Source organism: Streptomyces griseus (assembly GCF_001715295.1).
Lineage (GTDB): Bacteria > Actinomycetota > Actinomycetes > Streptomycetales > Streptomycetaceae > Streptomyces > Streptomyces griseus_G.
The window spans coordinates 265,954-323,624 of sequence record NZ_MDKB01000003.1 but is presented as its reverse complement, the minus strand read 5'-3'; the positions used below and the strand labels follow the sequence as shown (position 1 = coordinate 323,624).

General features: G+C 73.5%; 51 protein-coding genes (1 of these 51 running past the window's edge). 35 read left to right on the top strand and 16 right to left on the bottom strand.

Annotation, left to right across the window (positions count from 1 at the left end; translation table 11 throughout):
* From BA175_RS17710 to BA175_RS17695, 4 genes are all read left to right on the top strand, one after another.
* Window positions 1-709 carry the 3' portion of an NYN domain-containing protein gene (locus BA175_RS17710; protein ID WP_069172403.1) on the top strand. The gene continues 548 nt to the left of window position 1, outside the view, so only the last 709 of its 1,257 coding nucleotides appear in the window; the start codon falls outside the window, past its left edge; it ends in the stop codon at window positions 707-709.
* A 125-nt stretch (window positions 710-834) separates the two neighbouring features.
* Entirely contained in the window at window positions 835-1,818 is a 984-nt protein-coding gene (locus tag BA175_RS17705; RefSeq protein ID WP_079159659.1) for an ABC transporter ATP-binding protein, read from the top strand.
* A 37-nt stretch (window positions 1,819-1,855) separates the two neighbouring features.
* Complete coding sequence (locus tag BA175_RS17700) at window positions 1,856-2,692, top strand: ABC transporter permease (protein WP_069173088.1); 837 nt, start codon at window positions 1,856-1,858, stop codon at window positions 2,690-2,692.
* A gap of 110 nt (window positions 2,693-2,802) precedes the next feature.
* The gene (locus BA175_RS17695) at window positions 2,803-3,552 is read left to right on the top strand and encodes an ABC transporter permease (protein ID WP_175420861.1); all 750 of its coding nucleotides are present in this window, start codon (window positions 2,803-2,805) and stop codon (window positions 3,550-3,552) included.
* 92 nt (window positions 3,553-3,644) lie between these two features.
* On the opposite strand, the gene ybaK is transcribed toward BA175_RS17695, so the two are convergent.
* The 4 genes from ybaK to BA175_RS17675 all read right to left on the bottom strand — a co-directional run bounded on the left by ybaK (window position 3,645) and on the right by BA175_RS17675 (window position 7,806).
* Window positions 3,645-4,142 carry a Cys-tRNA(Pro) deacylase gene (ybaK, locus tag BA175_RS17690; protein ID WP_069172400.1) on the bottom strand — a complete coding sequence of 166 codons (498 nt, stop codon included), beginning with the start codon at window positions 4,140-4,142 and terminating at the stop codon, window positions 3,645-3,647.
* Between the two features lie 17 nt (window positions 4,143-4,159).
* Entirely contained in the window at window positions 4,160-4,936 is a 777-nt protein-coding gene (locus BA175_RS17685) for an LON peptidase substrate-binding domain-containing protein (protein ID WP_069172399.1), read from the bottom strand.
* An 11-nt stretch (window positions 4,937-4,947) separates the two neighbouring features.
* Window positions 4,948-5,982, bottom strand: coding sequence for a hypothetical protein (locus BA175_RS17680; protein ID WP_069172398.1), 1,035 nt, complete (start codon window positions 5,980-5,982; stop codon window positions 4,948-4,950).
* A gap of 222 nt (window positions 5,983-6,204) precedes the next feature.
* Window positions 6,205-7,806: an oxidoreductase gene (locus BA175_RS17675; RefSeq protein ID WP_069172397.1), complete on the bottom strand. Its 1,602-nt coding sequence runs from the start codon at window positions 7,804-7,806 to the stop codon at window positions 6,205-6,207.
* A 160-nt stretch (window positions 7,807-7,966) separates the two neighbouring features.
* Between BA175_RS17675 and hisD the strand changes: the two genes are divergently transcribed.
* The 10 genes from hisD (at window position 7,967) to BA175_RS17630 (ending at window position 17,990) form a co-directional block, all read left to right on the top strand.
* On the top strand, window positions 7,967-9,289 hold the full coding sequence (gene hisD, locus BA175_RS17670) for a histidinol dehydrogenase (RefSeq protein WP_069172396.1): 1,323 nt from the start codon (window positions 7,967-7,969) through the stop codon (window positions 9,287-9,289).
* Window positions 9,286-10,413, top strand: a complete 1,128-nt coding sequence (locus tag BA175_RS17665; RefSeq protein ID WP_069172395.1) for a histidinol-phosphate transaminase — start codon at window positions 9,286-9,288, stop codon at window positions 10,411-10,413. Before hisD ends, BA175_RS17665 begins: the two co-directional genes overlap by 4 nt.
* Complete coding sequence (gene hisB, locus BA175_RS17660) at window positions 10,410-11,003, top strand: imidazoleglycerol-phosphate dehydratase HisB (protein ID WP_069172394.1); 594 nt, start codon at window positions 10,410-10,412, stop codon at window positions 11,001-11,003. The genes BA175_RS17665 and hisB overlap by 4 nt, the downstream gene beginning before the upstream one ends.
* Complete coding sequence (locus BA175_RS31195; protein WP_028440214.1) at window positions 11,000-11,167, top strand: hypothetical protein; 168 nt, start codon at window positions 11,000-11,002, stop codon at window positions 11,165-11,167. Before hisB ends, BA175_RS31195 begins: the two co-directional genes overlap by 4 nt.
* 11 nt (window positions 11,168-11,178) lie before the next feature.
* A complete protein-coding gene (gene hisH / locus BA175_RS17655) occupies window positions 11,179-11,820 on the top strand; it encodes an imidazole glycerol phosphate synthase subunit HisH (RefSeq protein ID WP_069172393.1) in 642 nt (213 codons plus the stop codon).
* Window positions 11,820-12,545 (top strand): bifunctional 1-(5-phosphoribosyl)-5-((5-phosphoribosylamino)methylideneamino)imidazole-4-carboxamide isomerase/phosphoribosylanthranilate isomerase PriA, encoded by a 726-nt coding sequence (priA, locus tag BA175_RS17650; RefSeq protein WP_069172392.1) that lies wholly within the window; start codon window positions 11,820-11,822, stop codon window positions 12,543-12,545. Before hisH ends, priA begins: the two co-directional genes overlap by 1 nt.
* Window positions 12,542-12,940 carry a RidA family protein gene (locus BA175_RS17645; RefSeq protein WP_069172391.1) on the top strand — a complete coding sequence of 133 codons (399 nt, stop codon included), beginning with the start codon at window positions 12,542-12,544 and terminating at the stop codon, window positions 12,938-12,940. Before priA ends, BA175_RS17645 begins: the two co-directional genes overlap by 4 nt.
* A complete protein-coding gene (gene hisF, locus BA175_RS17640) occupies window positions 12,937-13,692 on the top strand; it encodes an imidazole glycerol phosphate synthase subunit HisF (protein WP_069172390.1) in 756 nt (251 codons plus the stop codon). The genes BA175_RS17645 and hisF overlap by 4 nt, the downstream gene beginning before the upstream one ends.
* A gap of 252 nt (window positions 13,693-13,944) precedes the next feature.
* Window positions 13,945-14,880 (top strand): bis(hydroxyethyl) terephthalate hydrolase, encoded by a 936-nt coding sequence (gene bdeA, locus BA175_RS17635; protein ID WP_069172389.1) that lies wholly within the window; start codon window positions 13,945-13,947, stop codon window positions 14,878-14,880.
* Window positions 14,881-15,242: 362 nt separating this feature from the next.
* On the top strand, window positions 15,243-17,990 hold the full coding sequence (locus BA175_RS17630) for a LuxR C-terminal-related transcriptional regulator (protein WP_438947338.1): 2,748 nt from the start codon (window positions 15,243-15,245) through the stop codon (window positions 17,988-17,990).
* A 189-nt stretch (window positions 17,991-18,179) separates the two neighbouring features.
* Here the strand turns inward: BA175_RS17630 and BA175_RS17625 are convergent, their stop codons facing one another.
* The gene (locus BA175_RS17625) at window positions 18,180-18,812 is read right to left on the bottom strand and encodes a TIGR03085 family metal-binding protein (protein ID WP_069172387.1); all 633 of its coding nucleotides are present in this window, start codon (window positions 18,810-18,812) and stop codon (window positions 18,180-18,182) included.
* 84 nt (window positions 18,813-18,896) lie between these two features.
* On the opposite strand from BA175_RS17625, the gene hisI reads away from it, so the two are divergent.
* The 11 genes from hisI to lgt all read left to right on the top strand — a co-directional run bounded on the left by hisI (window position 18,897) and on the right by lgt (window position 27,808).
* A complete protein-coding gene (gene hisI / locus BA175_RS17620; RefSeq protein ID WP_069172386.1) occupies window positions 18,897-19,277 on the top strand; it encodes a phosphoribosyl-AMP cyclohydrolase in 381 nt (126 codons plus the stop codon).
* A gap of 11 nt (window positions 19,278-19,288) precedes the next feature.
* Window positions 19,289-20,818 (top strand): anthranilate synthase component I, encoded by a 1,530-nt coding sequence (locus BA175_RS17615; RefSeq protein WP_069172385.1) that lies wholly within the window; start codon window positions 19,289-19,291, stop codon window positions 20,816-20,818.
* 6 nt (window positions 20,819-20,824) lie between these two features.
* Window positions 20,825-21,484 (top strand): TIGR02234 family membrane protein, encoded by a 660-nt coding sequence (locus BA175_RS17610; protein ID WP_069172384.1) that lies wholly within the window; start codon window positions 20,825-20,827, stop codon window positions 21,482-21,484.
* A gap of 140 nt (window positions 21,485-21,624) precedes the next feature.
* Window positions 21,625-21,876: an HGxxPAAW family protein gene (locus BA175_RS17605; protein WP_069172383.1), complete on the top strand. Its 252-nt coding sequence runs from the start codon at window positions 21,625-21,627 to the stop codon at window positions 21,874-21,876.
* Between the two features lie 79 nt (window positions 21,877-21,955).
* A complete protein-coding gene (locus tag BA175_RS17600) occupies window positions 21,956-22,474 on the top strand; it encodes a DUF2752 domain-containing protein (RefSeq protein WP_079159658.1) in 519 nt (172 codons plus the stop codon).
* A 115-nt stretch (window positions 22,475-22,589) separates the two neighbouring features.
* Window positions 22,590-23,399, top strand: coding sequence for an indole-3-glycerol phosphate synthase TrpC (trpC, locus tag BA175_RS17595; protein ID WP_069172381.1), 810 nt, complete (start codon window positions 22,590-22,592; stop codon window positions 23,397-23,399).
* Window positions 23,400-23,408: 9 nt separating this feature from the next.
* Window positions 23,409-23,624: a tryptophan biosynthesis modulator TrpM gene (trpM, locus tag BA175_RS31835; RefSeq protein WP_069172380.1), complete on the top strand. Its 216-nt coding sequence runs from the start codon at window positions 23,409-23,411 to the stop codon at window positions 23,622-23,624.
* A 149-nt stretch (window positions 23,625-23,773) separates the two neighbouring features.
* Window positions 23,774-25,042, top strand: coding sequence for a tryptophan synthase subunit beta (gene trpB / locus BA175_RS17585; protein ID WP_069172379.1), 1,269 nt, complete (start codon window positions 23,774-23,776; stop codon window positions 25,040-25,042).
* Window positions 25,039-25,866 (top strand): tryptophan synthase subunit alpha, encoded by an 828-nt coding sequence (trpA, locus tag BA175_RS17580; RefSeq protein ID WP_069172378.1) that lies wholly within the window; start codon window positions 25,039-25,041, stop codon window positions 25,864-25,866. The genes trpB and trpA overlap by 4 nt, the downstream gene beginning before the upstream one ends.
* 75 nt (window positions 25,867-25,941) lie before the next feature.
* Window positions 25,942-26,766: a DsbA family protein gene (locus BA175_RS17575; protein ID WP_069172377.1), complete on the top strand. Its 825-nt coding sequence runs from the start codon at window positions 25,942-25,944 to the stop codon at window positions 26,764-26,766.
* 94 nt (window positions 26,767-26,860) lie between these two features.
* The gene (lgt, locus tag BA175_RS17570; protein WP_069172376.1) at window positions 26,861-27,808 is read left to right on the top strand and encodes a prolipoprotein diacylglyceryl transferase; all 948 of its coding nucleotides are present in this window, start codon (window positions 26,861-26,863) and stop codon (window positions 27,806-27,808) included.
* A gap of 129 nt (window positions 27,809-27,937) precedes the next feature.
* Here lgt and BA175_RS17565 read toward each other — a convergent pair whose 3' ends face one another.
* From BA175_RS17565 to BA175_RS17535, 7 genes are read right to left on the bottom strand one after another with little or no spacing between them, the layout of a single operon-like run.
* Window positions 27,938-28,765 (bottom strand): HpcH/HpaI aldolase/citrate lyase family protein, encoded by an 828-nt coding sequence (locus BA175_RS17565; RefSeq protein WP_069172375.1) that lies wholly within the window; start codon window positions 28,763-28,765, stop codon window positions 27,938-27,940.
* 2 nt (window positions 28,766-28,767) lie between these two features.
* Window positions 28,768-29,970, bottom strand: coding sequence for a CaiB/BaiF CoA transferase family protein (locus tag BA175_RS17560; RefSeq protein ID WP_069172374.1), 1,203 nt, complete (start codon window positions 29,968-29,970; stop codon window positions 28,768-28,770).
* The gene (gene rbsK / locus BA175_RS17555; RefSeq protein WP_069172373.1) at window positions 29,967-30,851 is read right to left on the bottom strand and encodes a ribokinase; all 885 of its coding nucleotides are present in this window, start codon (window positions 30,849-30,851) and stop codon (window positions 29,967-29,969) included. The genes BA175_RS17560 and rbsK overlap by 4 nt, the downstream gene beginning before the upstream one ends.
* On the bottom strand, window positions 30,848-32,215 hold the full coding sequence (locus tag BA175_RS17550; RefSeq protein WP_069172372.1) for an ADP-ribosylglycohydrolase family protein: 1,368 nt from the start codon (window positions 32,213-32,215) through the stop codon (window positions 30,848-30,850). The genes rbsK and BA175_RS17550 overlap by 4 nt, the downstream gene beginning before the upstream one ends.
* The gene (locus BA175_RS17545) at window positions 32,212-33,405 is read right to left on the bottom strand and encodes an ADP-ribosylglycohydrolase family protein (protein WP_069172371.1); all 1,194 of its coding nucleotides are present in this window, start codon (window positions 33,403-33,405) and stop codon (window positions 32,212-32,214) included. Before BA175_RS17545 ends, BA175_RS17550 begins: the two co-directional genes overlap by 4 nt.
* Window positions 33,341-34,705, bottom strand: coding sequence for an ADP-ribosylglycohydrolase family protein (locus BA175_RS17540; protein WP_069172370.1), 1,365 nt, complete (start codon window positions 34,703-34,705; stop codon window positions 33,341-33,343). Before BA175_RS17540 ends, BA175_RS17545 begins: the two co-directional genes overlap by 65 nt.
* Window positions 34,702-35,769 (bottom strand): ADP-ribosylglycohydrolase family protein, encoded by a 1,068-nt coding sequence (locus tag BA175_RS17535; RefSeq protein ID WP_069173087.1) that lies wholly within the window; start codon window positions 35,767-35,769, stop codon window positions 34,702-34,704. The genes BA175_RS17540 and BA175_RS17535 overlap by 4 nt, the downstream gene beginning before the upstream one ends.
* Window positions 35,770-36,013: 244 nt before the next feature.
* On the opposite strand from BA175_RS17535, the gene BA175_RS17530 reads away from it, so the two are divergent.
* The 3 genes from BA175_RS17530 to BA175_RS17520 all read left to right on the top strand — a co-directional run bounded on the left by BA175_RS17530 (window position 36,014) and on the right by BA175_RS17520 (window position 43,176).
* Window positions 36,014-36,748: a VIT1/CCC1 transporter family protein gene (locus BA175_RS17530; RefSeq protein WP_069172369.1), complete on the top strand. Its 735-nt coding sequence runs from the start codon at window positions 36,014-36,016 to the stop codon at window positions 36,746-36,748.
* Window positions 36,749-37,163: 415 nt separating this feature from the next.
* Window positions 37,164-41,723: a glutamate synthase large subunit gene (gltB, locus tag BA175_RS17525; RefSeq protein ID WP_069172368.1), complete on the top strand. Its 4,560-nt coding sequence runs from the start codon at window positions 37,164-37,166 to the stop codon at window positions 41,721-41,723.
* On the top strand, window positions 41,716-43,176 hold the full coding sequence (locus BA175_RS17520) for a glutamate synthase subunit beta (protein WP_069172367.1): 1,461 nt from the start codon (window positions 41,716-41,718) through the stop codon (window positions 43,174-43,176). Before gltB ends, BA175_RS17520 begins: the two co-directional genes overlap by 8 nt.
* Window positions 43,177-43,373: 197 nt before the next feature.
* On the opposite strand, the gene BA175_RS17515 is transcribed toward BA175_RS17520, so the two are convergent.
* Entirely contained in the window at window positions 43,374-44,288 is a 915-nt protein-coding gene (locus BA175_RS17515; protein WP_069172366.1) for a rhomboid family intramembrane serine protease, read from the bottom strand.
* 406 nt (window positions 44,289-44,694) lie between these two features.
* On the opposite strand from BA175_RS17515, the gene BA175_RS17510 reads away from it, so the two are divergent.
* The 3 genes from BA175_RS17510 (at window position 44,695) to BA175_RS17500 (ending at window position 47,752) form a co-directional block, all read left to right on the top strand.
* Window positions 44,695-45,195 carry a pyridoxamine 5'-phosphate oxidase family protein gene (locus tag BA175_RS17510; protein ID WP_069173086.1) on the top strand — a complete coding sequence of 167 codons (501 nt, stop codon included), beginning with the start codon at window positions 44,695-44,697 and terminating at the stop codon, window positions 45,193-45,195.
* A 497-nt stretch (window positions 45,196-45,692) separates the two neighbouring features.
* Window positions 45,693-45,896 (top strand): cold-shock protein, encoded by a 204-nt coding sequence (locus BA175_RS17505; protein WP_015607926.1) that lies wholly within the window; start codon window positions 45,693-45,695, stop codon window positions 45,894-45,896.
* Between the two features lie 194 nt (window positions 45,897-46,090).
* Window positions 46,091-47,752, top strand: a complete 1,662-nt coding sequence (locus BA175_RS17500; RefSeq protein ID WP_069172365.1) for a DEAD/DEAH box helicase — start codon at window positions 46,091-46,093, stop codon at window positions 47,750-47,752.
* Between the two features lie 46 nt (window positions 47,753-47,798).
* On the opposite strand, the gene BA175_RS17495 is transcribed toward BA175_RS17500, so the two are convergent.
* Entirely contained in the window at window positions 47,799-48,944 is a 1,146-nt protein-coding gene (locus BA175_RS17495) for an ankyrin repeat domain-containing protein (RefSeq protein WP_079159656.1), read from the bottom strand.
* Between the two features lie 36 nt (window positions 48,945-48,980).
* Window positions 48,981-49,910 (bottom strand): hypothetical protein, encoded by a 930-nt coding sequence (locus tag BA175_RS17490; RefSeq protein WP_069172364.1) that lies wholly within the window; start codon window positions 49,908-49,910, stop codon window positions 48,981-48,983.
* Between the two features lie 286 nt (window positions 49,911-50,196).
* On the opposite strand from BA175_RS17490, the gene BA175_RS17485 reads away from it, so the two are divergent.
* Window positions 50,197-50,973 carry a S1 family peptidase gene (locus tag BA175_RS17485; RefSeq protein ID WP_069172363.1) on the top strand — a complete coding sequence of 259 codons (777 nt, stop codon included), beginning with the start codon at window positions 50,197-50,199 and terminating at the stop codon, window positions 50,971-50,973.
* A gap of 234 nt (window positions 50,974-51,207) precedes the next feature.
* Here the strand turns inward: BA175_RS17485 and BA175_RS17480 are convergent, their stop codons facing one another.
* On the bottom strand, window positions 51,208-53,013 hold the full coding sequence (locus BA175_RS17480) for a glycoside hydrolase family 35 protein (RefSeq protein ID WP_069172362.1): 1,806 nt from the start codon (window positions 53,011-53,013) through the stop codon (window positions 51,208-51,210).
* A 121-nt stretch (window positions 53,014-53,134) separates the two neighbouring features.
* Between BA175_RS17480 and BA175_RS17475 the strand changes: the two genes are divergently transcribed.
* The 3 genes from BA175_RS17475 to pepN all read left to right on the top strand — a co-directional run bounded on the left by BA175_RS17475 (window position 53,135) and on the right by pepN (window position 57,411).
* The gene (locus tag BA175_RS17475; RefSeq protein ID WP_069172361.1) at window positions 53,135-54,046 is read left to right on the top strand and encodes a helix-turn-helix domain-containing protein; all 912 of its coding nucleotides are present in this window, start codon (window positions 53,135-53,137) and stop codon (window positions 54,044-54,046) included.
* 11 nt (window positions 54,047-54,057) lie between these two features.
* The gene (locus tag BA175_RS17470) at window positions 54,058-54,393 is read left to right on the top strand and encodes a chorismate mutase (protein WP_069172360.1); all 336 of its coding nucleotides are present in this window, start codon (window positions 54,058-54,060) and stop codon (window positions 54,391-54,393) included.
* Window positions 54,394-54,852: 459 nt separating this feature from the next.
* Window positions 54,853-57,411, top strand: a complete 2,559-nt coding sequence (gene pepN, locus BA175_RS17465; protein ID WP_069173085.1) for an aminopeptidase N — start codon at window positions 54,853-54,855, stop codon at window positions 57,409-57,411.
* Window positions 57,412-57,671 lie beyond the last annotated feature (260 nt).

Here is a 57,671-nt window from a genome sequence, read left to right as displayed (position 1 = left end):
GGCCAAGGACACCGGCGGACTCTGCGCCCCCACGCCCGTCCCGCGCCCCGAGATCGCCGCCATCCTCTCCGCGCCGCTGCCCGAGGCCGCCCTCGCCGCCTCGGCCGAGCGCGCTTCCGAGGCGCAGGCCGCCGCCGCGCGCAACGGCACCGCCGCCCCCTCCGGCGAGGTCGCCGTCCCCGACCGCACCCCCCACCACAAGGGCGTCCCCACCCCCAAGGACCTCGCCGGCCTGCGCGCCCCCGGCTCCCAGGCCACCCCGTCCCCCGCCCAGCCCGCCGCCCCCAACGCCACCCTGCGCTGGTCGTCCGACAAGGGCTGGGTGGAACGCGGCGGCCCCGTCGGCGAACCCGCCGAGACGGCCTCCCTGCCGACCCTGGCCCAGCTCACCAGCGCCGAACAGCGCTGGGCGGACCGGGAGGAGGACATCACCACCGTCGGCGGCGACCCCTTCGAAGTGGGCCAGGTCTTCGCCCGCCGCTGGATGGAACGGCTGCCGGAGACCGCCCACCTGCAGAAGCTCTCCACCATGTACCCGCGCATCCCGCACCGCATCGACGGCGAACTGCTGAGGTACGCGGCCCGCTTCGGGCTCCTCGCGCACAAGGACGACCAGATCGACGAGCACGACCGGTACGCCATTCGGGCGGGCTTCTGGCGCGAGATCGACGTCCGGGCGGCCGCCGAACACGTCCCCGCCGCGGAGTAGCCGGGCACCGCCGCCCGGCCCCGGGCGGCGGTGCCCGGGGCCGGGCGCAATCCGGGGCATCCGACCCCGTACTCTCGTACCTCGTGAGTACGGGCACAGAACAGGCACGCAGCGCGACCGGGACCGTGTGCGCGGTGCGTGATCTGGTCAGGACCTACCCCGCCGTCCGGGGCCGGCGCGGACGCGCCGCCACCCCCGCGGTGCGCGCCACCGACGGGGTCAGCCTCGACGTCCGGCAGGGAGAGATCTTCGGCCTGCTCGGCCCGAACGGCGCCGGCAAGTCCACGCTCGTACGCCAGCTCACCGGACTCATGCGCCCCGACTCGGGCAGCGTCGAGGTGCTGGGACACGACCTCGTACGCCACCCCGAGCGCGCCGCACGGCTCATCGGCTACCTCGGCCAGGAGTCCACCGCCCTCGACGAGCTGACCGTGGCCCTCGCCGCCGAGACCACCGGCCGGCTCAGAGGGCTGCCGGTGCGTGCGGCCCGGGCCGCGCGGGACGCCGTGCTGGAGGAGCTGGGACTGACCGGGATCGCGGGGCGGCCCCTGAACAAGCTGTCCGGCGGCCAGCGGCGGCTCGCCTGCTTCGCCGCCACGCTGGTCGGGGAGCGCCCCGTCCTCGTCCTGGACGAGCCGACGACGGGCATGGACCCCGTCGCCCGGCGCGCGGTGTGGTCCGCCGTCGACCGGCGGCGCGCCGAGCACGGCGTGACGGTGCTGCTCGTGACCCACAACGTGATCGAGGCGGAGACGGTCCTGGACCGGGTCGCCGTCATGGAGCGCGGCAGGGTCATCGCCTGCGACACCCCCGGCGGGCTCAAGGAGCAGGTGGCCGGAGAGGTCCGGGTCGAGCTCGTGTGGCGCGAGAGGGCGCCGCTGGACGTCCCCGAGGTGGCGGCGCTGCGCGCGTCCGCCCAGGAGTCGGGGCGCCGGTGGGTCCTGCGGCTCGGCCCCGACGCGGCACGGGCGGCGGTCGCCGCGGTGACGGGCGGGGCGGCGTTCTCCTCGCTGGACGACTTCACGCTGGCCACGCCCAGCCTGGAGGATGTCTACCTGGCCCTCGGCGGGGACGCGGCCAGGGCGGCCGAAGGACTGGTGAAGGCGTGATCACGCAGGTGTGCAGGCCGAAGGGGAGCAGCGCCAGGTGACGAGCATCGTTCCCGCCGGACCCGCGGGGAGGGCGGCCGGGTCACGGGGCCCGGCCGGCCCGCCGCCCCGTACGGCGCCCGCGCCCCTCGCACCTCGGGCCGGGCTGCTGCCCGCGCTGGGCGCCGTGTACCGGGCGCAGCTCTCGCGGGCGAGGGTGGCCCGGATCCCGTTGCTGTTCGTCGCCACCTTCCAGTCCGTCGGGATCATGGTCCTGATGCGCGGAGTCGTCGACGGGGGCGCCGAGGCGCGGGCCGTCGTCGCCGGATCGAGCGTGCTGGTCGTGGCGTTCGTCGCGCTCAACATGCTCGCCCAGTACTTCGGGCAGCTGCGGGCCGGCGGCGGACTCGACCACTACGCGACCCTGCCCGTGCCGGCCGCCGCGGTGGTGCTGGGGGCGGCGGGGGCGTACGCCTCGTTCACCGTGCCCGGCACCGTCGTCACGGCGGTCGCGGGCAGCGTGCTGTTCGGTCTGCCCCTGACCCACCTGTGGGTACTCGCCGCCGTCGTCCCGCTGGCCGGGGCGGCCCTCTCCGGGCTCGGCGCCGCGCTCGGTCTGCTGGCGCCACGTCAGGAACTGGCGACGCTGCTCGGGCAGCTGGGGATGTCCGCCGCACTGCTGCTCGGCGTACTGCCCGCCGAACGGCTGCCCGGGCCGGTGGGGTGGGCGCGCGATCTGCTGCCCTCGACGTACGGGGTCGAGGCGCTGGCCCGGTCGTTCGACGCCCGCCCGGACTGGGCCGCCGTCACCCTCGACCTCGGGGTGTGCGCCGCGGTCGGGGTGCTGTCCCTGGCCGTCGCCACGTGGGCCTATCGACGGGCCGCGGTGCGCTGACGGCCGTGCGGGGGCGGCCGTGCGGGGCGGGGCGGTCGTGGGGGCGGACACCGCGGGGCGCCGGCCGGTCCGGTGGGGTGGTCCGCCGGGCCACCTGGCACGATGGCAGCGTGAACGCACCGTCGACGCCGCCGCATCAGCCCGAGCCCCACGACGCCTGGCAGGCCCCGCCGTCGGGGTCCCATGCCGTGCCCGCCACGAAGGACCGGGCCGACGTCCCGGAACTCCGCACGGAGCTGGTGCAGGGCGCCGTGATCACCGCCGTGCTGGCGGCCTCCGGTGTACTCCTCGGCCTGCTGTGGCTGTGGCTGGCGCCCCGGGTGCCGCTGATCTCCGACGACACCGCGGTGTTCCTCAAGAACAGTGAGGGCGAGGAGGCCATCGGGGCCGACGGCACGTTCGTCCTGCTCGCGCTTGCCTTCGGCCTCGTGTCCGCCGCCGCCGTCTTCCTCTTCCGCCGGTGCGGAGGCATTCCGCTGGTGGTGGGTCTGGCTCTGGGCGGGCTGCTCGGTTCGCTGCTCGCGTGGGGGATCGGCACCTGGTTCGGGCCGACCTCGGACGTGGTCGCACACGCCAAGGCGGTCGGCAAGGGGGTCACCTTCGACGCGCCGCTGAAGCTGCACGCGGTGGGGGCCGCGGTGCTCGCCTGGCCCGTCGCGGCGATGATCGTGCACCTGGGGCTGACGGGACTGTTCGGGCCCCGGGACCCGGAGCCGGAGTGGGAGGTGCCGTACGGGGAGGACGGTGCGGCGGGGGAGGCGTTCGGGCCCGCTCCTGACGGCGGGGCCGGAGGGCCGGCCGGGCCCGGTCCGGGTGCCGGTGGGCCGGATTCCCGGGGCGAGGGGACGGGGCGGGGCTGAGGGCTGTCCCGCAATTCCCGGTGGGCGCGCGACGACAGCCACGGCACCTCGCAGCGTTGTCGGAACGTTCACATGAGCGGCCGGGCCGGCGCCTACGCGCGGCCGATCGGGGCCAGTACCGCCTGCGTGAGGGTGGCCAGGTCCGTGGGGGTGAGTTCGACCTCCAGGCCGCGGCGGCCCGCCGAGACGCAGATCGTGGGGTGCGTGTCCGCGGACGCGTCGAGGACCGTCCGCAGGCGCTTGCGCTGGCCCAGGGGGGAGATCCCGCCGCGTACGTAGCCGGTGGTGCGTTCCGCGGCGGCCGGGTCCGCCATGGCCGCCCGTTTGCCGCCCACGGCCGAGGCAAGTGCCTTCAGGTCCAGGGAACCGGCGACCGGGACGACCGCGACGACCAGCTCGCCGTCGACGTCCGCGACCAGGGTCTTGAAGACCCGGTCGGGAGCGACCCCGAGTGCCTCGGCCGCCTCCTCGCCGTAGGACGGGGAGGACGGGTCGTGGTCGTAGGAGTGGACCGTGAACGGCGTGCCGGCCGCGGTCAGGGCGACCGTGGCCGGGGTGCCGCCGGACTGCTTCTTCGCCTTCTTGGCCACCGTGGGGTTTCCTCGGGTCAGTTGGGGTGCGTGGGGGCGCGGGTCAGGTCGAGCACGGGCAGCGACGGCAGATGCCGGATGACGGCGGTCTCCCTGCGCAGGAGCGCGAGCTCCTCACGCAGGCGGGTGGCGGTGTCCGGGGCCTGGAGCAGCCTCTGCTTCGTGGGGACGTCGAGCACGGTGGCGGCGGCCACCAGGTAGGAGACCACGGACGGATCGTCGGGCAGGTCGGCGCCGGCCGTCAGGGACCGCTCGTCGGCGCCGGCGAGCCGCTTCTGATAGCTGCGGAAGGCCCGCAGGACACCCTCGGCGAGGGCTCCCGCCTCGTCCTCGGCCGGCGCGTCCCCCTCCTTGCCGTCCGGGTCCTCGGGCAGCTCCTCGACCTCGGCCGTCAGATAGGGGCCACCCGCGTCGACGGACAGCAACCTGACCCGTGTGGTGCCGGTCGCCAGGACCTCGAAACTGCCGTCGGCGCGTTCGCGGATCTTCGCCGCGTCCGCGACGCAGCCGACGCGGTGGAAGGTCTGGATGGGGTCGGGGCCGAAGCCGTCGGCCGGAGCACGCTCGACCGGTCCCGCGGCGGCGACCGTGTCCGGCATCCCGGTGGCCGTGAGGGCGGTCTCGCGGCCGTCGCGGATCGCGACCACGACGAAGCGGCGCGGTTCGTCCTCGTCGATCTCGAGCAGCTCGCGCATCATGGCGCGATAACGCTCCTCGAACACGTTGAGGGGCAGCACGAGGCCGGGGAACAGCACCGCGTTCAGCGGGAAGAGTGGCAGGCGAGCGGTGGTCACAACGGACAAGCCTAATGGCCGCCGGGCCCGCCGTGTCCTGACCGTCCGCGAGAGGGCGCGCAGGAGCCCGCGCGCAGCCGTACCTCCGCCCGCGTGTCGAGGAATCCGCCGAGGGCGTCGTCGGACACGCGCGCCCACGGGAACGATGTGGCGTACGGCCCGATGAGCCGGAACTGCTCCAGCGCCTCGGCGGTGCGGCCCCGGGCGGCCAGGACGTACGCGAGGACGTTGCGGGCCTCGGCCGGCCAGGGGTCGCCCACGGGGAAGAGGGCGGAGAACCCGATCGCGCGGTCGGCGGCGGCGTCGATCCGGTCGTCCTGCACGGAGGTGGTCCGCCCGGCGGCCCGTTCGTCGGTCAGCAGACCGAAGGCCGCCCGGACCGGCAGCACCTGCGCCAGCGAGTCCGGGGCGGCGTCCTCGGCGGCCCGCTCGGCGAAGTCGAGGCACTCGCGGTGCGATCCGTACCAGGAGGCCGAGAGGTATTCGAGCGCCGCCAGGTGGCAGCCGTGGTGGTGGGGGCAGCGGCGGACGGCCTGTTCCCACAGCATCCCGAAGACCGTGTGACCGGCGTGCGTCCCCCGGGCGTGGTCGAGCGCCAGCCGCCAGGGCACCGGATCCCGGGGGTCCGCCTCGGCCGCCGCCGTGATCAGCGGGCCGGCCGCGCGCAGCAGCTCGGCGTGGGCGGGGGACGCCCAGGCGCGGCGTACGGCCAGTGCCGCCTTGACGAGCAGGGCGTCAGGATCGCGCGGGGCGGCGGCGAGCCAGTCGGTGAGCCACGCGTCGCGGCTGTCGGCGAAGACGGTCAGGCCGGTCAGACAGCGGTCCCGCACCTCCCACTCGGCGGCGTCCCGGGTCATCGCGAGCAGCTTGGCCGCGGGTTCGAAGTCCCCCAGCGCGGCCGCCACCAGAGCGGGTGACAACCGCTCGTCGGGGGCGTCGAGCAGCACCGTGTCGTCCCCGGGCAGCCCGGCGGACAGCCGGGGGCCGTACCGGAACGAGCGCGCGGAGCGCAGCAGAGCGCGGAGGAAGGCCATGGTGCAGACCATTGAAAAGCGCTGGTGGGGGCGGCGCCAGGGGGCCCCTGTGAAGCTTCTGTGGCGAGTGGGAGGGTTGCCCTGGGAAAAGTCAAGACCGGGCAAAGGAAGGTGGGGCGGCTGGCCGGAATGCGCCCTTCCGTCGACCGTCATCCGGCCACCCGGCCGGGTTCCGGCAGACCGTTCGATCGCTTCGGTACCGGGGATCCCGGGACCGGCGGGGGCGCCGTCCGGTCATCCGCGGCGCAGCAGTCTGGAGGCCCCGGCCGCCACCGTCGTGGCCAGTATCCACCCCACGAGGACGAGGGCCGCGGCCGCCCACTGCCAGCCGTCCTCCAGCCGCCAGTAACCGTCCTGTCCGAGGTTGATCACCGGCACCAGCAGATCCAGGGCGAACAGCGCGGCGTTCCACTGCGGGTGCTCGTCCCCCTTGATCGACGCCGGGCGGTACTGCGAGAAGGCCACGGTCCCCGCCGCCCAGAGCACCGCCATCCACACCAGGGCCCGCCCCGGCCGGTAGCCGTACGCCACCGTCCAGTCCTGCAGATAGCCCCAGATCCTGCCCGCCAGCGGCAGGGTCTCGCGCCGGCGCCGCTGCTTGGCCAGCAGCACCTCACGGGCGTCCGCGTCCTCCCCGCAGTTGCGCAGCACGGTGGCGAGGCGCTCGTACGGCTCCGGCACGTACTCCGGCGTGGCGGCCAGCACCCACTCCAGGCGCCGGGAGAGCGGGAAGTGCCCGTACGGGACGAGGTTCTCGTACACGAAGCCGCCCATCGCCAGCCCGCCCGGCCCCGGCCAGCTGGTCGACACGTCGATCAGCGTGACGACCTTCGCCCCGTTCAGCACGACCCGGCCCTCCAGCGGGCGCTCCGCGTTGAAGCGCAGCTCGGGGGTGACGATGCGGCGCAGCGACAGCTCCTCCTGGCCGGCCAGCACGAACCGGGCCTTGTGCAGGTCGACCGCGTCCCCGAAACGCCCGTCGTCCAGCCGTACGGCACCCCGGCACTCGAAGACCTGCGCCCGGGTCCCCGGCACGGGACCGGTGCCGTAGGCGATGCCGTACGGGGGAGTGGCGCCCTGGTTCCCCGTGTCGACGCTCACCCAGGCCTCGGTCATGTACAGCGTGCGCTCCACGCTCAGCTGCGGGGCGTTCAGCGCCCGCCGCCCCTCCGCGGCGCGCAGCCGGCTCCCGCGCAGGCTCAGTGAACCGCCGACCTTGGCCCCGCGCAGACTCAGCTCGCCGCGCGTCTCGATCATCTCCGCCTGAAGGTCCTGGGCGACGCACATCCCGTCACCCACGAAGGCGCGGCCCAGCCGGTCGGGGCCCACGGCGAGCTGGCTGATCAGCAGGTCGGTGCCGATCTGGGCGTCGGTCAGCCGGATGCCTCGCTCGATCCGGCACCGCGGCAGATGCAGGTCGCCCTCCGTGTGCAGCCGGGCGGCGTCCAGTCTCGGTAGCGCGCAGCCCGCCATCCGCAGCGTCGTGAAACGGCACTCGGGTACCAGCACCTCCTGCTCGAAGCGGCACCCGGTCAGCTCGACGTACGGCGAGACCCGGCCACCCGCCAGGTCCAGCTTCCCCGTGACGCGCACGCCGCGGAGTTTGAGGGCGGCCACCCGCCCCGGCCGCGCGGGCGGCCCGCTCAGCAGCAGCCGCGCCACCGTCCGGGCGCCGACACTGCGCTCCGGGCCCCAGGCGTGCGGCGCGAAGGGGTCGTCGCGCACCGGATCGTGGGAGCGCAGATCGTAGGTCGTGCCGTTCCGGAAGGCCTGCCACATGCCCAGTTCCGCCGCGCTGAGCCCGTCGGGGATCTCCCCGTCGTGCGGTTCGGTCACTGCCTCACCTCCGTGGGCGCGGTACCTCCACGCTTCGTACAATCGTTCTTCCCGTCCGTGTGACGACATGAACACGCGTAGTCAACAAGGGTGGTCCCGGTACGTATCAGTCGGTGATACGGGGGACCGTGGTCCCGGAGCGGTCTGAGAGAATTGCGGTGTGATCTCTCGAATCGATCTGCGCGGCGCCGCCCTCCCCGAGGGCGGCGCCCTGCGCGACCTGCTGCCCCGTGCCGAGTTCGACGTGGAAGCCGCCCTGGAGACGGTGCGGCCCATCTGCGAGGACGTACGCCATCGTGGCTCCGCGGCAGTGATCGAATGGGGGGAGAAACTCGACGGCGTACGGATCGAGTCGGTCCGGGTCCCCGCCGAGGCGATCGGCGGTGCGCTGGAGCGCCTCGACCCGGCCGTACGCGCCGCGCTCGAGGAGTCGGTCCGCCGCGCCCGCCTGGTCCACCGCGAGCAGCGCCGCACCACACACACCACCCAGGTCGTCCCCGGCGGCACGGTCACCGAGAAGTGGGTTCCCGTCGAGCGCGTCGGGCTGTACGTACCGGGCGGACGCTCCGTCTACCCGTCGTCCGTCGTGATGAACGTCGTCCCCGCCCAGGAGGCCGGCGTCGAGGGCATCGCCGTCGCCTCCCCGCCGCAGCAGGAATTCGGGGGCCTGCCGCACCCCACGATCCTCGCCGCCTGCGCCCTGCTCGGCGTCGACGAGGTGTACGCGGCCGGCGGCGCCCAGGCGGTCGCCATGTTCGCGTACGGCACCGAGGACTGCCCGTCCGTCAACCTCGTCACCGGCCCCGGCAACATCTACGTCGCCGCCGCCAAGCGCCTCCTCAAGGGCCGCATCGGCATCGACGCCGAGGCCGGCCCCACCGAGATCGCGATCCTCGCCGACGCGGGCGCCGACCCGGTCCACCTCGCCGCCGACCTGATCAGCCAGGCCGAGCACGACCCCATGGCCGCCGCGGTGCTCGTCACCGACTCCGAGGAACTGGCCGACGCCACCGAGGCCGAACTCGCCCCGCAGGTCGCCGCGACCAAGCACGTCACCGACCGGATCGAGCCCGCGCTGGCCGGCCGCCAGTCCGCGATCGTCCTCGTCGACGGCATCGAGGACGGCCTCCGGGTCGTCGACGCGTACGGCGCCGAACACCTGGAGATCCAGACCGCGGACGCCGCGGCCGTCGCCGACCGGGTCCGCAACGCCGGAGCGGTCTTCGTCGGCCCGTACGCGCCCGTCTCCCTCGGCGACTACTGCGCGGGCTCCAACCACGTGCTGCCCACCGGCGGCTGCGCCTGCCACTCCTCGGGCCTGTCCGTGCAGTCCTTCCTGCGCGGCATCCACATCGTCGACTACACCCGTGACGCCCTCGCCGAGGTCGCCCACCACGTGGTCACCCTCGCGGAGGCGGAGGACCTCCCCGCCCACGGCGCCGCGGTCACGGCACGGTTCGGCTGGAAGGTGCCCCAGCAGTGACGCACGACAGCACCACCGGCAACGCCTGGGACGCACTCCCCATCCGCGACGAGCTGCGCGGCCAGTCCCCGTACGGGGCACCGCAGCTCGACGTGCCCGTCCGGCTGAACACCAACGAGAACCCCTACCCGCTGCCCGAGGCGCTCGTCGACCGCATCGCCGAACGGGTCCGCGAGGCCGCCCGCGACCTCAACCGCTACCCCGACCGCGACGCCGTCGAGCTCCGCACCGAACTCGCCCGCTACCTCACCCGCACCGCGGGACACGAGGTCACCGCGGGCAACCTCTGGGCGGCCAACGGCTCCAACGAGGTCCTTCAGCAGCTGCTGCAGACCTTCGGCGGCCCCGGACGCACCGCGACGGGCTTCGAACCCTCCTACTCGATGCACGCCCTCATCGCCCGGGGTACCGGCACCGGCTGGATCTCCGGCCCGCGCCGGGAGGACTTCACCATCGACGTGGAGGCCGCGAAGAAGGTCATCGCCGAGCACCGCCCCGACGTGGTCTTCATCACCTCGCCCAACAACCCCACCGGCACCGCGGTGGACGCCGCGACCGTCGTGGAGCTGTACGACGCCGCCCAGGCCGCCGGGCCCTCGATGGTCGTCGTCGACGAGGCGTACGGCGAGTTCAGCCACCACCCCTCGCTGCTCCCGCTGATCGCGGGCCGCCGCCACCTCGTGCTCTCGCGCACCATGTCCAAGGCGTTCGGCGCCGCCGGGCTGCGCCTGGGCTACCTCGCCGCCGACCCCGCCGTCGTCGACGCGGTGCAGCTGGTCCGGCTGCCCTACCACCTGTCCTCGGTCACGCAGGCCACGGCGCTGGCCGCCCTGGAGCACACCGATACGCTGCTCGGGTACGTCGCGCAGCTCAAGAGCGAGCGCGACCGGCTGGTCGACGGACTGCGCGGGCTCGGCTTCGACGTCACCGACTCGGACGCCAACTTCGTCCAGTTCGGCCGCTTCGCCGACAGCCACACCGCCTGGCAGCACATCCTCGACCGGGGTGTCCTGGTCCGGGACAACGGCGTACCGGGATGGCTGCGGGTCTCCGCGGGGACCCCGGAAGAGAACGACGCGTTCCTCGATGCGGTGCGCGACATGAAGAAGGAGCACGACGCATGAGCCGCGTAGGCAGGGTGGAGCGGACCACCAAGGAGACCTCCGTACTCGTCGAGATCGACCTCGACGGCACCGGCAAGGTCGATGTCGCGACCGGGGTCGGCTTCTACGACCACATGCTCGACCAGCTCGGCCGTCACGGCCTCTTCGACCTCACGGTCAAGACCGACGGCGACCTGCACATCGACTCGCACCACACCATCGAGGACACCGCTCTCGCCCTCGGCGCCGCCTTCCGGCAGGCGCTCGGCGACAAGGTCGGCATCTACCGCTTCGGCAACTGCACCGTCCCGCTGGACGAGTCGCTCGCCCAGGTCACCGTCGACCTCTCCGGCCGCCCCTACCTGGTGCACACCGAGCCGGAGAAGATGGCGCCGATGATCGGCGAGTACGACACGACGATGACCCGGCACATCCTGGAGTCGTTCGTCGCCCAGGCGCAGATCGCCCTGCACGTGCACGTCCCGTACGGCCGCAACGCCCATCACATCGTGGAGTGCCAGTTCAAGGCCCTGGCCCGCGCCCTGCGGTACGCCAGCGAGCGCGACCCGCGCGCGGCCGGCATCCTCCCCTCCACGAAGGGTGCCCTGTGACCGGCCTCAACACCGTGCTGATCGTCGTCGGCCTCTTCCTGGCCGGCGGCGTCTACTCCTTCTGGAAGCAGGGCATGCCCAAGGGCGTCGTCGTGCTCCTCGGGATCGGCTCCGTGATGTGCCTGGTCGCAGGCGTCATGCGGATCCAGGGACTCTGGGACTGAGGTAGCGGACTGTGAGCGACAAGAAGAAGGTCGTCGTCTTCGACTACGGCTTCGGCAACGTACGTTCCGCCGAGCGGGCCCTCGCCCGGGTCGGCGCGGACGTGGAGATCACCCGCGACTTCGACGCCGCGATGAACGTCGACGGGCTGCTCGTCCCCGGCGTCGGTGCCTTCTCCGCCTGCATGCACGGGCTGAAGAAGGCCCGCGGTGAATGGGTCATCGGCCGCAGGCTGGCCGGCGGGCGCCCCGTGATGGGCATCTGCGTCGGGATGCAGATCCTGTTCGGACGCGGCATCGAGAACGGCATCGAGACGGAGGGCCTCGACGAGTGGCCCGGCACCGTCGGCCCCCTCCACGCCGACGTCGTCCCCCACATGGGCTGGAACACCGTCGAAGCCCCGGCGGACTCCCAGCTCTTCGCCGGCCTCGGCCCGGAGGCCCGGTACTACTTCGTGCACTCCTACGCGGCGCACGACTGGTCCCTCGAAGTGACCAACGCCAAGATCCGCGCCCCCAGGGTCACCTGGGCGACGCACGGAGAACGCTTTGTGGCCGCCGTGGAGAACGGCGCGCTGTGGGCCACCCAGTTCCACCCCGAGAAGTCCGGCGATGCCGGCGCCCAGCTGCTGACCAACTGGATCGAGACGCTGTAATGCCGAAGCTTGAACTGCTCCCCGCCGTCGACGTCCGTGACGGCCAGGCCGTCCGGCTCGTCCACGGCGAGTCCGGCTCCGAGACCTCCTACGGCTCCCCGATGGAGGCCGCCCTCGCCTGGCAGAGCGCCGGCGCCGAGTGGCTGCACCTCGTCGACCTGGACGCCGCCTTCGGCACCGGCGACAACCGGAGCCTGATCGCCGAGGTGGCCGGCGCCATGGACATCAAGGTGGAGCTCTCCGGAGGCATCCGCGACGACGCCTCGCTCGCCGCCGCCCTCGCCACCGGCTGCCGCCGTGTCAACCTCGGCACCGCCGCCCTGGAGACCCCCGAGTGGGTCGCCAAGGTCATCGCCGAGCACGGCGACAAGATCGCGGTCGGCCTCGACGTCCGCGGCACCACCCTGCGCGGCCGGGGCTGGACCCGCGACGGCGGCGACCTCTACGAGACGCTCGCCCGCCTCGACTCCGAGGGATGCGCCCGTTACGTCGTCACCGACATCGCCAAGGACGGGACCCTTCAGGGCCCCAACCTCGCGCTCCTGCGGGACGTGTGCGCCGCCACCGACCGGCCCGTCGTGGCCTCCGGCGGCGTCTCCTCGCTGGCCGACCTGCGCGCGATCTCCCTCCTCGTGCCGGAAGGCGTCGAGGGCGCGATCGTCGGAAAGGCGCTCTACGCGAAGGCGTTCACCCTGGAAGAGGCCCTCAAGGCGGTCTCCGGATGACGGACTCCGTACGCCGGATCTCCTCGGACGGCCCTTGGGAGGACGCGTTCGGCTACTCCCGGGCCGTACAGCTGCCGAACGGGCTCGTGCTGGTCTCCGGCTGCACCTCCGTGGTCGACGGCCGGGTCGCGGCGGACAGCCCGTACGAGCAGGCCGTCACCTCCTTCCAGGTCGCCTTCGACGCCCTGAAGCAGGCCGGCCTCGGCCGCGAGGACGTGGTCCGCACCCGCATGTACATCACCCACGCCCGGGACGTCGACGAGGTGGGCCGCGCCCACAAGGAGCTGTTCGACGACGTACGTCCCGCCGCCTCCATGATCATCGTGTCCGGCTTCGTCGACCCCGGGCTGGTCGTCGAGGTCGAGGTCGAGGCCTACCGGGCAGGTGAGCGATGACTCTCGCCGTACGCGTCATCCCGTGCCTGGACGTCGACAACGGCCGCGTCGTCAAGGGCGTCAACTTCCAGAACCTGCGCGACGCGGGCGACCCGGTCGAGATGGCCAAGCTGTACGACGCCGAGGGCGCCGACGAGCTGACCTTCCTCGACATCACCGCGTCCAGCGGTGACCGGGAGACCACGTACGACGTGGTCCGGCGCACCGCCGAACAGGTCTTCATCCCGCTCACGGTCGGCGGCGGGGTCCGTACCGCCGAGGACGTGGACAGGCTGCTGCGGGCCGGGGCCGACAAGGTCGGCGTCAACACCGCCGCCATCGCCCGCCCCGAGCTCATCCGGGAGATCGCCGAACGCTTCGGGCGTCAGGTCCTCGTGCTGTCCGTCGACGCCCGGCGCACGCCCGGGGGCACCTTCGAGGTGACGACGCACGGCGGCCGCAGGGGGACCGGCATCGACGCCGTCGGATGGGCGCACCGCGCCGCCGAACTCGGAGCCGGCGAGATCCTGCTCAACTCGATGGACGCCGACGGCACGAAGGACGGCTACGACACCGAGATGATCAGGGCGGTACGGGCCCACGTCACCGTCCCCGTCATCGCCTCCGGTGGCGCCGGCCGGCTCGCGCACTTCCCGCCGGCCGTCGAGGCGGGCGCCGACGCCGTACTGGCCGCGTCCGTCTTCCACTTCGGGGACCTGCGGATCTCCGAGGTCAAGGAGACCCTCCGGGAGGCCGGAGCCCCGGTCCGCTGATCCGGGCCGGGGAAGGGCCGGTCGCGAAGACCGGCGATCTCGCCGATGTGCGCGCACGGGGTGCACCGCGAAAGTGGCGACCGCCAACGAATGACGGCGGTACCCACGCGGCGCACCCCGAAGACCCCGCGACCAGGCCGTGTTTCGAGAGCGGCGTCGTCTGCCCGAAGGGCAGACGGGACTTCCGAAACGCGGCCTGGGGGACGGGGGCTGCCGCGGTCGTGGTCCCGCCACGACCGAGAGGACCCCCTCGTGCAGCAGCACCTTCCCTCCGGCGACACCTCCCCCCTCCGCCACCGCATGGTCAAGGGCCGCTCCCGCACCGTCAAGGGCGTGCTGGCCGCGGCCGCCGCCACCGCCGGTCTGCTCACCGCGCTGATCCCGGGAGGCGCCCAGGCCGCCGACAACCCGTACGAGCGCGGTCCGGCGCCGAGCAACTCCAGTATCGAGGCGTCCCGGGGTCCGTACGCCGTCTCGGAGACCTCGGTCTCCTCGCTGCGGGTCCGCGGCTTCGGCGGCGGCACGATCTACTACCCGACGTCCACCTCGGACGGCACCTTCGGCGCGGTCGCCATCTCCCCCGGCTTCACCGCCTACCAGTCGAGCATCGCCTGGCTCGGCCCGCGGCTCGCCTCCCAGGGCTTCGTCGTCTTCACCATCGACACCAACACCACGGTGGACCAGCCCGCCAGCCGGGGTGACCAGCTCCTCGCCGCGCTGGACTACCTGACCCAGGAGAGCTCGGTGCGCAGCCGGATCGACACCTCCCGGCTCGGCGTGATGGGCCACTCCATGGGCGGCGGCGGCACCCTCGAAGCCGCGAAGGACCGGCCCTCCCTGCAGGCGGCGATACCGCTGACCGGCTGGAACACCGACAAGACCTGGCCGGAGCTGAAGACCCCGACGCTGGTCGTCGGCGCGGACGGCGACACGATCGCCCCCGTCGCCACGCACTCGAGCCCGTTCTACAACTCCCTGCCCAGCACGCTGGACAAGGCGTACCTGGAACTGCGGGGGGCCACGCACTTCACCCCCAACTCCTCCGACACCACCATCGCCAAGTACAGCATTTCGTGGCTGAAGCGGTTCATCGACAACGACACCCGCTACGAGCAGTTCCTCTGCCCGATCCCTTCGGCGAGCCTGACGATCGCGGAGTACCGGGGCAACTGCCCGCACACCTCGTAACCGGGGGAGCGGGGCCGGGCCGCCCGGGCGGTCCGGGCCCGCGGTGCGCCCCGCGCCCTGGCGGGCGTACGGGCTCACGCCACCGGGCCCGGCCACCGCGGGACGAAGCCGCCCGGTGGCGGCGGCGCCTTCGGCCGCACCGGCGCGGGCCGTACACCGGTGGAGCGGGACAAGGGCCATGACGTCTCGTCAGTGACGCGGTCCCCGCGCCGAGGTCACAGGCGCCGCCCGGCCGGCCGGGACTGTGCCCGTGCGCAGCGCGGCCCGCGCCGCACGGGGAGCCGGCACCGTACCGGTGCCTCCCGCCGAGCAGTGCGGAAGTCAGCCTTCCGGCGCTGTTCCCGGATAAGTAACGTGAGAGCGTGACCCCATCGACGACCGTGCACAGTCCGCTCCGGCTGTACGGCCGCAGCGTTGAACTCGCCGTCATAAAAACCCTGTTGCGCCGACTGTGGCAGGGAGACGGCGGAGCGCTCGTACTGACCTCCCCGCCCGGCCTCGGGCGCACCGCCCTGCTGCGCGAGGCGGTCACCGGCCACCGCGACGGACGCGACGGACCCGTCCTGTACGCCACCGCGGCGCCCGCCGAACAACGGCTGCCCTACAGCGGACTGCACGCCCTGTTCTGTTCCGCACCCGGCCCGCTGCCCGTCGCACCCGACCGGATCCTGCGCTCCGGCATCACCCCCGGCGGCCTCATCGGCCTGCTGAAGGATATGGGCGCCCGGCGGCCCCTGCTGGTCTGCGTGGACGACGCCCACGACTGGGACCCCGACTCCCGGGCCGCGCTCGGCTTCGCCGCCCGCAGACTCGGCGCCGGCAGCCGGGTCGCCGTGGTGATCGGCGCCGCCGACGCGACGAGCTTCGCCGGAGTGCCCGTGCTGCGCCTCGGGCCCCTGGACGGCGAGGCGTCGGCCGCGCTCCTGGACCGGCTCACCGCCGCCGGCGAGGTCGACCCCGTCGTACGCGGCGAACTCCTGCGCGAGGCTGCCGGGAACCCGCGGCTGCTGGCCGGGCTCGTCGGCCGCCTCGCCCCCGACCAGCTCGCCGGCCGCACCGCGCTGCCGTATCCGCTGCCCGGTGCCGAGGGCGTCCTCGACGCCCACGCCGCCCCCCTCGACGGCCTCCCTCCGGAGACCCGGACTCTGCTCCTGCTGGCCGCGGCCGCCGAGGAACACGAACCGGAGGGGGCCGGCGCGGACACGGCCCTGCTCCTGCGGGCCGGGCCCCGCGCCGGGCTGACCACCGCCCAGCTCGACCGGATCCTGCTCGCCCCCGCCGGGACCGCGGGCGCCCTCCGACACGCGGGCGGCCGGGTGCACTTCAGTCACCCGCTGCTGCGCCGTGCGGTCCTGCACCGGGCGCCGCCCGGACGGCGCAGGGCCGTGCACGACCTGCTCGCCGCAGTGCTCACCGGCCCCGGCGCACCCCCGCTGCCCGCCCTCGTCCAGCGGGCCTGCGCCGCACCGGGGCCGGACGCCACCCTCGCCGGGCAGCTGGAGGCGGCGGCCGTCGCCCCCCGCCCGCACGCCGAGCGGTCCGCTGCGCTGGCCCACGCCGCCGCACTCTCCACCGACGACATACGGCGCGCCGCGCGCTTCGCCGCGGCGGCCGACCACGCCCGGCTCGCCGGTGACACCGGCCGGGCCCGTGCCCTGCTGGCCCGAACCGGCGTCCACCCCGCCGGGGGCGGCGCACCGTACGTACGCGGCATGCTCGCCCTCGGCGACGGGCCCGCCGCGGACGCCCGCGAGTCCCTGCTGGCCGCGGCCGTGCTGCTGGCCCCGCACGATCCGCGGCGCACCCTGGAGGCCCTGTTCGGCGCGGCGGAGGCCGCCTGGGACCTGGGTGACGCCATCGCCTACCTGGACGCCATGACACGTATCCCGGTCACCGCGGCCGACCGGGCCACGGCCCAGTACCGGGCCGGCATGTGCGCCGTGCTCGGCGGCCGTACCGACCGCGGGCACGCCCTCCTGCGGTGCTGCCTGGACCGGGCCGACCGGGCCGAGGACCCGGGCGAACTGCTCCGCGCGGCGGCCGCGGCCCTGGTGCTCGGTGAGGTCGACGCGGCCTGCCGGGCCGGTGCCCGGGCCCTGGCGGCCGTCCGCACCCGGGGGCCGGACGCCCTGCTGCCGCGTGCCCTCGAACGGCTGGCCTACGCCGAACTGCGCGTCGGCCGCCACGCGCGGGCGCGGGCCCACGCCCTGGAGGGACTGCACGCCGCGCGGCGTACCGGGCAGCCCAACGCGGCCACTCATCTGCATGCCGTGCTCGCCCTCGCCGCCTCCGTGGAAGGGCCCGCCGACGTCTGCGCCGCCCATGCCGACGCGGCCCTCGCGGGCGCCGGACCGCACGGCCTGACCCAGGCGGCGACGCTCGCCACCTGGGCCGTCGCCCGCGCGGATCTGGCCGCAGGCCGGCCCGGTGAGGCGGCCGCCCGGCTCGGGCCGCTCGTGCGGCCCGGGCCGAGGACGGGGCACTTCGCCACTCGGCTGCTGGCCGTGCCCTGCTACGTCGAGGCGGTGGTGCTCTCCGGTCGTGCCGCCGCGGATTCGGTCGGACTCGACCGTGCCGTGGCGGAGTTCGCGCTGTGGACCGCTCGGACCACCGACCCGCAGGTACCCGCCCAGCTGGCCCGCTGCCATGCCCTGCTGGCACCGCCCGAGGAGGCCGCGGCGCGGTACGAGGAGGCCCTGAGCCACCACGACCGCGCCGGAGGCGACTTCGAGCGCGCCCGCACCCAGCTGCTCCACGGCCAGTCCCTGCGCAGGCGGCGCCGCCCCCGGGAGGCCCGCGGCCCGCTGCGCGACGCGCTCGTCGCGTTCGAACGCTGCTCGGCCCGCGTCTGGGCCGACCGGGCCGGTGGTGAACTGCGGGCGGCGGGGGAGGCGGTGGACGTGCCGGACCAGGGCGGCCGTGACCCGATGGCCGGGCTGACCCCGCAGCAGCAGCGGATCGCGCGCTGCGTGGCCGAGGGTGCGACCAACCGGGAGGTGGCGGTGCGGCTCTCGGTGAGCCCGCGGACCGTCGACCACCACCTGCGCAACGTCTTCGCCGCGCTGGGGGTCCGGTCCCGTACCGAACTCGCCAGACTGCTGGACCGGTAGGTCCCTCACCCTGTCGGGGGGACGTCCGGGGCCCCGCCGCCCCGGGTCCGCGCCCAGCCGTCCGGACCCGCGCCCCGCCGTCCGGGTCGTCGTCCGTGCCCGGGCCTCCCGTCCGTGCCCGGGCCTCCCGTCCGGGCCCGGGCCCCCGGCCGCCGCGGTGCCCGGCTCCAGGTCCGGGGCGGCGGGCGGTCACAGACCGAGTTCGGCCGTCCGCAGCCGGGCCAGCGCGTCCTTGTCACCGTCCAGTTCGACCCGGGCGGCATCCTGGCGCCCGGCCGCGAACAGCAGGAGCTCACCCGGCTCCCCGGTGACGGTCACCACCGGGGTGCCCTTGTGGGCCACCACCGTCTGGCCGTCGGGGCGGCGCAGCACCAGACCCACCGGTGCCCGGCGTCCCATGATCCGGGCCGTCTTCTCGGTGCGCGACCACAGCGTGTCGGCGAAGACCGGGTCCAGGTCGCGCCGCGCCCAGTCGGGCTGGGCGCGGCGCACGTCCTCCGCGTGGAGGTAGAACTCGACGGTGTTCGCCGCCTCGTCCAGCTGCTTCAGGCCGAAGGGCGACATCCGGGGCGGGCCCGTACGGATGAGCTGGAGCAGTTCCTCGTACGGCTTCGCGGCGAACTCGGCCTGCACCCGCTCCAGCCGGTTCTTCAGCGCACCCAGCACGAGGCCGCCCGCCGCGTCCGCCCGGCGCTCGCGCACGACGACGTGGGCGGCCAGGTCACGGGTCTTCCAGCCATTGCACAGGGTCGGGGCCTCGGGGCCCGCCGCTTCCAACAGATCGGCGAGCAGAAGACGTTCACGCTTGGCATGGGTCGACATGCCCGCCAGCGTACGGCCGCCGCCCGCGGTCCGCCCAGTGGACGCGCGCCCGGAGGGCCCTGTCCCGCGCGGCACAATGGGCGCATGACCAGCACGCCCGGCCCCACGCCCGCCAGTAATCTCGACCCGGCCATCGCGGCCCGCCTCAAGCGCGGCCCCGACGGCCTGGTGCCCGCAATCGCACAGCAGTACGACACGGGTGAGGTGCTGATGCTCGGCTGGATGGACGACGAAGCCCTGCACCGCACGCTCACCACGGGCCGCTGCACCTACTGGTCCCGCAGCCGCCGGGAGTACTGGGTCAAGGGGGACACCTCCGGCCACATCCAGCAGGTCAGGTCGGTCGCCCTGGACTGCGACGCCGACACCGTCCTGGTGAGGGTCGACCAGACGGGCGCCGCCTGCCACACCGGCGACCGCACCTGCTTCGACGCGGACGTCCTCCCGCTCGCCCCGTCCCAGTAAGGTCATCCGCCATGGATCTCGAGACGTTCCGCACGCTCGCCGTCGACCGGCGTGTCATCCCCGTCAGCCGCCGCCTGCTCGCCGACGGTGACACCCCGGTCGGGCTCTACCGCAAACTCGCGGCCGAGCGCACCGGCACCTTCCTCCTCGAATCCGCGGAGAACGGCCGCACCTGGTCCCGGTACTCCTTCATCGGGGTGCGCAGCGCCGCCACGCTCACCGCCCTCGACGGCCGGGCCCACTGGATCGGCACCCCGCCCGTCGGCGTCCCCCGCGAGGGCGACCCGCTGCAGGCCCTGCGCGCCACCGTCGAGACCCTGCACACCCCGCGCGACCTGGTCGCCGACGAGGGACTGCCGCCCTTCACCGGAGGCATGGTCGGCTATCTCGGATACGACGTCGTACGCCGGCTGGAGAAGATCACCGAGCACGGCGTCGACGATCTGGGGCTGCCTGAACTGACGATGCTGCTCACCTCGGACCTCGCCGTGCTCGACCACGGCAACGGCACCGTCCTGCTGATCGCCAACGCGATCAACCACAACGACCTGGACACCGGCGTCGACGAGGCGTACACCGACGCGGTCGCCCGCCTCGACGCCATGGAGAGGGACCTCTCCCGGTCCGTGGAGAACACCCCCGCCGTCCTGCCGCCCTCCGAACTCCCGCCCTGCACCGCCCTGTGGGGCGGCGCGGCCTACCAGGACGCCGTCGAGGAGATCAAGGAGCGGATCAGGGCGGGCGAGGCCTTCCAGGTCGTGCCCTCCCAGCGCTTCGAGACCCCGTGCACGGCGAGCGCGCTGGACGTCTACCGGGTCCTGCGCGCCACCAACCCCTCGCCGTACATGTACCTCTTCCGCTTCGACGGCTTCGACGTCGTCGGATCCAGCCCGGAGGCGCTCGTCAAGGTCGAGGACGGCCGGGCCATGGTCCACCCGATCGCCGGGACCAGGCACCGCGGCGCCACCCCGCAGGAGGACCAGGCGCTCGGCGACGAACTCCTCGCCGACCCCAAGGAGCGCGCCGAGCACCTGATGCTCGTCGACCTCGGCCGCAACGACCTCGGACGGGTCTGCGAACCCGGCAGCGTCGAGGTCGTCGACTTCATGTCGGTCGAGCGGTACTCCCACGTCATGCACATCGTCTCCACCGTCACCGGACGCGTGGCCGCGGGCCGCAGCGCCTTCGACGTGCTCACCGCCTGTTTCCCGGCCGGCACCCTCTCCGGGGCCCCCAAACCACGCGCGCTGCAGATCATCGAGGAGCTCGAACCCACCCGCCGCGGCCTGTACGGCGGCTGTGTGGGCTACCTCGACTTCGCCGGGGACTCCGACACGGCCATCGCCATCCGGACGGCCCTGCTGCGCGACGGCACCGCGTACGTGCAGGCGGGAGCGGGCGTCGTCGCCGACTCCGACCCGGTCGGCGAGGACACCGAGTGCCGCAACAAGGCCGCCGCGGTCCTGCGCGCCGTGCACACGGCGAACCGGCTCCGGGTCCACCGGGACCGCCCCCGACTGCCGGAAGGTCCGAAGGCGTAGGGGATAGTGGAGGACGTGAGTGCTGTCCCCGTACCCCAGCCCCGTGCCCGAGCCGCTGCCGCGTCCGACAGCGCCGGGAGCCGCCGCAGCCTGGCCGCCGGCCTGACCCTCGGGGCGGCCGGCGCCACCGTCGTCCTCCTCGCCTCCGGCCGGATCTGGGCCGAGGGAGAGGCGTCCGTCGGCGGCGGGACCCTGCCCCTGAGCGCCGACGGCCAGGACGTCACCGGCCTCCCGGCGGCCCTCGCCGTCGTCGGCCTGGCCGCCCTGGTCGCGGTGTTCGCCGTCCGCGGCGGTGGCCGGGTGATCGTCGCCGGGCTCCTGGCCCTCAGCGGCCTCGGCGCCGCGGTGAGCGCCTGGGCCGGCGCCTCCGACAGCGCCGCCCTGGACGAGAAGGCCGCGCAGACCACCGGCGACACCGCCGCCACCGTCGAAGCACTCAGTCACACCGCCTGGCCCTACGTGACGGCCGTCGGCGGAGTGCTGCTCCTGCTCGCCGGACTCCTCGCCCTGCGTCACGGCAGCCGGTGGCCCACCATGTCGGGCCGCTACGAACGCGACGGCACCCCGCGCGCCCGCAGGGCCGCGCCCGCCGCCCCGGACCCCGACCGGCCCGAGGACCTCTGGAAGGCCCTGGACCGCGGCGAGGACCCGACGCGCGAGGCATGACCCCCCAGGCTCACGTCCTACCGGCACGTACGGGACAATGGCACTGAGCTTTCCGAACAGCGTCACCTCTTTCCGCACAGCGTCACCTTCAGCTCGCTGAAGAGCATCACCCACAGCGCAACACCAACGAGGAGCAACTCATGGCGGGCAGCAGCCACGGACACACCCCGGCCGCCTGGACCGGTGTCATCATCTCCTTCATCGGCTTCTGCATCGCGGGCCTCTTCATGGTCGCGGCGAACCCGCTCGGCTTCTGGGCCGGTATCGCCGTCGTCCTCCTCGGCGGGGTCGTCGGTCTCGCCATGAAGATGGCCGGCCTCGGCATGCCGAAGGAGTCCAGCGAACTGGCCGAGGCCAGGGCTCGCGCCGGGCAGGCCCAGACCAGCTTCTGACCACCGGCCCGTACGCGACACGTGAGGCGCAGCCCGGACGGGGCTGCGCCTTCGCACGTCAGCGGGGGACAATCACCGGGTGGACGCCTCAGCATCTCCCCCCGCCCCTGAGCCCGTACCGCCCACGCCCCGGCCCCCCGGTCCGCCGCCGGGTGCGCCCGCCGGCCACGGGCCCGTGTTTCCCGCGGCCCCGGCACCCGCCTCCCGGTTCCGGCGGCTCGCCACCCCCACCGGCGTCATGGCCGCCGTCCTCGGAGCCTTCGGCTACGTGGCCACGGTCGACCCCCACGAGCCCGGTCACTACCCGGTCTGCCCCCTGCTGCGCCTCACGGGCCTGCTCTGCCCCGGGTGCGGAGGGCTGCGCAGCGCCTACGACGTCGCCCACGGCGACCTGGCCGGGGCCCTCGGCTCCAACGCCCTGGCCGTGGCCGGCTACGCCGTGTTCGCCGTCGTCTGGGTGCTCTGGATGATCCGGGCAGCCCGGGGAGCGCCCCTGCGTATCGGCCTCGCGCCCGCCTACTGGTGGGCCGCGGGGGCGGTCCTGGTCGTCTTCTCCGTCGTCCGGAACCTGCCGGCCGGCGCTGCGCTGGCACCGTGAACGCCCAGGTGGTGGGACGTGCGGTCGCCGGATGCGGGCCCGCGGGCCTCCTGCGGATACCATCGGGGTAGCTGATCCTGTTCCCTCATCACCCTTCCGGAAGGGGGCCGCTCGCGTGAGTGTGCTCGACGAGATCATCGACGGCGTTCGCGCCGACCTCGCTGAGCGGCAGGCGCGCGTCAGCCTCGACGAGCTCAAGGAGCGCGCGACCCGTGCTCCCGGGGCCAAGGACGGAGTCGCCGCCCTGCGCGGCGAGGGCGTGACCGTCATCTGCGAGGTCAAGCGCTCCAGCCCCTCCAAGGGGGCCCTCGCCGCCATCGCCGACCCGGCCGCGCTCGCCGCGGACTACGAGGCCGGTGGCGCGTCCGTCATCTCGGTCCTCACCGAGGAGCGCCGGTTCGGCGGCTCGCTCGCGGACCTGGAGGCCGTCCGCGCCAAGGTGGACGTCCCGATCCTCCGCAAGGACTTCATCGTCACCTCGTACCAGCTGTGGGAGGCACGGGCCTACGGCGCCGACCTCGCCCTCCTGATCGTCGCCGCCCTCGACCAGGAGGCACTGGTCTCGCTCATCGAGCGCGCCGAGTCGATCGGCCTCACGCCGCTCGTCGAGGCGCACGACGAGGAGGAGGCGGAGCGTGCCGTGGACGCCGGGGCGAAGATCATCGGGGTGAACGCCCGCAACCTGAAGGACCTCAAGGTCGACCGTTCCACGTTCGAACGTGTCGCGCCCGAGATCCCCGACCACATCGTCAAGGTGGCCGAGTCGGGTGTGCGCGGCCCGCACGACCTCATCGCCTACGCCAACGCCGGCGCGGACGCCGTGCTCGTCGGCGAGTCCCTGGTCACCGGCCGTGACCCCCGGGCCGCCGTCGCCGACCTCGTCGCCGCCGGCGCCCACCCCGCGCTCCGGCACGGACGGGGCTGAGCCCTTCCCATGACCGCCGACCACCCCGCGTCGCGCATCCGGCCGGGCCTGCGCCCCGCCGGGGCCACGGCCCGGGACCCGCACGCGCCCCTGGCACGCGGCTGCCGCCCACGCGGCTGCCGCGCGCCCGCGCGCCGCGTGCACGGCCGGCGCGTGCGGTACGTCATCGGCGACGAACCCGGTCAGGTCAACGGCATGCGATGGCGCACGGGGTCCGCGCCGTAGCGAGCCCCGGCCGTCGCACGTCCCCCGGACACACCCGTCCGGAGCGACCGGCACGGCCCACCGCACCGACCGTCCCGCGGCCGGCGCGGCGCTCCGCCCACGGCGCATACGGTGAACCCACCCGTCGCAAGGCCGAGGAGCATGTCGCCATGTCGTCCGATTTCTTCATCCCGGACCCCGAGGGTCTGATCCCCAGCGCCGAGGGGTACTTCGGCTCGTTCGGTGGCACCTTCATCCCGGAGGCGCTCGTCGCCGCCGTGGACGAGGTGGCCGTCGCCTACGCCAAGGCCAAGGCCGACCCGGCCTTCGCCGCCGAGCTCAACGCACTCATGGTCGACTACACCGGCCGTCCCAGCGCGCTGACCGAGGTCCCGCGCTTCGCCGAGCACGCCGGTGGCGCCCGGGTCTTCCTCAAGCGTGAGGACCTCAACCACACCGGCTCGCACAAGATCAACAACGTGCTGGGGCAGGCACTCCTGACCAAGCGCATGGGCAAGACCCGGGTCATCGCGGAGACCGGCGCCGGACAGCACGGGGTCGCCACGGCGACCGCCTGCGCCCTCTTCGGGCTCGAGTGCACCATCTACATGGGCGAGATCGACACCGAACGCCAGGCGCTCAACGTGGCGCGCATGCGGATCCTGGGCGCCGAGGTCATCGCCGTGAAGTCCGGCTCCCGGACGCTGAAGGACGCCATCAACGAGGCCTTCCGCGACTGGGTCGCCAACGTGGACCGCACGCACTACCTCTTCGGTACGGTCGCGGGCCCGCACCCCTTCCCCGCGATGGTCCGCGACTTCCACCGCGTGATCGGCGTCGAGGCCCGCCGCCAGCTCCTGGAGCGCACCGGCCGGCTCCCCGACGCCGCGGTCGCCTGCGTCGGCGGCGGCTCCAACGCCATCGGCCTCTTCCACGCCTTCATCCCGGACGCGGGCGTCCGGCTCGTCGGCTGCGAGCCCGCCGGGCACGGCGTGGAGACCGGCGAGCACGCCGCGACCCTCACCGCGGGCGAACCCGGCATCCTGCACGGCTCCCGCTCCTACGTCCTCCAGGACGACGAGGGCCAGATCACCGAGCCGTACTCGATCTCGGCCGGCCTGGACTACCCGGGGATCGGCCCGGAGCACGCCTACCTCAAGGACACCGGCCGCGGCGAGTACCGCGCGGTCACCGACGACGCCGCCATGCGGGCGCTGCGGCTGCTCTCGCGCACCGAGGGGATCATCCCGGCCATCGAGAGCGCGCACGCGCTGGCCGGCGCGCTGGAGGTCGGGCAGGAGCTCGGCGAGGAGGGGCTGATCCTGGTCAACCTGTCCGGCCGTGGCGACAAGGACATGGACACGGCGGCCCGGTACTTCGGGCTGTACGACATCGACGGCGAGGTCGCCGCCGACGCGGAGGGGGAGCCCCAGTCATGACCACCGGTACGCACACCGGCACCATCGGCCTGCTGGGCGAGACGTTCGCACGCGCCCGTTCCGAGGACCGGGCCGCGCTCATCGTCTACCTGCCCGGCGGTTTCCCCACCGTCGACGCCGGCATCGAGGCGATCAAGGCCGCCGTGGCGGGCGGCGCCGACATCATCGAGGTGGGGCTGCCGCACAGCGACCCGGTGCTCGACGGCCCGGTCATCCAGACCGCCGACGACATCGCGCTGCGCGGCGGCGTCAGGATCGCCGACATCATGCGCACGGTCCGTGAGGCGTACGAGGCGACGGGCGCCCCCATCCTCGTCATGACGTACTGGAACCCCGTCGACCGGTACGGCGTGGAGCGCTTCACCGCCGAGCTCGCCGCGGCCGGAGGCGCCGGGTGCATCCTGCCCGACCTGCCGGTCCAGGAGTCCGCGCTGTGGCGCGAACACGCGGAGAAGCACGGTCTGGCCACCGTCTTCGTCGTCGCGCCGAGCAGCAAGGACGAGCGCCTCGCCACCATCACGGCGGCGGGCTCCGGCTTCGTCTACGCCTCCTCCCTGATGGGGGTCACCGGAACCCGCGAGTCGGTCGGGGAGCAGGCCCAGGACCTGGTGGGGCGCACCCGTGCCACCACTGACCTCCCGGTCTGCGTCGGCATCGGCGTGTCCACGGCCGAGCACGCCCGGCAGGTCGCGGGCTTCGCCGACGGCGTGATCGTCGGTTCCGCCTTCGTCAAGCGGATGCTCGACGCCCCGGACGAGAGGGCCGGTCTCACCGCCGTCCGTGAGCTGGCGGGCGAACTGGCCGAAGGCGTTCGAAAGCGCTGACACCGCTCGTCACCCGTACGGGTGGACCTGGTACCGGGGAGGCGCTCACGTGCCTCCCCGGTTCGTTTGCGCGGTGTGAGCGAGAAGAACGAAGACCGAAAGAGGGCCGCGCGTGACCGGCTCGTCCAGCAGCGTGAGCAGGACCGCGCCCGGGAGCGCCGTCGCCGCACGCTGATCGTCTCCGCCGCGGTGGTGGGGGTCCTGGCGCTGGCCGCCGTGATCGGCCTGATCGCCGCGAACGCGGGGAAGAACGGCAAGGGCAGTGAGGCCGGGCCTGCCGTCACCCCGTCCGGGGCGACCGGCAAGGACGGACTCGCCATCCAGGTCGGGGCGGACGACGCGCCGTCCACGCTCACCGTCTGGGAGGACTTCCGCTGCCCGGTCTGCGCCCAGTTCGAGAACGCGTTCCGCAAGACGATCACCGACATGGCGGACAGCGGGCGGATCAAGGTGGAGTACCACCTGGCCACGATCATCGACGGCAATCTCGGCGGTGACGGGTCCCTGCGGGCGGGCAACGCGGCGGCCTGCGCCCAGGACGTGGGCAAGTTCGCCCCCTACCACGACGTCCTCTACCGCAACCAGCCCGCCGAGACCGACGACGCCTTCGGTCAGGACAGCAGGCTGATCGAGCTGGCCGGGAAGGTGGACGGCCTCGACACACCGGCCTTCCGCAGCTGTGTGCGGGACGGGACGCACGACAGCTGGGTGCAGAAGTCGAACAAGGCCTTCGCCGCGGGCGGGTTCCAGGGCACTCCGACGGTCCTGCTCAACGGGGAGTCGATCTTCCCGAAGAAGGGGAACGAGGAGATCTCCGTCGCCAACCTCGAGAAGTGGGTGACCGAGGCCGGGAAGGGCAAGAAGCGGGGCACGGTCGGGGCGACCCCCACGGCGTCGTAGCCGCCCCGGGGACGCGGGCCGGGGCGCTCGTTACCCAGAAGTTGCCCCACGGCTTGCCGTACGCCGTACCCGGCAGGGTAGCGTCGTCCTCGTCATGAACCTTGCCTTCATTCCCAGCCCGTCGACCGGGGTGATCGAGCTCGGCCCGATCCCGCTCCGCGGCTACGCGTTCTGCATCATCATCGGTGTCTTCGTCGCCGTCTGGTTCGGCAACAAGCGCTGGATCGCCAGGGGCGGCCGTGCCGGTACCGTCGCCGACATCGCCGTCTGGGCCGTCCCCTTCGGCCTCGTCGGCGGCAGGCTCTACCACGTCATCACCGACTACCAGCTGTACTTCAGCGAGGGTGAGGACTGGGTCGACGCCTTCAAGATCTGGGAGGGCGGACTGGGCATCTGGGGCGCCATCGCGCTCGGCGCGGTCGGTGCCTGGATCGGCTGCCGCCGCCGCGGGATCCCGCTGCCCGCCTGGGCCGACGCGCTGGCACCCGGGATCGCCTTCGCCCAGGCGATCGGCCGCTGGGGCAACTGGTTCAACCAGGAGCTGTACGGCAGGCCGACGGACCTGCCGTGGGCGCTGAAGATCAGTGAGGGCACGAACCGGGTGGCGGGCACCTACCACCCGACGTTCCTGTACGAGTCCCTGTGGTGCGTCGGTGTCGCCCTCCTCGTCATCTGGGCCGACCGCCGCTTCACGCTCGGGCACGGCCGTGCGTTCGCCCTGTACGTCGCGGCCTACTGCACGGGGCGCGCGTGGATCGAGTACATGCGCGTCGACGAGGCCCACCACGTGCTCGGCCTCCGGCTCAACGTGTGGACCGCCCTCATCGTCTTCGCCCTCGCGGTCACGTACATCGTGATCTCGTCCAAGGTGCGCCCGGGCCGCGAGGAGATCGTCGAACCCTCCGCGGTGGAGGCGGCCGGGGACGCGGAGGCCGGCGAGCCGGACACCGAGGAGCCCGCCGGGGCCGAGGAGGACGCCGCCGAGGCGGCGGCGAAGGACCCCGAGGCCGACGGGGCCCCGCAGAAGGCCGACAAGAGCTGACGCGCGACGCATCCGACGAGGGGCCGCCCGACCACCGAGTCCGGCGGCCCCTTCCGTCGCTCCCGCTCCGGCCGCCTTCTCCGGCCCGCGCGGCCGCTCCGCCCCCCGGCCGGCCCCTCCGCGGCCCGGTCAGCTCCGCCGGGCCAGCGTCAGTGTGCGCTGCGCCGTCGCCACCACGGCCGCGTCCACGAACCGTCCGTCCGGCAGCGCCTGCGCCCCCGCCCGCTCCCGTGCGGCCTCCAGGATCTGTTCCGCCGCCTCGATCTCCCCCGTCGTGGGCCTGAACGCCTGCTCGATGACCGGCAGCTGCCGGGGATGGATCGCGGCCCGCCCGAGCAGCCCCGAGCGCCGCCCGTGCGCGCAGGACGACCGCAGCCCCGCCAGGTCCCGGACGTCGGGGAAGACCGACATGACGGGCGGGTCGAGGCCGGCCGCCCGGGCGGCGACCACCACCCGGCCGCGCGGCCAGTCGAGCCCGGCGTCCTCCCGTACGCCCAGGTCGGCCCGCAGATCCGACTCGCCCAGCGCGATGCCCCGTACGTCGTGGTGCGCCCCGGCGATCGAGTAGGCGTGCTCGACGGCCAGCGCCGACTCCAGCAGCGGATACAGCGGCACGCCCGGTGCCAGCGCCGCCACGTGGTGCACGGACGCCGCATGGGTGATCTTGGGTAGCCGCAGCCCGGCGAGCCCGGGCAGACCCGCCAGGGCCGTCACGTCGTCCTCGCCGTGCACCCGGACATGGACCGGCACCGCCGCCGGATCCGCCGTTGCCGGGTCCGCGAGGAGCTCCGCGGTCGCCGCCCGCGCGTACTCCTTACGGTCGGGCGCCACCGCGTCCTCCAGGTCGACGATCACCACGTCCGCGCCCGCCCCGAGCGCCTTGCGGACCACGTCCGGCCGGTCTCCCGGGACGTACAGCCAGGTCAGCGCCACCGTCCGCGGCCTCGCCGCGCTCACGCTCACAGGGCGCCCTCGGCCCGGAGCGCCGCGATCCGGGCCGCGGTGAGGCCCAGTTCCGTCAGGATCTCCTCCGTGTCGGCGCCGTGCGGCCGGCCCGCCCAGCGGATCGCCCCCGGCGTCCGGGAGAGCCGGAACAGCACGTTCTGCATCCTCAGCGGCCCCAGCTCGGGGTCGTCGACCTCGGTGATCGTGCCCAGCGCCCGGTACTGGGGGTCCTCCATCACGTCCCGTACGTCCTGGACCGGGGCGACGGCCGCCTCCGCCTTCTCGAACGCGGACACCACCTCCTCCCGGGTGCGCCGGGCGATCCAGTGGCCCACCGCCTCGTCGAGCTCGTCGGCGTGCTCGGCCCGGGTGGCCCCGGCGGCGAACCACGGCTCCCGGGTCAGCTCGGGGCGGCCCACCAGCCGCATGACGCGCTCGGCGACCGACTGGGCGGAGGTGGAGACGGCCACCCAGTGGCCGTCCGAGGTGCGGTAGGTGTTGCGTGGGGCGTTGTTCCGGGAGCGGTTGCCGGTACGGGGCTGGACGTAACCGAGCTGGTCGTACCAGAGCGTCTGCGGCCCCAGCACCATCAGGATCGGCTCGATGATCGCCATGTCGACCACCTGGCCCAGCCCCGTGGCGTCACGTCCCGCGAGGGCCGTCATCACGGCGTACGCCGTGGCGAGCGCGGCGATCGAGTCGGCGAGCCCGAACGGCGGGAGGGTCGGTGGTCCGTCCGGCTCGCCGGTGACGGCCGCGAACCCGCTCATCGCCTCGGCGAGCGTGCCGAAGCCCGGCCGCTGCGCGTACGGGCCGCGCTGGCCGAAGCCGGTGACCCTGGCCAGGACCAGGCGGGGGTTGACGGCGTGCAGTTCCTCCCAGCCGACGCCCCAGCGCTCCAGCGTCCCCGGCCGGAAGTTCTCGACGATCACGTCGGTCTCCTCGGCCAGGCGCAGCAGCAGGTCCCGGCCGCCCGGGCCGGACAGGTCGAGGGTCAGCGCGCGCTTGTTCCGGCCGAGGAGTTTCCACCACAGGCCGATGCCGTCCTTCGCCGGACCGTGCCCGCGTGCGGGATCGGGCCTGCGGGGATGCTCGACCTTGATCACCTCGGCCCCGAAGTCACCCAGCATCGTGGCCGCGAGAGGCCCGGCGAAGAGTGTGGCGAGGTCCAGCACCCGCAGGCCGGCCAGGGGCTGCGGTGTCGTCGGAGAAGTCATGCGGCATCGATCTCGCTGCGGTACGGCATCGACGTGGAGGCGCCCGGTCTCTGCACGCAGAGGGCCGCGGCCGACGACGCCCATGCCAGCGCCTCGGGCATGGGGCGCCCCTCCCCGAGAGCCACGGCCAGCGTGCCGACGAAGGTGTCGCCGGCGCCGGTCGTGTCCACGGCGGTGACCCCGGGGGCGGGGAAGAGGACCGCCTCGGCGTCCCTGGCCGCGTAGAGGCAGCCCTTCGGGCCGAGCGTGATCACGACCTCCGGGACCTGCCGGAGCAGCATCTCCGCCGCCGCGTGCGGTTCCCCGCACCCGGAGAGCGCCGCGGCCTCGAACTCGTTCGGGACCAGCAGGTCGACGCAGTCCAGCAGCTGTGACGGCAGGGGCTGTACGGGGGAGGGGGTGAGGATCGTCCGCACGCCCCGGGACCGGGCGCTCCGGGCCCCTTCGGTGACGGCGGTGAGGGGAAGCTCCAGCTGGAGCAGGAGCAGGTCCGCCGCGGCGATCGCGGCGGTCTCACCGGGGCCGAGGGAGGTCACGGTGCCGTTGGCGCCGGGGATCACCACGATCGAGTTGGCGCCCTCGTCGTCGACGACGACGTGCGCGGTCCCGCTGGGGCCCGCGGCGGTGTGCAGGAGGTCCGTGTCCACGCCGGCGTGGACCAGGTTCGTCCTGAGCCGTGAACCGTACTCGTCGGTGCCGACGGCGCCGATCATCAGCACGTCGCCGCCCGCGCGGGCCGCGGCGACGGCCTGGTTGGCGCCCTTGCCGCCGGGAACGGTACGCAGCTCCCGCCCGGTGACGGTCTCCCCGCGTGCGGGGGCCCGGGGGACGTAGGCGACGAGGTCCATGTTGGTGCTGCCGAGCACCGCGATCGCGGTCATGGGCGGTGTACCTCCTGATAGGTCAGTTCGGCGAGGGTGTCGAAGCCGAGGGAGCCGAAGCCGCCCACGGACGTGGCGAGCCGGTTCTTGAGGGGCGCGGTCCAGTGGGCGGGCAGCGCGGAGGGCCGTCCGGCGAGCAGCCCCGCGAGCGATCCGGCCGTCGCCCCGTTGGAGTCGGTGTCCCAGCCGCCGGACACCGCGTGGCAGACGGAGCGGCCGAAGTCACCGTCCGCGTGGGTGAGGGCGGCGGCCAGCAACGCCGCGTTGGGCAGGACGTGCACCCAGTGGTGGGTGGGCGCGTACACCGCGTGGAGCCGGTCCACGACCACGTCGAAGTCCCGTTCGGCGCGAGCAGTCCCGATGCCGAGGCGCACCGCTCGCGCGTACCGGGAGCGCGGCGGCACCACCCGCAGGCCGGCGGCCAGGCAGCCGTGGACGTCCGTCTCGCCACCGGCCGCCTCGGCGAGCGCGGCGGCCGTGAACATCGCGCCGTAGACCCCGTTGGCCGTGTGGGTGAGCACCGCGTCGCGGTGGGCCTGCGCCGCGGCCGCCGCCGGGTCCGCCGGGTGGGTCCAGCCGTGCACGTCGGCCCGGATCTGGGCGCCGATCCATTCGCGGAACGGGTTGCGGTGGCGGGCGGTCTCAGGCGGTTCGATGCCGTCCAGCAGATTGCGGTAGGCGATGCGCTCGGCGGTGAAGACGCGGCCGGCCGGGAGCTCGTCGAGCCAGAGCCGGGCGAGGTCGGCCGTGCTGAACCCGTGCCCGTACCGCTGGAGCAGGAGCACGGTGAGCAACGGGAAGTTCAGGTCGTCGTCCTCCGGCATGCCGTCGATGTTCTCGGCGAGGGAGGTGGGGGCCGAGCGCCGGTTCCACGGGTGCGCGGCGGCCAGTTCGGCGGGCAGTCCCCGGGCGGTGAACCAGGTGGTGAGCGGCCAGTTGCCGGTGGCGCGGGCCAGCGCGCGGATGCCGTCGAGCGGCAGCTTCTCGACGGGCTTCCCGAGCAGGCAGCCGACGGCACGGCCGAGCCAGGCGGCGTGCAGCCGTTCGGGGTCGAGGGACACGGCTCGGGTGCGGGGCGCCGGCCAGCGCGGGCAGGCGGCCCGGACGGCGGCCAGACCGGTCGGCTCGTCGTCCGCCGCCGGGCCGGCCAGCTCCGCGAGTTCGTCGAGCAGCCGCTCGGCGAGGGCGCGCAGCCGGGCCGGCGCGGGAGGAGACGAGGCGCCCGCGCGATCCGGGGCCGGGCCGCCGCCGGCCGCGTACCAGCGGCGCGCGATGTCCCCGGCGTCGCGGCCGTCCTGCGCGGCCTGCCGCAGTTCGTGCCCCACCAGGTCTTCGGGCTGCACCCACGTCAGCCGGACGGTCACCGCTCGCCCGTCAGTGACGTGAACGCCGCCTCGTGCGCGCGGCGCCGGGCCGTGTCGCGTCCGAAGATCTCGCGGGCCACCTCCGCCAGGGTCCGTGCGGGGGCGTGCAGGTCCAGGCGGCTGGCCTCGGCCACCGTCTTCGCCCAGACCGCGGGGACCGCCCGCTCGCCGTGCAGGGCGCCCGCGAGGGCGCCGCTCATCGTGGCGATCGAGTCGCAGTCGCGCCCGTAGTTGACCGAGCCGAGGACCGTGTGCCGGTAGTCGCCCCCGCCGACGAGCAGCATGCCCAGCGCGACCGGCAGTTCCTCGATCGCGTGCAGCCGGGAGGGGCGGCGGGCGCCGAGGCAGGGCTCGCGGTAGTGCGGGCCGACGGTGTCGAACGGGGCGACGGCGGCGCGGAGCGGGGCCAGCGCGGACTCGAAGTCGGTGTGGCGCTGCGCCGTTTCGCACACCGCTTCGATCGCCGACCGGGTGCCGTCCTTGGCGAGCGTCAGGCAGGTCTCGACGACGGAGGTGGGCGTGGCGCCGGGCGTGCAGGCGGCGGCGACGGCGGCGGCGAGCACCCCGGCCGCCTCGCGCCCGTACGAGGACTGGTGGGCGCCGGCCACGTCCAGCGCCTCCGCGTACGCCGCCTCGGGGTGGGCGGCGTTCACCAGGCCCACCGGGGACATGTACATCGCGGCCCCGCAGTTGACGATGTTCCCGGAGCCCGCCTCGCGGGGGTCGGCGTGGCCGTAGTGCAGCCGTGTGACGATCCACTTCTCGGCGAGGAAGATCCGCTGCAGGGGGAGCGCCTCCGCCTCCAGCTCGGGGATCCACCGGGGCCGTGACATCAGGTCCGGAACGAGGTGGTCGGCCACGTCGTACGCGTCGAGGTGGTCGCGGACCGTGCCGTAGACCCGGACCAGCGCGTGCGTCATCAGGGTGTCGTCGGTGACGTGCCCGTCGCCCTTGTGGTACGGGGCGATGGGGCGCGCGGTACGCCAGTCGTCCCCGTGCCAGGGGCCGACGACGCCGGTCACGCGGCCACCGTGGCGCTCGGCGATCTGCTCCGGGGTCCAGCCCTCGACGGGTCCGCCGAGCGCGTCGCCCACGGCCGCGCCGACGAGCGCTCCGGTGATCCGGTCATCGAGCGTGAGCGCCGTGGTGATCGTGCCTGCTGCGAACGGTGCGGGCGTTTTGGGTGTCATGCCGGAATTGTCCACCCGGGGAGGCTGGTTCCGTGGCTGCCAGCAGTCCGGCGAGTTCCACGAGGTCGGTCCCGGCGAGCCGGGGCAGCGCGCATCCCGCCAGCGTGCGGCAGGCCTCCCGCCAGCCCGCGGGGACGGCGCCGATCCCGCCCAGAGCGCCGGTCAGCGCCCCGGCCAGGGCGGGAGCGGAGTCGGCGACCCGGGACAGGCAGGCCGCCGCGGGGACTGCCTGCGCGATGTCGCCCCGGGCCGCGGCGGTCAGGGCGAGGGCGACGGGCACGGTCTCGGCCGCGGCGATGCCGTAGCTGTAGACGTGGTCGACGATCTGGTGCTCCAGGACGGGGACGAGGGCGAAGGCGCCGGCCGCCTCACCCGCGAACTCCCGGGCCAGCCGCACCGCGTGGACGGCGTTGCGGGCGATCTCGGTGCCCTCGGGCAGCAAGTCGAGCGCCGCGTTCACCACGGTGTCGACGTCCGCCCCGGCCAGGGACTCGGCGATCGCGGCGGCGACCGCCCGGGCGCCGTGCACCCCGTCACCGTCCTGGGTGTACCGGGCGTCGAACTCGGCGAGCCCCGCTGCGGCCGAGGGGTCACCCGGGTGCACCACCGCGAGGACGGCGGCCCGGACGCAGGCCGCGTCGTCGAAGTAGTGCGGATTGTCGTGTCCGGTGGCCGGAGGGCGCAGCCCGGCCGCCAGATTGCCGAGCCCCGCCCGTACGGAGATCCGGGCCCGCAGGGGCAGGACCGCGGACTCGACCTCGGGGGCCCGGGCGCCGGCGGCGGCCACCTCGGCGGCCAGGGCGTTCCACGAGCGGTCGATCGCGTCCCGCATCCGGTGGCCGGGGGAGAGGCCGGGTGCGTGGTCGGCGGCGGCGGCCAGCACCGTACGGGCGGCGAACGCGGCCCACTCGGCGTCGTCGGAGGGCCCGAGCCGCAGCGGTTCGGGCGGCTGGTTGAGCGCGATGGGCACCGGCAGGGTCGTCGTCGCGTTCTGCTCCGCGAAGGTGTCCAGCTCCCGGGTGAGCCGCCGGGTCCATTCGGGCATCCGCGCCGCCCGGTGCCGGGCGGCGGGCCAGCCGGCCGCATCCCCGGCCGCCAGCCCGAGCAGCAGCCCCTCGACGCGTGCCTGCCGGCCGGGGGCCGGGCGCCGCCGCTCCCCGGCCCGCGCCCCGGCCGTACGGTCCGGCCCGGGACCGAGGGCCCGCTCCGCGGCGACGCGAAGGCCGACGAGGCCGGCGGACGGCGAGCCGGTGGAGGCCTCCCGGACGGGGCCGTCCGCGGGCCGGTGCGCGGCGGTCATCGTCCGGCCTCCCCGCCGACGGGGACCGGCCCGCCGGCCGCGTCGCCGCCGTCGTCGTCCGGGGTGAGCAGCTCCGCGATGTCCAGCACGTGGTAGCCCCGCATGGACGGCAGACAGCTGCCCCGCACCGGGCCCACGGCCGACGCCCAGTCCCGGGGAATCGCCGAGGCCCCGTGCAGCGCCCCGGCCAGCGCTCCGGCGACCGCCGCCGTCGTGTCGGCGTCCCGCCCCATGTTCACGGCCGTCAGGACCGCCGTACGGAAGTCGCCGCGCGCCGCCGTGAGCGCCCCGAACGCCAGTCCCACCGCCTCCGGGGCCAGGTCCGTCCACGGGTAACCGCCGATCACCACGGCGGAGCGCACCGCGCGCTCCGCGGTCAGCCGGTCCGGGTACGCACGCTGCGCGGCCGTCACCGCGCGCCGCAGCGAACGGGCCGTCCACGAGTCCATCGGCACGACCGACAGCGCGGCGGCGATCACCGACGCCAGCCCGGACCCCACCATGGCGGCCGCCACCCCCGCCGCGACCGCCTGACCCCCGTAGATCCCCTCGCCCTCGTGACTGACCCGCCCGTCCACCGCCACCAGCCGGGCCGCCTCCGCCGGCCGCCCCGCCGCGAAGACGCCGAACGGCGCCGCCCGCATCGCGAGCCCGTCGCTCCACGCGTGCCGGTGCTGCGCCGAGATCGGTGCCGCCAGCCCCCTGCGCAGGTTCTCCAGCGTGCCGCGCTCGCTGAAACCGGCCCCCCGGAACGGGCCCTCGTCCAGGTCGGCGATCCAGTGGTGCCAGGCCCGTTCCACGTGGGACACGGTCAGCGCCGAACCGTGCCGGGCCAGGAGCAGCCCCGAGAAGATCGCGTACTCCGTGTCGTCCGTCCCCGCCGGGTCGTCGCTCACGAAGCCCTCGATGCGCCCCCAGCGGCGCCGGATCTCGGACGGCCGCAGGTTCTCCGCCGGGGCACCGAGCGCGTCCCCCACCGCGAGCCCCAGCAGTGCGCCCCGCGCCCGGTCGGCCGTGCCCCCAGGCGCGCTGCCCGAGGGCGGCCCCACCGCACTGCCCGTCATCAGCTCCATCGCGTCGACCCTTCGTTCGCCCCCGGCGGTCCACCGCCTGTGCGATCCGTTCCACGCGAGGCTCCGCGCGAGCCCGATCCGGCGGGAAAGCGGCCACACGGCTGACGCCCGCAGGACGGTCGCCGAGGCAGGTAAGTACGGCCTTCCTTGCTGGCGGGAGGCCCTTTTCGTGCGTACTTTCGAGGATCGAGCGGGGGCGGAACGCGAAGAGCCCGTTCCGGAGAAGGAGAGAGCTGTGGCCATCATCGAGACCGACGCCGTACTGCACGAGGCGCACCGCGACAATCACACCCACCGCGACGTGAACGGCGGCTGGCTGCGCCCGGCGGTCTTCGGTGCCATGGACGGCCTGGTCTCCAACCTCGCCCTCATGACCGGCGTCGCCGGCGGAGCGGTCTCCCACCGGACGATCGTCATCACGGGCCTGGCCGGGCTGGCCGCGGGCGCCTTCTCCATGGCGGCAGGCGAGTACACCTCCGTCGCCTCCCAGCGCGAACTCGTCGAGGCCGAACTCGACGTCGAACGGCGCGAGCTGCGCAAGCACCCCAAGGACGAGATGCGGGAGCTCGCCGAGCTGTACGAGTCCCGGGGCGTCGAGCCCGCGCTCGCCCAGGAGGTCGCGCGCCAGCTGTCGAAGGACCCCGAACAGGCGCTGGAGATCCACGCCCGCGAGGAGCTCGGCATCGACCCGGGCGATCTGCCCTCCCCGCTCGTCGCGGCCGTCTCCTCCTTCGGCGCCTTCGCGCTGGGCGCCCTGCTGCCCGTCCTGCCGTACCTGCTCGGCGCCTCCGCGCTGTGGCCCGCCGTGCTGCTCGCACTGATCGGCCTCTTCGCCTGCGGCGCCCTGGTGGCCAGGGTGACGGCCCGCAGCTGGTGGTTCAGCGGACTGCGCCAGCTCGTGCTCGGCGGGGCGGCGGCAGCGCTCACCTACGGTCTGGGCACCCTCTTCGGGGTGGCGGTCGGAAGCTGAGAGCGCCCGGAGCGGCGGCCGGAAGCATGGAGCGTCCTGCGGTGTTGATCCCGGTGTGACGTACGTCGTGACGCGGATCCCTGGGCGGACCGGCCGGGCGGCCGTAAAATGAGACGCTATGCAGGACTGCACATAAGTAGTCGTTACCCGGCGGTTTCAATTCGGTGACCGCGGGGCAAGAGCCTCAGACACCGCAGGCAACGACGCCTGCTCTCTGCGGTCCCCTCCGGACGGTGATCCGATCAGGATCCTTCCGATCATGAACCACCGCCGCCACGACTCCGTGGTGTCCGCATGTTGGAGCGGCCTATCCGCTTTCTGAGAAGCGTTCCATCATGTAACCTGCACGAAATTTCGCAGAGGGCCAACGTCGTCCCTCGGCACAGCACATGCCACGACGACGACGGGAGAGCCGATGCGTTCCGACGCCTGGTCGCCCATGGACGGTCGCCCCGTTCAGCAGGGGATGTACGACCCCCGTAACGAGCACGACGCCTGCGGCGTCGGGTTCGTGGCCACTCTGACCGGTGTGGCCAGCCATGAGCTGGTCGAGCAGGCGCTGACCGTACTGCGCAACCTCGAACACCGCGGCGCCACCGGATCCGAGCCCGACTCGGGTGACGGCGCCGGCATCCTTCTTCAGGTCCCGGACGCCTTCCTCCGCGAGACGGTCGCGTTCGAGCTCCCCGAGGCCGGCTCGTACGCCGTCGGTATCGCCTTCCTGCCCGCGGACGACTCCGCCCAGGCCGTCCGGCGCATCGAGAAGATCGCCGCCGAAGAGGGACTCGACGTCCTCGGCTGGCGTCAGGTCCCGGTCACCCCGGACATCCTCGGCAAGGGCGCCCGCGCCGTGATGCCGGAATTCCGCCAGCTGGTCGTCGCCGACGGCACCAGCACCGGCATCGCCCTGGACCGCAAGGCGTTCGTCCTGCGCAAGCGCGCCGAGCGTGAGGCCGGGGTGTACTTCCCCTCGCTCTCCGCCCGCACGATCGTCTACAAGGGCATGCTCACCACCGGACAGCTGGAGCCGTTCTTCCCCGACCTCTCCGACCGCCGCTTCGCCACCGCGATCGCCCTGGTCCACTCCCGCTTCTCCACCAACACCTTCCCGAGCTGGCCGCTCGCCCACCCGTACCGCTTCGTCGCGCACAACGGCGAGATCAACACGGTCAAGGGCAACCGCAACTGGATGAGGGCCCGCGAGTCCCAGCTCGCCTCCCGCCTCTTCGGAGAGGCCCGGCTCGACCGGATCTTCCCCGTCTGCACCCCCGACGCCTCCGACTCCGCGTCCTTCGACGAGGTCCTGGAGCTGCTCCACCTCGGCGGCCGCTCCCTGCCGCACTCGGTGCTGATGATGGTCCCCGAGGCGTGGGAGAACCACGCCTCCATGGACCCGGCCCGCCGCGCCTTCTACCAGTACCACTCCACGATGATGGAGCCCTGGGACGGCCCGGCCTGTGTCACCTTCACCGACGGGACCCAGGTCGGCGCGGTCCTCGACCGCAACGGCCTGCGCCCCGGCCGCTACTGGGTCACCGACGACGGCCTCGTCGTCCTCTCCTCCGAGGTGGGCGTCCTGGACATCGACCCCGCCAAGGTCGTCCGCAAGGGCCGGCTGCAGCCGGGCCGGATGTTCCTCGTCGACACCGTCGAGCACCGCATCATCGAGGACGACGAGATCAAGGCGTCCCTGGCCGCCGAGAAGCCGTACGAGGAATGGCTGGAGACCGGCGAGATCGAGCTCGAGGACCTCCCCGAGCGCGAGCACATCGTCCACACCCACGCCTCCGTCACCCGCCGCCAGCAGACCTTCGGCTACACCGAGGAAGAGCTCCGCGTCCTCATCGCCCCGATGGCCCGCACCGCCGGCGAACCCCTCGGCTCCATGGGCACCGACTCCCCGATCGCCGCCCTCTCCGAGCGCCCCCGGCTGCTCTTCGACTACTTCACCCAGCTGTTCGCCCAGGTCACCAACCCCCCGCTGGACGCCATCCGCGAGGAACTCGTCACCTCGCTGCGCTCCACGCTGGGCCCCCAGGGCAACATCCTGGAGCCGACCGCGGCGACCTGCCGCAACGTCGCCCTGCCCTTCCCGGTCATCGACAACGACGAGCTGGCCAAGCTCATACACATCAACGCCGACGGCGACATGCCGGGCCTCAAGGCCGTCACCCTGGCCGGCCTCTACCGGGTCGGCGGGGGAGGCGACGCCCTCGCCGCCCGCATCGAGACGATCTGCACCGAGGTCGACACCGCCATCGAGGACGGCGCCCGCCTCATCGTCCTGTCCGACCGGCACTCCGACGCCGAGCACGCGCCGATCCCCTCGCTGCTGCTCACCTCGGCCGTCCACCACCACCTCATCCGCACCAAGCAGCGCACCCAGGTGGGCCTGCTCGTCGAGGCCGGGGACGTCCGCGAGGTCCACCACGTCGCCCTGCTCATCGGCTACGGCGCCGCCGCCGTCAACCCGTACCTGGCGATGGAGTCCGTCGAGGACCTCGTCCGCGCCGGCACGTTCATCGAGGGCATCGAGCCCGAACAGGCCATCCGCAACCTCATCCACGCCCTCGGCAAGGGCGTCCTGAAGGTCATGTCCAAGATGGGCATCTCCACCGTCGCCTCCTACCGCGGCGCGCAGGTCTTCGAGGCCGTCGGCCTCGAAGAGGCCTTCGTCGCCCAGTACTTCAACGGCACCGCCACCAAGATCGGCGGCGCCGGACTCGACGTCGTCGCCAAGGAGGTGGCCGCCCGCCACGCCAAGGCGTACCCCGCCTCCGGCATCTCCGCCTCGCACCGCGCGCTGGAGATCGGCGGCGAGTACCAGTGGCGCCGCGAGGGCGAGCCCCACCTGTTCGACCCGGAGACGGTCTTCCGCCTCCAGCACGCCACCCGCAACCGCCGGTACGACATCTTCAAGAAGTACACCGGCCGGGTCGACGAGCAGTCCGAGCGCCTCATGACGCTCCGCGGCCTGTTCGGCTTCAGGTCCGGCCGGACACCGGTGCCCCTCGACGAGGTCGAGCCCGTCTCCGACATCGTCAAGCGCTTCTCCACCGGCGCCATGTCGTACGGCTCCATCTCCCAGGAGGCGCACGAGACCCTCGCCATCGCCATGAACCAGCTGGGCGGCAAGTCCAACACCGGCGAGGGCGGCGAGGACGCGGAACGGCTGTACGACCCGGCCCGCCGCTCGTCCATCAAGCAGGTCGCCTCCGGCCGCTTCGGCGTGACCAGCGAGTACCTCGTCAACGCGGACGACATCCAGATCAAGATGGCGCAGGGCGCCAAGCCCGGCGAGGGCGGCCAGCTGCCCGGCCACAAGGTGTACCCGTGGGTCGCCAAGACCCGGCACTCCACCCCCGGTGTCGGCCTGATCTCGCCCCCGCCGCACCACGACATCTACTCCATCGAGGACCTGGCCCAGCTGATCCACGACCTGAAGAACGCCAACCCGGCGGCCCGCATCCACGTGAAGCTGGTCTCCGAGGTCGGCGTCGGAACGGTCGCCGCCGGAGTCTCCAAGGCCCACGCGGACGTCGTCCTCATCTCCGGCCACGACGGCGGCACGGGCGCGTCCCCGCTCACCTCGCTCAAGCACGCGGGCGGCCCCTGGGAGCTCGGCCTCGCCGAGACCCAGCAGACCCTGCTCCTCAACGGCCTGCGCGACCGCATCGTCGTCCAGACCGACGGCCAGCTCAAGACGGGCCGCGACGTGGTCATCGCCGCACTGCTGGGCGCCGAGGAGTTCGGTTTCGCGACCGCGCCGCTCGTCGTCTCCGGCTGCGTCATGATGCGCGTCTGCCACCTGGACACCTGCCCGGTCGGCATCGCCACCCAGAACCCGGTCCTGCGCGACCGGTTCTCCGGCAAGGCCGAATACATCGTCAACTTCTTCGAGTTCATCGCCGAAGAGGTCCGCGAGATCCTCGCCGAGCTCGGCTTCCGCACCATCGAGGAGGCCGTCGGCCACGCCGAACTCCTCGACACCGAGCGGGCCGTCACGCACTGGAAGGCCCAGGGCCTCGACCTGGAGCCCCTCTTCCACGTGCCGGAACTCCCCGAGGGTGCCGTCCGCCACCAGATCGCCGCACAGGACCACGGCCTGGCCAAGGCGCTCGACAACGAGCTGATCAAGCTCGCCGCCGACGCCCTCGGCGCCGACAGCGCCGAGACGGCCCAGCCCGTCCGCGCCCAGATCGCCATCCGCAACATCAACCGGACCGTCGGCACCATGCTCGGCCACGAGGTCACCAAGAAGTTCGGTGGCGCCGGCCTGCCCGACGACACCATCGACATCACCTTCACGGGCTCCGCCGGCCAGTCCTTCGGAGCGTTCGTCCCGCGCGGGATCACCCTGCGCCTGGAGGGCGACGCCAACGACTACGTCGGCAAGGGCCTCTCCGGCGGACGGGTCGTCGTCCGCCCGGACCGCGGCGCCGACCACCTCGCCGAGTACTCCACCATCGCGGGCAACACCATCGCCTACGGGGCGACCGGCGGCGAGGTCTTCCTCCGCGGCCGGACCGGCGAGCGCTTCTGCGTCCGCAACTCCGGTGCCACCGTCGTCTCCGAAGGCGTGGGCGACCACGGCTGCGAGTACATGACCGGCGGCCACGCCGTCGTCCTCGGCGAGACCGGACGCAACTTCGCCGCGGGCATGTCGGGCGGCATCGCGTACGTCATCGACCTCGACCCCCGCAACGTCAACACCGGCAACCTCGGCGCCGTCCAGCCCCTCGACGACACCGACAAGCAGTGGCTGCACGCCGTCGTGCGCCGCCACCAGGAGGAGACCGCCTCCACGGTCGCCGAGAAGCTGCTGTCCGACTGGGACACCGCGGTGACCCGGTTCAGCAAGATCATCCCGTCCACCTACAAGGCAGTGCTCGCCGCCAAGGACGCCGCTGAGCTCGCCGGTCTCTCCGAGCAGGAGACCACCGAGAAGATGATGGAGGCGGCGACCAATGGCTGACCCCAAGGGCTTCCTGACCACCGGACGCGAGGTCGCCAGGACCCGTCCCGTCGGCGAGCGCGTCAAGGACTGGAACGAGGTCTACGTTCCCGGTTCGCTGCTCCCGATCATCAGCAAGCAGGCCGGCCGCTGCATGGACTGCGGCATCCCGTTCTGCCACAACGGCTGTCCCCTCGGAAACCTCATCCCCGAGTGGAACGACTACGCCTACCGCGAGGACTGGTCCGCCGCCTCCGAGCGCCTGCACGCCACGAACAACTTCCCGGAGTTCACCGGGCGGCTGTGCCCCGCTCCCTGCGAGTCGGCGTGCGTCCTCGGCATCAACCAGCCCGCCGTCACGATCAAGAACGTCGAAGTCTCCATCATCGACAAGGCCTGGGACAGCGGAGACGTCACCCCGCAGCCGCCCGAGCGCCTCTCCGGCAAGACCGTCGCCGTCATCGGCTCCGGCCCGGCCGGACTGGCCGCCGCCCAGCAGCTCACCCGGGCCGGCCACACGGTCGTCGTCTACGAGCGTGCCGACCGCATCGGCGGCCTGCTCCGCTACGGCATCCCCGAGTTCAAGATGGAGAAGTCGCACATCAACCGCCGCATCGAGCAGATGCGCGCGGAGGGCACCAAGTTCCGCACCGAGACCGAGGTCGGCCGTGACATCGACGCGGCGAAGCTGCGCCGCCGCTACGACTCGATCGTCATCGCCGCCGGCGCCACCGTCTCCCGCGACCTGCCCGTACCGGGCCGCGAGCTGAACGGCGTGCACTTCGCGATGGAGTACCTCCCGCTCGCCAACAAGGTGCAGGAGGGCGACCTGACGGTCTCCCCGATCACCGCCGAGGGCAAGCACGTCGTCGTCATCGGCGGCGGCGACACCGGAGCGGACTGCGTCGGCACCGCCCACCGGCAGGGCGCGGCCTCCGTCACCCAGCTGGAGATCATGCCGAGGCCGGGCGAGGACCGTAACGCCGACCAGCCCTGGCCGACCTTCCCGATGCTCTACAAGGTGACCTCCGCGCACGAGGAGGGCGGTGACCGGCTCTACTCCGTCTCGACCACCCACTTCGAGGGCGACGAGGACGGCAACGTCCAGTCCCTGCACCTCGTCGAGGTGGAGTTCAAGGACGGCAAGCTGGAGCAGAAGGCCGGCACCGAGCGGGTCATCCCGGCCCAGCTCGTCACCCTGGCCATGGGCTTCACCGGCACCGACCAGGCCAACGGCCTGGTCCAGCAGTTCGGCCTCGACCTCGACGCGCGCGGTAACATCGCACGCGACGAGGACTACGCGACCAACGTCGACGGCGTCTACGTCGCCGGTGACGCGGGCCGTGGCCAGTCCCTCATCGTGTGGGCCATCGCCGAGGGCCGCTCCGCGGCACGCGGCGTGGACCGCTACCTCACCGGCGCCAGCGCGCTGCCGGCCCCGATCCGCCCGACGGACCGTTCCCTGACGGTCTGATCACGGCACACGACGTCCCGTACAACGGCGTACGGAACTGAACACGGCGCCCGCCTCGTCCCCGACCGGACCAGGGCGGGCGCCGTGGCGTGTCCGGGGCACCGGCACGGCCCCCGGCCGTGACCTCCCGGCCCGGTCCACCGGACGGCCGCCCCCGCGGGAGGAGCGCGCTCCCGCCGGCGCAGCCCCGCGGACCGTCAGGCGGCGCCCGTCAGCGCGGCCGTCCTCACCGTCACCACCAGCGCCAGCACCACCAGCAGGACCGCCCCGCCGGCCAGCTGCGCCACCGAGGTCCGCAGCCTCGCCGGAGCGTAGGCGAGCGCGTACGTCACCAGCCCACCCGTCAGCAGCCCGCCGAGATGGCCCTGCCACGACGTGACCGCGGCGGAGACGACCATCCACAGCAGCAGCACGACCATGAACCGATTGACCGGCTGCATGTCGTGGCCCAGGCGCCGGCTGATGACGTAGTACGCCGCGCCCAGACCGAAGACCGCACCCGAGGCGCCGACCGTCAGGGTGTCCGGCGCGAGCACGTACACCAGCACCGAACCGCCCAGCACGGACAGCAGGTACAGCGCCAGGTACCGCGCCCGGCCGAGCCGGCCCTCGACCGCCCGGCCCACGTTCCAGAGCGCGAACATGTTGAAGATCAGGTGCATCACGCCGAACGACGCGTCCGGCGCCTGGTGCAGGAACCCGCCGGTGAGCAGCCGGTACCACTCACCGCCGGCCACACCGACCAGATCGAAACCGGGGAAGGTGTCACCCCTGTAGTAGTACTGCGCGCCCGCCGGGTCGGTCAGCGCCGCACCCAGCATCCCGAACCGGTCCACCGTCCCGGCCACCACCACCTGGACGAGGTAGGCGACGACGTTGACCCCTATCAGTGCGTACGTCACCAGGGGCGTCGCGGCCCGCGGTACCGCGCCGCCGAACACGGAGCGGGCCTGACGGACCGACCGCTGCCCCTCCCGCACGCACTCCACGCAGTGATGTCCCACAGCGGCCTCCCGCATGCAGTCGGGACACATGTAGCGGTCGCAGCGCGTGCAGCGCACGTACGTCTCGTACGACGGGTGGCGGTAGCACGCGGTGGGGGCGGCCTCCATGGCCGGCTCCTTCGTTCGGGGGCGGGGAGGAGGAGCCGCGGGGGCGGCGGCGATCAAGATAGCGAACGCGGGCAAGGGCGGCGGACCCGGGGGCGCGGCCGCCCCGAGGACGGTCCCGTGAGGGTTGTCCCGCGATGCGCGGCGGGACCGCGACGACGGCTACGGTCCCTCGCCGCGTCGTGGGAAGGTCCCTGCACCTCCCGTATGCGGACGTCCCTCCGCCGTGCGAACCACCGCATCCGACGCCGCACGCCGATCCACCGGGGACTGCCGGACAGCCCTCGGGCACTCGCCGCCGGGCACCCGGCCGGCACCCACGGGCGGACGGCGTCCGATCCGGTGACGCCGGCGGAACGCCCGCCGTACCCGGCCGGGGGTGCCGGCGTCACAGGGTTTCATGGCGCCCATGACACCGAGTTCCTGGCACGACTTCCACGCGGCCGAACCCGTCTTCGCCGACACGGTGCGGAAACGCTTCCAGCAGTACAAGCACCACGTCCTGGCCACCGTCCGCAAGGACGGCTCGCCCCGCGTCACCGGTCTGGAGGTGGAGTTCCGCCTGGACCACCTGTGGCTCGGCATGATGCCGAACTCCCGCAAGGCCGTGGACCTGCTGCGCGACCCACGCTTCGCGCTCCAGGCCAACCCGGGGCCCGACGCCACCATGGCCGACGGAGACGTCCGGATCTCCGGCCGGGCGGTCAAGGTGACCGACCCCGGCGTCCGGGCCCGCTTCGCCGAGGAGGTGACACCCCCGGAGCCGTTCCTCCTCTTCAGCGCCGAGCCGGACGAGGTGGTCCGTACCGCCATGGACGGTGACGACCTCGTCGTACAGGTCTGGCGTCCCGGCCACCCGCTGCGCACCCTGCGCAGGGCCGCCGACGACAGCCCGGTACGCGAGATGTGACCCCCTCCCGCCGGCCTGGTGGGTCCCTGCGCCGGTGCGGCCGGGGTTCACCCGCCCGGCGGCCGTGTCCCGGGGCGGCACCGTCCGCCACCGCAGGGGCGGCTGTTCCGGCGGGTGCGGTACTCCGGCGGAAACCCGGGCGGAGAACCTCCCCGGCGGCCGCGATCCACCGCACGGCCGGGGACACTCAGCCCTGCGGGGAACTCCGGGAAAAGCCCAGGGGAACCTTTCCGGAACCCGCCGGGAACGGCGCCTCGTACCCCCTGGTCAGCGAAGTCCGCCGCGCGGCGGAGGGAGCCTGTCCTGCCGCCCGCCGGAAGAACGTGCTACGGTTGTCCCGTTGCAGTTTTGGTACCCATGAACTTTATGTGCGCCTGACGGGAACCCTCCTCAGGCGCTTTATTGTTTTCCGGCTTTCTCCGGATGGGGCTCAATGCGGCGACTTGGAATCCGTGAAGTGCGGATTCTCGGCACTGCACCTCTTTTAGGAGAATGACATGGCTACTGGAACCGTGAAGTGGTTCAACTCGGAAAAGGGCTTCGGCTTCATCGAGCAGGACGGCGGCGGCGCCGACGTCTTCGCCCACTACTCCAACATCGCCACCCAGGGCTTCCGTGAGCTCCAGGAGGGCCAGAAGGTCTCCTTCGACGTCACGCAGGGCCAGAAGGGCCCGCAGGCGGAGAACATCGTCCCGGCCTGATTGCCGGACGCGTACCTCGCAGCCGGGGCCCGCACCGAGAAGGTGCGGGCCCCGGTTTGTGCTGTTTTCGGCTCACCCTCCCGGTTGGCTCCCTTTCCGGGACACCTGCTCTGTGCTTGCATCCTGGGGCGCACATCAAGCAGTCCGCAGCAGTCGGCAGTAACCCCAGGAATCCCCCAGGAGGGCAATTCCGTATGACCCGCTCCGAACGCCAGGACCGACCGACCCGCAACCGCCCCGCACGGGGACGCGGAACGGACCGGGCACAGGCGAACCCCCGAGGAACAGGCAAGGCGCCGGCCCGGCGCAGGCCCGCGGCCCAGCAGGGCGGCGAATTCGCCCTGCCGGAGACCATGACCCCCGCCCTGCCCGGCGTCGAGGCGTTCGCCGACCTGGACATGCCCGCCGCGCTGCTGAAGACCCTCGCCGCGCAGGGCGTCACCGACCCCTTCCCGATCCAGGGCGCCACCCTGCCGAACTCGCTGGCGGGCCGGGACATCCTCGGCCGCGGCCGCACCGGCTCCGGCAAGACCCTGGCCTTCGGCCTGGCACTGCTGGCCCGTACCGCCGGCCGACGCTCCGAGCCGCACGCCCCGCTGGCCCTGGTCCTCGTACCCACCCGGGAGCTGGCCCAGCAGGTGACCGACGCGCTGACGCCGTACGCGACCTCCGTGAACCTGCGTGTGGCCACCGTCGTGGGCGGCATGTCCATCAGCAGGCAGTCCGGGGCCCTGCGCCGTGGCGCCGAGGTACTCGTGGCCACCCCCGGGCGGCTCAAGGACCTCATCGAACGCGGTGACTGCCGGCTCGACCAGGTCGCGATCACCGTCCTGGACGAGGCCGACCAGATGGCGGACATGGGCTTCATGCCGCAGGTCGTCGCCCTGCTCAAGCAGGTCGAGCCGGACGGGCAGCGGATGCTGTTCTCGGCGACCCTCGACAAGAACATCGACCGGCTGGTCAAGATGTTCCTCACCGACCCGGTCGTGCACTCGGTCGACCCGTCCGCCGGTGCCGTCACTACCATGGAGCACCACGTGCTGCACGTGGCGGACGAGACGGAGAAGAAGGCCGTCGCCACCCGCATCGCCGCCCGCGACGGCCGGGTGATCATGTTCGTGGACACCAAGCGCGCGGCCGACCGCTTCGCCAAGCGGCTCCTGGCCAGCGGCGTGCGGGCCGCCGCCCTGCACGGAGGCCGGTCCCAGCCGCAGCGCAACCGGACCCTGGACCAGTTCAAGACCGGACAGGTCACCGCGCTCGTCGCGACGAACGTGGCGGCCCGGGGCATCCACATCGACGACCTCGACCTGGTCGTCAACGTGGACCCGCCGACCGACCACAAGGACTACCTCCACCGCGGCGGGCGTACGGCCCGCGCCGGTGAGTCAGGAAGCGTCGTCACCCTGGTACTGCCCGAGGAGAAGCGGGAGATGACCCGGCTGATGGCCGACGCGGGCATCGCGCCCCGGACCACCCGGATCAAGTCCAGTGACGAGGAGCTCTCCCGCATCACGGGGGCCCGCGAGCCGTCGGGCATAGCGGTCGTCATCGAGGTACCGCAGCCGACGCAGCCCAAGCCGCGCACGCGCGGCGGCGGTTCGGCCGCAGGCACGGGCACGGGCGGCACCGTCCGCTCGGGCAGTCGCGGCCGCGGACGGCGTGGCGGTTCCGGTGCCGGTACGGGCGCCGCGGCGGCGCAGGGCGCGGGCGCCCCGCGCGGCGGCGCCGGACGCGGCGGCGCCGGACGCGGCGGCGCCGGCGGAGCGGGCGCTACCGGCCGCGGAGCCGGGGCCGGCCGCGCCGGTGGCACCGGCCGCGGCAGCGCGCCCGGACGCGGACGCCGGGCCGCCTGACGGCGGACTCCCGGGGCGGCCGGCCACGGCCGGCCGCCCCGCCCGGTCAACGGGCCCCGGACGGACCCTCGTTCGCGGGGCCGTCCGTCGGCTCCTCGTACTGACCCAGGGCCCGCCGCGCACGGGTGGCCACCGTCGTGTCCACCGGCCCGTGCGCCGGTTCACCTGCCGGCCGGGGCGCCGGCACACCCCCCGGCTCCCGTGCCAGCTCCCGCAGCAACGGCACGGCCCGCGCGGCGAACGGCTTCGCACCGTCCCGGAAGCCGAGCCGCGCGAGCACGTCCACGCCGAGCACCCGGCGCAGCGGATCGCCGCCCGCCGTCCAGGCGGCCGCCGCCTGGAACGTCTCCTCGTCGCCGCGCTCCCACAGCGTCCCGACGACGACCAGCCAGTTCTCCGAACCCGGGTCGCCCTGGCGCAGCGCCCGTGCGGCCAGTTCCTCGAACGGCGCCCGCAGACCCAGTTCGCTCTCCAGCAGCGTCGCGATCGCTCCGTGTCCCGTCTGCCGGTCCACCGACGCGTAGGGCTCGCCGTCCCGCAGCAGTTCGAGGGTGAGCGTCACCCCGCCGTCCACCGGCGTGCGGCGCACCCGGGCGTCGTCCGCCACGTCCCCGTACATCGCCCGCAGGGTCCCGCGCAGCTCCCGCTCCACGTCCGTCGTGCGCCGGGCCTCCTCCAGCGCCCGCGTCAGATCGCGGGCGCCGTACCGCAGGAGCACCCGGACCGTGGACACCGAGCCGCGCCGGGCCGCGACCAGCAGGGGTGACTCGTCCTGCGGGCCCGGCAGGTCCGGGTCCGCCCCGTGCGCGAGCAGGATCTCCGCGACCCGGGCGTGGCCCAGCCCGACCGCCCACCGCAACGCCGTGAAACCGAACTCCTCGCGCAGACCGGGGTCCGCCCCGGCGGCCAGGAGCGCCTCCACGACCTCGGCGTGACCCCCGCACGCCGCCCCGCACAACGGCAGGTCACCCCCGCCCGGGCCGCTCGCCCGGTTCGGATCCGCGCCCGCCGCGAGCAGCAGCCGCACCGTGCCGGGCAGGTCCGCCACGGACGCCAGATACAGCGCGGTGGTCCCCTCCCCGTCGCACGACTCGGCGGACACCCCCGCGCGCAGCGCCCGTAGGACGGCGTTGTCGTCCTCGTACAGCGCGTCGAGGAGCCCGCTCGCGCCTTCGGCCGGACCGTCCGTCATGGTCCAACCCTACGGCGGCCCCCGAACCCACCCGTCTCAGGTGTCGCACTCCAGGACCGTGCCGCACAACCCGCACCGGGCGCGCACCCGGCCCCGGACGGGAACCCGGACGCGCTGGCAACAGGTGGGGCAGGCGAAGACCACCCGCAGCCCGGCGGCGTCGCCCTCGAACGCGTAGGGAACACCCGGCTCCCGGTGGGTGCCCGGACGTTCGCGGGCCCGGCGCCGGTCCTTCGCGTACCGGTGGCGCCCCGTCCACCCCGCGGCGGTCAGCGGCGGCCGGCGCAGGTCGCGCAGCGCCTCCTCCCGGCCTCTGGTGTACGCCGTGTACGCCTGGGGGCTGGTGAACCAGACGGACGGGTCCTCACCGAAGAGCAGGGCACGCTTGGCCAGTACGTAACCGAACTCCTCCGGGGTGAGGTAGCCGAGCTTCTGGCTGGAGTCCGCATCCTGACGGAAGGCGTCCAGCAGGAGCCAGCCCGCGCCGAGATAGGCCGTCACCGTGTCGGTGAGGATCTCGTTGTCCCCGGTCCCGGGGAACTCCAGACCCAGCCGGTGCAGCAGGACATGGGTGATCTCGTGCGCCAGTGCGGCCCCGATGTCCCTGCGGTGCGTGCGGAAGCGGTCGTTGAGCTCGACGAAGTACTCCGGGCCCGCGGTCAGTTCCACGGCGGCGGCGTGCTCCATCGGGCGGAAACCGACGATGACACGCGCCTCCGGCAGAAGCAGGTGCCGTACGAGGGCGTGGGCCACCCGCTGCGCGCCGAGGTGCAGGTCGTCGACGTCGGAGAAGGCGGCGTCGGCCGGGACGAGGCTGGTGGCGTACCGGGCCACGCCGTCGGGGGAGACCCGCCGGTAGAGCGCGGTGATCGCGGACCGGACGGTGTCCAGATGCGGGAACCCGCGGACGACCGGACCGCCGCCCCCGCCGTCCGGCGCGTCCCGCACGCCGTTCACGTCCTTCATCTCCGGACCCCCCGTCGGTGACGCCCGATGGACCTTCACTGTAGGGGGACCCGCGGGGGAGAGGGTGGGTTGACCGCTCCGGGATCTTGGCCGGAAAGTCGGCCTTGTGGAATCGGAGAACACTTCCCGATAATCGGTCCACTCTTGTCGGGGGCATGCCCAGTGCTGGCGTGTCGCCCCGAACCGGAGCCGTACGTCCGCACACCGGCACGTCCGCACACCGGCACCCTCCGCACGCCTGCACCAGCAGCCCCCACCGTTCCCCCGGACGAAAGCAGGCAGTCAGTTGAAGCAGCTTCTGCGCGCACTCAAAAGGTGTTCCGTCATAGCCGCGGTGGCCCTCGCCACCCTCAGCCTCCAACCCTCCGGCGCCTCCGCGGCCCCCACCCCCGTCGTCGGCGGCACCCGCGCCGCCCAGGGCGAATTCCCCTTCATGGTCCGGCTCTCCATGGGCTGCGGCGGCGCGCTCCACACCCCGACCATCGTGCTCACCGCCGCGCACTGCGTGAGCGGATCCGGCACCAACACCTCCATCACCGCCACGGCCGGCGTCGTCGACCTCCAGTCGTCCGCCGCCGTCAAGGTCCGCTCCACCAAGGTCCTCCAAGCCCCCGGCTACAACGGCACGGGCAAGGACTGGGCCCTGATCAAGCTCGCCCAGCCGATCAGCCTGCCCACCCTGAAGATCGCCACCACCACCGCCTACGACACGGGCACCTTCACCGTCGCCGGCTGGGGCGCGGCCACCGAAGGCGGGAGCCAGCAGCGCTACCTGCTGAAGGCGACGGTCCCCTACGTCTCCGACTCCGTCTGCCAGCAGTCCTACGGCAGCGACCTCGTCCCCGGCGAGGAGATCTGCGCCGGATACGTGAGCACCGGCGGCGTGGACACCTGCCAGGGCGACTCCGGCGGCCCCATGTTCCGGAAGGACAATGCCGGAGCCTGGATCCAGGTCGGCATCGTCAGCTGGGGCGAGGGCTGCGCCCGCGCCGGTTACCCCGGTGTGTACACCCAGGTCTCGACCTTCGCCTCCGCCATCGCCTCCGCGGCCGCGACGCTCTGACCAGGACGTGAGCCGTCCCACCGGCCCCCACCGCCCGACCCGGACGTGATCCTCGCACCCGGGTGCGACCGCCGGGACCGGCCGTGACCGACCGCACTCCGGAGCGGCCGTCCGCATCGGGCGCGACCTGCCCGCACCGGACACGCCCCCTCGGACCGGCCGCGGCCACCCGAACCCCGTCGCGACCGCCCGCACCGGCCACGCCCCTCCGTTCCCGGCCGCACCCGGCCCGGATCACCCCTGCGCGTGCCCGGGGGCGCCCGTCCTGACGGGCGCCCCCGGGCCCAGCTCCACGTACGGGGCCCCCGCCTCCTCCAGCTCCAGCACCCACACCTCGTTGGCCCCCTCACGGAGTACCGGACCCGGTACGTACCACGTCGACTGCGGCCCCGCCGACCGGTAGCGGCCCAGACAGAAACCGTTCACCCAGACGAACCCCCCTGCCCAGCCGGGGAGTTCCAATCCGGCGTGATCCGCCTCCGCCGCCCCCGCCAGGTCGAAGACCCCCCGGAAGAGCCCCGTCGGCCCCACCTGCCCGGCCTCCCCGAACGGCAGCCCCGCCACCGCCCCCGGCGTCTCGAAGGCGTCCAGCCGCAGCGCCCGTGCCCGCACCCCGTGCAGGAACTGCCGCTCGTGCAGCACCCCGGCCGTGATGCCCTTCGGCTCACCCAGCCGCGGCCCGTAGTTCACCCGGCCCAGCGACTGCACCCACAGCTCCACCGCCGCCGGACCCGCGACCGGCGCCTCCAGCGTGGGCTCCTCCTCCGTCAGCACCCCCGCCCGGACCCCGTCCACGTACACCACGGCCCGGTCCCGCAGTCCCGCCGCACACAGCGGGTACGGCTGCCGCTCGCCGGGCACCTCCACCCGGTAGCGCACCACACCCCGGTCCACCCCCAGCTCCTCGAACGTCGGCGGAACCCCCGACTCCGGACCCTCCGGATCACCCAGCGCCTCCAGCACACCCGCCAACGGCACCCCCTGCGTCAGCTCCACCCGCACCCGCGCACCCAGCCCCCTCGGCTCCTCCGGCAGCGCCGGCAGCGGACCGTCCGCGTACTCGGCCAGCACCGAGCGCATCCGCCAGAACTTCTCCGCCGGCCGCCCGTACTCGTCGACGGGCGCGCCGTAGTCGTACGACGTCACCGTCCCCGCCAGCACCCCGTCCTGCAGCGGACCGGAACGGTTCGCCCCCGCCCAGCCACCGAAACTCGTCCCCCCGTGCGCCATGTACACATTCACCGAGGCCCCGCACTCCAGGATCTCCCGCAGCGCGTCCGCCGCCTCCCCGGGATCACGCACCACCGGCGCCGCCCCCCAGTGCTCGAACCACCCGCACCAGAACTCCATGCACATCAGCGGCCCACGCGGCCGGTGACGGCGCACCACCTCGAACGCCTCGCGCGCCCCCGAACCGAAGTTGACCGTGACCGGCACACCCGGCACCGAACCACCCGACAGCATGTGATCCTCGGGACCGTCCGAGGTGAACAACGGCACCGTCACCCCGCACCCGCGGAGCAACCCCGTCAGCTCCTCCAGATGCACCGCGTCGGAGCCGTAACTCCCGTACTCGTTCTCGACCTGCACCATGATCACCGGACCGCCCACCGTGATCTGCCGCTGCACCACCTGCGGAAGCAGTGCACCGAACCACCGCCGCACCGCCGCCGTGTACCCCGCGTCCCGCGTCCGCACCCGGCGCCCGAACCGCCCCGTCACCCACACCGGCAGCCCGCCGTTCTCCCACTCCGCGCAGATGTACGGACCCGGCCGCACGATCGCCATCAACCCGGCCCGCCCCGCCGCGTCCAGGAAACGGCCCAGCGCTCCCACGTCCCGGAAGACGCCCTCCCGCGGCTCGTGCAGATTCCACGGCACGTACGTCTCCACACAGTTCAGGCCCATCGCCCGCAGCATCGCCAACCGGTGCCCCCACTGCCCCTCGTGCACGCGGAAGTAGTGCAACGCCCCCGACAACAGGCGCACAGGCCGGCCGTCCAGCCGGAAATCGTCATCGCCCACGGTGAAGTCAGCCATCGCCCCGTACGCTCCTCTGCGCTCCGATGCCGGGCTTCACCCTCGCCCCCTGGTGCCCGGCCCGTCCATGGACAAAGATCACTCGTGCTTGGACCCAGCACCGACAGGAGGTGGAAGGCCGATGTACCACACCTGGATGCGCTTCTTCACACCCAGCCCGCACCACCACCGGCTCGGACTGGCCTGCCTCGGCGTCGGCCTCCAGCACGGCGCCCTGCCCACCGTCGGACCGCGCACCCTCGACCACCACGTCGCCGTCCTCATCAACGCCGGCAGCGGCTGGTTCCACACGACCGACGGCCGCCGGACCGCCGTCACCGCACCCAGCCTCATCTGGCTCACCCCCGGCATCCCCCACCACTACGGCGCCGACCCCACCGGCTGGGACGAGAGCTTCGTCGACTTCACCGGACCGGCCACCACCACCTACACCGAACTCGGTTACATCGAGCCCGACCGTCCCCTCGTCCCCCTCACCGACACCTCCGGCCCACGCGCCGCCGTCAGCCGCATCGTGCGCGCCGCGCACCGCGGCAACCCCCTCCTGGACGTCGAAGCCGGCGCCGCCGTCCACGAACTCCTCGTATCGCTGCGCCGGGCACGCGCCGACACCGGACCCGACGGCGACTCCGTACTCAAAGCCCTGGCCCGCGAAGCCTGCCGGCCCCTCTCCGTCGCCGAACACGCCGCCCGCCACAACATGACACCCGCCGAACTGCGCACCGCGGTCCGGCGCGGAGCCGGCTGCAGCCCCAAGGACTACCTGCTGAGCATCAGACTCGGCCGCGCCAAGGAACTCCTCGCCGCCACCGACCTCCCCGTCGCCGCCGTCGCCCGGCGCGTCGGCTACGACGACCCCGCCTACTTCTCCCGGCTGTTCGCCCGCCGCGTCGGCACCGCACCCGTCCGCTTCCGCGAACAGCAGGCCCACAGCGTCCCCGGCGGCTGGAGCGACCGCGTCCCCGACCCCGACCACCCACCGATGGTCACACCCCCGCAACCCGGGCCCGGCACCCTCCCGCAGAGGCCGTAAGCTCGCTGCCCATGACCACGAGCGACATCGACGCGGCCGTCACCGCCGAGCTGAACCGACTGCGCGAGAGCATCGACAACATCGACGCCGCAGTCGTCCACATGCTCGCCGAACGGTTCAAGGCCACCCAGCAGGTGGGCCACCTCAAGGCCGCCCACCACCTCCCGCCCGCCGACCCGGCCCGCGAGGCCCGCCAGATCGCCCGGCTGCGGCAGCTCGCCGAAAGCGCCAAGCTCGACCCCGCCTTCGCCGAGAAACTGCTGAACTTCATCGTCGCCGAGGTCATCCGCCACCACGAGCGCATCGCCGAGGAATCCACCGGCGACCGCCCGTCCCCCCGCACCTGACCTCCCTGCCGAAACCCCACGGCGGACCCTGCCGGTACTTCGGCCGGCCCCGTCGGCCGGCTCCGTCGGGATCTGCCCCGTCGGGATCCGCCCCGGCACCCCCGGCCCACCCGGGCCCCGTCGGACCGCTGCCCCGGACCGGTCCGCCCGACCGTCGTCCTGGCCCGGCCGGACCACTGCCCCACCGGCCGCCGACCACCACTCCGGACCGGCCCACCGGACCGCTGCCTCCGGACCGGCCCACCCGGCTACGGCCCGGGCCGGCCCGAAGGAGCCCAAGGAGGCGCCGAGGAGCCCCACCCCGGGCCGGTCCGCCGCACCACCGCGCCGATCACGCCCGACGGAGCCACCGCACCACCGCGCCGATCACGCCCGACGGAGCCACCGCACGGCAGGGCCCGCCCCGGCCTACCGGAACCCCCCTGCACAGCGCCCCGCCCGTACGGCAGCATGGGCGGCATGTCCGTACTGACGCGCAACGAAGCGCAGACCCGCGCCCAGCTCCTCGACGTACACCGGTACACGATCGACCTCGATCTGACCACGGGAGACGACACCTTCGACTCCCGCACCGTCATCCGGTTCACCGCCACCACCTCCGGAGACACCTTCGTCGAGCTCAAGCCGGACACCCTGCGCTCGCTCAGCCTCGACGGACAGCCCCTCGACCCCACCGCCCTCACCGGCAACCGCTACCCGCTCACCGCACTCACCCCGGGCCCCCACGAACTGCGCGTCGACACCGCCATGCGCTACTCCCGCACCGGCGAAGGCATGCACCGCTTCACCGACCCCGCCGACGGGCACACCTACGTCTACACCCAGCTCTTCCTGGACGACGTCCAACGCGTCTTCGCCGCCTTCGACCAGCCCGACCTCAAAGCGGTCTTCGACCTCACCGTCGCCGCACCCGAGGACTGGACCGTCCTCGGCAACGGCACCGCCACCCGCGCCACCGACGGCCACTGGACCATCGCACCCACCCCACCGATCTCCACCTACCTCGTCGCCGTCGCCGCAGGCCCCTGGCACTCCGTGACCACCCACCACGCAGGCCTCCCTTTCGGTATCCACTGCCGCCGCTCCCTCGCCCCCCACCTCGACACCGACGCCGACGAGATCCTCACCATCACCCGCGCCTGCTACGACCGCTACCACCAGAAATTCGACGAGCCCTACCCCTTCGACTCCTACGACCAGGCCTTCGTCCCCGAATTCAACGCCGGCGCCATGGAGAACCCCGGACTCGTCACCTTCCGCGACGAATTCATCTACCGCTCCGCCGTCACCGACACCGAACGCCAGACCCGTGCCATGGTCATCGCCCACGAAATGGCCCACATGTGGTTCGGTGACCTCGTCACCCTCACCTGGTGGGACGACATCTGGCTCAACGAGTCCTTCGCCGAATACATGGGCTACCAGACCCTCACCGAAGCCACCCGCTTCACCGACACCTGGGTCGACTTCGGCGTCGCCCGCAAGGGCTGGGGCTACGACGCGGACCAACGCCCCTCCACCCACCCCGTCGCCCCCGACCCCGAAGCCGTCCCCGACACCGCCTCCGCACTCCTCAACTTCGACGGCATCTCCTACGCCAAGGGCGCCTCAGCCCTACGCCAACTCGTCGCCTGGCTCGGCGAGAAGGACTTCCTCGCCGGCATCAACACGCATATCGCCCGCCACAAGTTCGCCAACGCCACCCTCGCCGACTTCATCGACAACCTCGCCTCCGCCACCGACCGCGACGTCCACACCTGGGCCGCCACCTGGCTCCGCACCACCGGCATCGACACCCTCACCGCCCACGTCGAAGCCACCCCCCGCACCTGGACCCTCACCGTCGACCACCACGGCACCCGCCCCCACCGCATCGCCGTCGGAACCTACGACCACAGCCTCGACACCCAGTCCGGCACCGGCCAACTCGTCCTGCGCGACCGCTTCGAACTCGACATCCCCCCGACCGGCACCGGCACCCCCACCACCCGGCCCGGCCTCCGCCCCGCCCTCGTCGTCCTCAACGACAACGACCTCACCTACGCCAAGATCCGCCTCGACCCCACCTCATGGGACACCGCCCTCACCGGCCTCTCCCACATCCCCGACCCCCTCACCCGGGCCCTCCTCTGGAACACCGCCCGCGACATGGTCCGCGACGGACAACTCCACCCCACCACCTACCTCACCGCCGCCCGCACCCACCTGCCCCACGAAACCGACCTCGCCCTCCTCCAAGGCGTCCTCGGCTTCGCCGCCACCCACATCACCGACCGCTACCTCACCCCCCACGACCGCCCGGCAGCCCTCGCCACCCTCACCGGCCTCTGCCGCGACCTCCTACGCCGCACCGAAGGCCTCACCGCCAAGGACTGGGAACACACCCCCGGTACCACCCACCCCACCAGTCCCGACCCCGGCCTCCGCCTCACCGCCGTACGCCACTTCATCGACGCCGCCACCCAGCCCGACGCCATCCAGGACTGGCTCGACCAGGGCACCGTCCCCGGCGGACCCGAACTCGACCCCGAACTCCGCTGGCGCATCCTCACCCGCCTCGCCGTCCTCGGCGCCACCGACGACACCACCATCACCCGCGCACTGCACCAGGACCCCAGCGCCACCGGACAGGAAGGCGCCGCCCGCTGCCGCGCCGCCCTCCCCACCCCCCACGCCAAAGAAGCCGCCTGGCAGGCCATGTTCACCGACGACACACTCTCCAACTACCTCTTCACCGCCACCGCCCAAGGCTTCTGGCAACCCGAACAGAGCGAACTCCTCCACGACTACGTCGCCCGCTACTACCCCGACGCCACCGCCCTCGCCGCCCGCCGCGGCCCCGCCCTCGCCGAAGCCGCCGCACGCCACGCCTTCCCCACCCACGCCGTCGACCCCCACACCCTCCAACTCGGCACCGACACCCTCCACGACCACACCCTCACCCCCGCCCTCCGCCGCGGACTCACCGACCAACTCGACGACCTCCGCCGCGCCCTCGCCGTACGCGACGCCCACTGACCCACCCGCGGCACCCCCGCACCCGTGCCCGGCCCCCGACACCCCGAGGGCCGGGCACAGCCATGCGAGGCGCCCATACCAGCCCCCCACCCCCCACCCCACCCGCACCGCACAGCAGTACCCCTTTCGGGTCCCAATCGTTGGGCTCTTCGGCCGCACCTCCCGCACACCGGACAGGCTGACCCCACCGCCCCCGCGCACCCGAAGGACCACACCACCCATGCCCACCCCACCCCTCGCCGGAGGAACCGCAGGCCCCA

Bases quoted from the DNA above. Each gene is read 5' to 3' on its own strand.
- BA175_RS17480 (WP_069172362.1), bottom strand. From the start codon at position 53,013: ATGGCTGACTTCACCGTGGGCGATGACGATTTCCGGCTGGACGGCCGG.
- BA175_RS17535 (WP_069173087.1), bottom strand. From the start codon at position 35,769: ATGACGGGCAGTGCGGTGGGGCCGCCCTCGGGCAGCGCGCCTGGGGGC.
- hisF (WP_069172390.1), top strand. From the start codon at position 12,937: ATGACTCTCGCCGTACGCGTCATCCCGTGCCTGGACGTCGACAACGGC.
- hisB (WP_069172394.1), top strand. From the start codon at position 10,410: ATGAGCCGCGTAGGCAGGGTGGAGCGGACCACCAAGGAGACCTCCGTA.
- trpM (WP_069172380.1), top strand. From the start codon at position 23,409: ATGACCGCCGACCACCCCGCGTCGCGCATCCGGCCGGGCCTGCGCCCC.
- BA175_RS17490 (WP_069172364.1), bottom strand. From the start codon at position 49,910: ATGAAGGACGTGAACGGCGTGCGGGACGCGCCGGACGGCGGGGGCGGC.
- BA175_RS17495 (WP_079159656.1), bottom strand. From the start codon at position 48,944: ATGACGGACGGTCCGGCCGAAGGCGCGAGCGGGCTCCTCGACGCGCTG.
- BA175_RS17560 (WP_069172374.1), bottom strand. From the start codon at position 29,970: ATGACTTCTCCGACGACACCGCAGCCCCTGGCCGGCCTGCGGGTGCTG.
- BA175_RS17475 (WP_069172361.1), top strand. From the start codon at position 53,135: ATGTACCACACCTGGATGCGCTTCTTCACACCCAGCCCGCACCACCAC.
- BA175_RS17645 (WP_069172391.1), top strand. From the start codon at position 12,542: ATGACGGACTCCGTACGCCGGATCTCCTCGGACGGCCCTTGGGAGGAC.
- trpB (WP_069172379.1), top strand. From the start codon at position 23,774: ATGTCGTCCGATTTCTTCATCCCGGACCCCGAGGGTCTGATCCCCAGC.
- BA175_RS17615 (WP_069172385.1), top strand. From the start codon at position 19,289: ATGGATCTCGAGACGTTCCGCACGCTCGCCGTCGACCGGCGTGTCATC.
- rbsK (WP_069172373.1), bottom strand. From the start codon at position 30,851: ATGACCGCGATCGCGGTGCTCGGCAGCACCAACATGGACCTCGTCGCC.
- hisI (WP_069172386.1), top strand. From the start codon at position 18,897: ATGACCAGCACGCCCGGCCCCACGCCCGCCAGTAATCTCGACCCGGCC.
- BA175_RS17505 (WP_015607926.1), top strand. From the start codon at position 45,693: ATGGCTACTGGAACCGTGAAGTGGTTCAACTCGGAAAAGGGCTTCGGC.
- BA175_RS17500 (WP_069172365.1), top strand. From the start codon at position 46,091: ATGACCCGCTCCGAACGCCAGGACCGACCGACCCGCAACCGCCCCGCA.
- BA175_RS17470 (WP_069172360.1), top strand. From the start codon at position 54,058: ATGACCACGAGCGACATCGACGCGGCCGTCACCGCCGAGCTGAACCGA.
- BA175_RS17540 (WP_069172370.1), bottom strand. From the start codon at position 34,705: ATGACCGCCGCGCACCGGCCCGCGGACGGCCCCGTCCGGGAGGCCTCC.
- BA175_RS17515 (WP_069172366.1), bottom strand. From the start codon at position 44,288: ATGGAGGCCGCCCCCACCGCGTGCTACCGCCACCCGTCGTACGAGACG.
- trpA (WP_069172378.1), top strand. From the start codon at position 25,039: ATGACCACCGGTACGCACACCGGCACCATCGGCCTGCTGGGCGAGACG.
- lgt (WP_069172376.1), top strand. From the start codon at position 26,861: ATGAACCTTGCCTTCATTCCCAGCCCGTCGACCGGGGTGATCGAGCTC.
- BA175_RS17625 (WP_069172387.1), bottom strand. From the start codon at position 18,812: ATGTCGACCCATGCCAAGCGTGAACGTCTTCTGCTCGCCGATCTGTTG.
- BA175_RS17605 (WP_069172383.1), top strand. From the start codon at position 21,625: ATGGCGGGCAGCAGCCACGGACACACCCCGGCCGCCTGGACCGGTGTC.
- pepN (WP_069173085.1), top strand. From the start codon at position 54,853: ATGTCCGTACTGACGCGCAACGAAGCGCAGACCCGCGCCCAGCTCCTC.
- BA175_RS17680 (WP_069172398.1), bottom strand. From the start codon at position 5,982: ATGGTCTGCACCATGGCCTTCCTCCGCGCTCTGCTGCGCTCCGCGCGC.
- BA175_RS17545 (WP_069172371.1), bottom strand. From the start codon at position 33,405: ATGACACCCAAAACGCCCGCACCGTTCGCAGCAGGCACGATCACCACG.
- gltB (WP_069172368.1), top strand. From the start codon at position 37,164: ATGCGTTCCGACGCCTGGTCGCCCATGGACGGTCGCCCCGTTCAGCAG.
- BA175_RS17510 (WP_069173086.1), top strand. From the start codon at position 44,695: ATGACACCGAGTTCCTGGCACGACTTCCACGCGGCCGAACCCGTCTTC.
- priA (WP_069172392.1), top strand. From the start codon at position 11,820: ATGCCGAAGCTTGAACTGCTCCCCGCCGTCGACGTCCGTGACGGCCAG.
- BA175_RS17520 (WP_069172367.1), top strand. From the start codon at position 41,716: ATGGCTGACCCCAAGGGCTTCCTGACCACCGGACGCGAGGTCGCCAGG.